General features: G+C 68.3%; 53 protein-coding genes (2 of these 53 cut by a window edge). 28 read left to right on the forward strand and 25 right to left on the reverse strand.

What is annotated here, in order from left to right; all coding sequences use genetic code 11:
* On the forward strand, positions 1–100 hold the end of the coding sequence (locus FHW81_RS03425) for a tRNA-uridine aminocarboxypropyltransferase (protein ID WP_003098478.1). Its footprint begins 617 nt before the window's first position; only the last 100 of its 717 coding nucleotides appear in the window; its start codon lies off the left edge, out of view; it ends in the stop codon at positions 98–100.
* Between the two features lie 3 nt (positions 101–103).
* Here FHW81_RS03425 and FHW81_RS03430 read toward each other — a convergent pair whose 3' ends face one another.
* A complete protein-coding gene (locus FHW81_RS03430; protein ID WP_003119360.1) occupies positions 104–1,030 on the reverse strand; it encodes a DMT family transporter in 927 nt (308 codons plus the stop codon).
* A gap of 132 nt (positions 1,031–1,162) precedes the next feature.
* Between FHW81_RS03430 and erdR the strand changes: the two genes are divergently transcribed.
* Both erdR and FHW81_RS03440 read left to right on the forward strand, forming a co-directional pair.
* Positions 1,163–1,816: a response regulator transcription factor ErdR gene (gene erdR, locus FHW81_RS03435; protein WP_003092229.1), complete on the forward strand. Its 654-nt coding sequence runs from the start codon at positions 1,163–1,165 to the stop codon at positions 1,814–1,816.
* A 71-nt stretch (positions 1,817–1,887) separates the two neighbouring features.
* Positions 1,888–2,259 (forward strand): diacylglycerol kinase, encoded by a 372-nt coding sequence (locus FHW81_RS03440; RefSeq protein ID WP_003092226.1) that lies wholly within the window; start codon positions 1,888–1,890, stop codon positions 2,257–2,259.
* 69 nt (positions 2,260–2,328) lie between these two features.
* Here the strand turns inward: FHW81_RS03440 and FHW81_RS03445 are convergent, their stop codons facing one another.
* Positions 2,329–3,939 (reverse strand): FMN-binding glutamate synthase family protein, encoded by a 1,611-nt coding sequence (locus tag FHW81_RS03445; RefSeq protein ID WP_003092223.1) that lies wholly within the window; start codon positions 3,937–3,939, stop codon positions 2,329–2,331.
* A 243-nt stretch (positions 3,940–4,182) separates the two neighbouring features.
* On the opposite strand from FHW81_RS03445, the gene FHW81_RS03450 reads away from it, so the two are divergent.
* Complete coding sequence (locus FHW81_RS03450; protein WP_003092213.1) at positions 4,183–4,446, forward strand: type B 50S ribosomal protein L31; 264 nt, start codon at positions 4,183–4,185, stop codon at positions 4,444–4,446.
* On the forward strand, positions 4,446–4,598 hold the full coding sequence (gene ykgO, locus FHW81_RS03455) for a type B 50S ribosomal protein L36 (protein WP_003092209.1): 153 nt from the start codon (positions 4,446–4,448) through the stop codon (positions 4,596–4,598). The genes FHW81_RS03450 and ykgO overlap by 1 nt, the downstream gene beginning before the upstream one ends.
* A gap of 27 nt (positions 4,599–4,625) precedes the next feature.
* Here ykgO and FHW81_RS03460 read toward each other — a convergent pair whose 3' ends face one another.
* Positions 4,626–5,411 carry a helix-turn-helix transcriptional regulator gene (locus FHW81_RS03460; RefSeq protein ID WP_003092207.1) on the reverse strand — a complete coding sequence of 262 codons (786 nt, stop codon included), beginning with the start codon at positions 5,409–5,411 and terminating at the stop codon, positions 4,626–4,628.
* A gap of 127 nt (positions 5,412–5,538) precedes the next feature.
* Between FHW81_RS03460 and FHW81_RS03465 the strand changes: the two genes are divergently transcribed.
* From FHW81_RS03465 to FHW81_RS03475, 3 genes are all read left to right on the forward strand, one after another.
* Complete coding sequence (locus tag FHW81_RS03465) at positions 5,539–6,354, forward strand: carbon-nitrogen hydrolase family protein (RefSeq protein WP_003092205.1); 816 nt, start codon at positions 5,539–5,541, stop codon at positions 6,352–6,354.
* Positions 6,355–6,553: 199 nt separating this feature from the next.
* Positions 6,554–7,876: an APC family permease gene (locus tag FHW81_RS03470; protein ID WP_003109706.1), complete on the forward strand. Its 1,323-nt coding sequence runs from the start codon at positions 6,554–6,556 to the stop codon at positions 7,874–7,876.
* Positions 7,877–7,965: 89 nt separating this feature from the next.
* Positions 7,966–9,039 carry a bifunctional transcriptional activator/DNA repair enzyme AdaA gene (locus FHW81_RS03475; RefSeq protein WP_015649308.1) on the forward strand — a complete coding sequence of 358 codons (1,074 nt, stop codon included), beginning with the start codon at positions 7,966–7,968 and terminating at the stop codon, positions 9,037–9,039.
* Here FHW81_RS03475 and FHW81_RS03480 read toward each other — a convergent pair.
* Both FHW81_RS03480 and FHW81_RS03485 read right to left on the reverse strand, forming a co-directional pair.
* Positions 9,036–10,445 carry an MFS transporter gene (locus tag FHW81_RS03480; RefSeq protein WP_003098472.1) on the reverse strand — a complete coding sequence of 470 codons (1,410 nt, stop codon included), beginning with the start codon at positions 10,443–10,445 and terminating at the stop codon, positions 9,036–9,038. The genes FHW81_RS03475 and FHW81_RS03480 overlap by 4 nt on opposite strands.
* Before the next feature lie 218 nt (positions 10,446–10,663).
* Entirely contained in the window at positions 10,664–11,551 is an 888-nt protein-coding gene (locus FHW81_RS03485; RefSeq protein WP_010793350.1) for a LysR substrate-binding domain-containing protein, read from the reverse strand.
* Between the two features lie 113 nt (positions 11,552–11,664).
* On the opposite strand from FHW81_RS03485, the gene FHW81_RS03490 reads away from it, so the two are divergent.
* From FHW81_RS03490 to FHW81_RS03515, 6 genes are read left to right on the forward strand one after another with little or no spacing between them, the layout of a single operon-like run.
* Positions 11,665–13,392, forward strand: coding sequence for an acyl-CoA dehydrogenase family protein (locus FHW81_RS03490; protein WP_003453614.1), 1,728 nt, complete (start codon positions 11,665–11,667; stop codon positions 13,390–13,392).
* A 38-nt stretch (positions 13,393–13,430) separates the two neighbouring features.
* Positions 13,431–14,618 (forward strand): CaiB/BaiF CoA transferase family protein, encoded by a 1,188-nt coding sequence (locus FHW81_RS03495; RefSeq protein WP_033980646.1) that lies wholly within the window; start codon positions 13,431–13,433, stop codon positions 14,616–14,618.
* Between the two features lie 59 nt (positions 14,619–14,677).
* Positions 14,678–15,475: an enoyl-CoA hydratase gene (locus FHW81_RS03500; protein WP_003109712.1), complete on the forward strand. Its 798-nt coding sequence runs from the start codon at positions 14,678–14,680 to the stop codon at positions 15,473–15,475.
* Positions 15,472–17,004, forward strand: coding sequence for a 3-hydroxyacyl-CoA dehydrogenase (locus FHW81_RS03505; RefSeq protein WP_033980644.1), 1,533 nt, complete (start codon positions 15,472–15,474; stop codon positions 17,002–17,004). Before FHW81_RS03500 ends, FHW81_RS03505 begins: the two co-directional genes overlap by 4 nt.
* A 22-nt stretch (positions 17,005–17,026) precedes the next feature.
* Positions 17,027–18,232, forward strand: coding sequence for a 3-oxoadipyl-CoA thiolase (locus tag FHW81_RS03510; RefSeq protein WP_003098466.1), 1,206 nt, complete (start codon positions 17,027–17,029; stop codon positions 18,230–18,232).
* 52 nt (positions 18,233–18,284) lie between these two features.
* Entirely contained in the window at positions 18,285–19,535 is a 1,251-nt protein-coding gene (locus tag FHW81_RS03515; protein ID WP_003143278.1) for an OprD family porin, read from the forward strand.
* 5 nt (positions 19,536–19,540) lie between these two features.
* Here FHW81_RS03515 and metR read toward each other — a convergent pair whose 3' ends face one another.
* Complete coding sequence (metR, locus tag FHW81_RS03520; protein ID WP_003092181.1) at positions 19,541–20,461, reverse strand: transcriptional regulator MetR; 921 nt, start codon at positions 20,459–20,461, stop codon at positions 19,541–19,543.
* Positions 20,462–20,759: 298 nt separating this feature from the next.
* Here metR and FHW81_RS03525 point away from each other — a divergent pair, with 298 nt between their 5' ends.
* Entirely contained in the window at positions 20,760–21,746 is a 987-nt protein-coding gene (locus FHW81_RS03525) for an alpha/beta fold hydrolase (protein ID WP_106120618.1), read from the forward strand.
* Positions 21,747–21,762: 16 nt separating this feature from the next.
* Here the strand turns inward: FHW81_RS03525 and FHW81_RS03530 are convergent, their stop codons facing one another.
* The 5 genes from FHW81_RS03530 to glpF form a co-directional block, all read right to left on the reverse strand.
* A complete protein-coding gene (locus FHW81_RS03530) occupies positions 21,763–22,092 on the reverse strand; it encodes a GlpM family protein (protein WP_003119370.1) in 330 nt (109 codons plus the stop codon).
* Between the two features lie 132 nt (positions 22,093–22,224).
* Entirely contained in the window at positions 22,225–23,763 is a 1,539-nt protein-coding gene (gene glpD / locus FHW81_RS03535) for a glycerol-3-phosphate dehydrogenase (protein WP_003098460.1), read from the reverse strand.
* Between the two features lie 278 nt (positions 23,764–24,041).
* Entirely contained in the window at positions 24,042–24,797 is a 756-nt protein-coding gene (locus tag FHW81_RS03540; RefSeq protein WP_003092173.1) for a DeoR/GlpR family transcriptional regulator, read from the reverse strand.
* Positions 24,798–25,002: 205 nt separating this feature from the next.
* Complete coding sequence (gene glpK, locus FHW81_RS03545) at positions 25,003–26,520, reverse strand: glycerol kinase GlpK (RefSeq protein ID WP_003092168.1); 1,518 nt, start codon at positions 26,518–26,520, stop codon at positions 25,003–25,005.
* Between the two features lie 39 nt (positions 26,521–26,559).
* A complete protein-coding gene (gene glpF / locus FHW81_RS03550) occupies positions 26,560–27,399 on the reverse strand; it encodes a glycerol uptake facilitator protein GlpF (protein WP_003092166.1) in 840 nt (279 codons plus the stop codon).
* Positions 27,400–27,663: 264 nt separating this feature from the next.
* Here glpF and ybaK point away from each other — a divergent pair, with 264 nt between their 5' ends.
* From ybaK to FHW81_RS03565, 3 genes are all read left to right on the forward strand, one after another.
* A complete protein-coding gene (gene ybaK, locus FHW81_RS03555) occupies positions 27,664–28,134 on the forward strand; it encodes a Cys-tRNA(Pro) deacylase (protein WP_003098459.1) in 471 nt (156 codons plus the stop codon).
* Positions 28,135–28,197: 63 nt separating this feature from the next.
* Positions 28,198–29,682, forward strand: a complete 1,485-nt coding sequence (glpK, locus tag FHW81_RS03560; protein ID WP_003092161.1) for a glycerol kinase GlpK — start codon at positions 28,198–28,200, stop codon at positions 29,680–29,682.
* A 195-nt stretch (positions 29,683–29,877) separates the two neighbouring features.
* Positions 29,878–30,663 carry a PhzF family phenazine biosynthesis protein gene (locus FHW81_RS03565; RefSeq protein WP_003159513.1) on the forward strand — a complete coding sequence of 262 codons (786 nt, stop codon included), beginning with the start codon at positions 29,878–29,880 and terminating at the stop codon, positions 30,661–30,663.
* 760 nt (positions 30,664–31,423) lie between these two features.
* On the opposite strand, the gene FHW81_RS03570 is transcribed toward FHW81_RS03565, so the two are convergent.
* Complete coding sequence (locus tag FHW81_RS03570) at positions 31,424–31,846, reverse strand: hypothetical protein (protein ID WP_003117503.1); 423 nt, start codon at positions 31,844–31,846, stop codon at positions 31,424–31,426.
* 98 nt (positions 31,847–31,944) lie between these two features.
* A complete protein-coding gene (locus FHW81_RS03575) occupies positions 31,945–32,475 on the reverse strand; it encodes a cytochrome b (RefSeq protein ID WP_003092155.1) in 531 nt (176 codons plus the stop codon).
* A 182-nt stretch (positions 32,476–32,657) separates the two neighbouring features.
* On the opposite strand from FHW81_RS03575, the gene FHW81_RS03580 reads away from it, so the two are divergent.
* A complete protein-coding gene (locus FHW81_RS03580) occupies positions 32,658–32,855 on the forward strand; it encodes a heavy-metal-associated domain-containing protein (protein ID WP_003092153.1) in 198 nt (65 codons plus the stop codon).
* Here FHW81_RS03580 and nalD read toward each other — a convergent pair.
* A complete protein-coding gene (gene nalD, locus FHW81_RS03585; RefSeq protein WP_003092152.1) occupies positions 32,834–33,472 on the reverse strand; it encodes an efflux system transcriptional repressor NalD in 639 nt (212 codons plus the stop codon). The genes FHW81_RS03580 and nalD overlap by 22 nt on opposite strands.
* 365 nt (positions 33,473–33,837) lie before the next feature.
* Between nalD and FHW81_RS03590 the strand changes: the two genes are divergently transcribed.
* Positions 33,838–35,016: a multidrug effflux MFS transporter gene (locus FHW81_RS03590; protein ID WP_003092150.1), complete on the forward strand. Its 1,179-nt coding sequence runs from the start codon at positions 33,838–33,840 to the stop codon at positions 35,014–35,016.
* 7 nt (positions 35,017–35,023) lie between these two features.
* On the opposite strand, the gene FHW81_RS03595 is transcribed toward FHW81_RS03590, so the two are convergent.
* On the reverse strand, positions 35,024–35,200 hold the full coding sequence (locus FHW81_RS03595; RefSeq protein ID WP_003104346.1) for a hypothetical protein: 177 nt from the start codon (positions 35,198–35,200) through the stop codon (positions 35,024–35,026).
* Between the two features lie 126 nt (positions 35,201–35,326).
* Positions 35,327–36,250, reverse strand: a complete 924-nt coding sequence (gene mmsR, locus FHW81_RS03600; protein WP_003122160.1) for an MmsAB operon transcriptional regulator MmsR — start codon at positions 36,248–36,250, stop codon at positions 35,327–35,329.
* Between the two features lie 131 nt (positions 36,251–36,381).
* Here mmsR and mmsA point away from each other — a divergent pair, with 131 nt between their 5' ends.
* The 3 genes from mmsA to FHW81_RS03615 all read left to right on the forward strand — a co-directional run bounded on the left by mmsA (position 36,382) and on the right by FHW81_RS03615 (position 40,775).
* On the forward strand, positions 36,382–37,875 hold the full coding sequence (mmsA, locus tag FHW81_RS03605) for a CoA-acylating methylmalonate-semialdehyde dehydrogenase (RefSeq protein ID WP_003092142.1): 1,494 nt from the start codon (positions 36,382–36,384) through the stop codon (positions 37,873–37,875).
* A gap of 15 nt (positions 37,876–37,890) precedes the next feature.
* Entirely contained in the window at positions 37,891–38,787 is an 897-nt protein-coding gene (gene mmsB / locus FHW81_RS03610) for a 3-hydroxyisobutyrate dehydrogenase (RefSeq protein WP_003117505.1), read from the forward strand.
* A 101-nt stretch (positions 38,788–38,888) separates the two neighbouring features.
* The gene (locus FHW81_RS03615; protein ID WP_003104354.1) at positions 38,889–40,775 is read left to right on the forward strand and encodes a propionyl-CoA synthetase; all 1,887 of its coding nucleotides are present in this window, start codon (positions 38,889–38,891) and stop codon (positions 40,773–40,775) included.
* 57 nt (positions 40,776–40,832) lie between these two features.
* Here the strand turns inward: FHW81_RS03615 and FHW81_RS03620 are convergent, their stop codons facing one another.
* A complete protein-coding gene (locus FHW81_RS03620; RefSeq protein WP_003119530.1) occupies positions 40,833–41,846 on the reverse strand; it encodes a zinc-binding alcohol dehydrogenase family protein in 1,014 nt (337 codons plus the stop codon).
* A gap of 21 nt (positions 41,847–41,867) precedes the next feature.
* Positions 41,868–42,161: a putative quinol monooxygenase gene (locus tag FHW81_RS03625; RefSeq protein ID WP_003104358.1), complete on the reverse strand. Its 294-nt coding sequence runs from the start codon at positions 42,159–42,161 to the stop codon at positions 41,868–41,870.
* Between the two features lie 95 nt (positions 42,162–42,256).
* Between FHW81_RS03625 and FHW81_RS03630 the strand changes: the two genes are divergently transcribed.
* Together FHW81_RS03630 and FHW81_RS03635 are read left to right on the forward strand one after the other, a co-directional pair.
* Positions 42,257–43,177, forward strand: a complete 921-nt coding sequence (locus FHW81_RS03630) for a LysR family transcriptional regulator (protein WP_003092132.1) — start codon at positions 42,257–42,259, stop codon at positions 43,175–43,177.
* Complete coding sequence (locus FHW81_RS03635; protein WP_003111769.1) at positions 43,162–43,464, forward strand: barstar family protein; 303 nt, start codon at positions 43,162–43,164, stop codon at positions 43,462–43,464. Before FHW81_RS03630 ends, FHW81_RS03635 begins: the two co-directional genes overlap by 16 nt.
* On the opposite strand, the gene FHW81_RS03640 is transcribed toward FHW81_RS03635, so the two are convergent.
* A complete protein-coding gene (locus tag FHW81_RS03640; protein ID WP_003104370.1) occupies positions 43,465–44,244 on the reverse strand; it encodes a TatD family hydrolase in 780 nt (259 codons plus the stop codon).
* 10 nt (positions 44,245–44,254) lie between these two features.
* Positions 44,255–45,244: a catabolite repressor/activator gene (cra, locus tag FHW81_RS03645; RefSeq protein WP_003104372.1), complete on the reverse strand. Its 990-nt coding sequence runs from the start codon at positions 45,242–45,244 to the stop codon at positions 44,255–44,257.
* Positions 45,245–45,571: 327 nt separating this feature from the next.
* On the opposite strand from cra, the gene ptsP reads away from it, so the two are divergent.
* Genes ptsP through FHW81_RS03660 form a run of 3 tightly spaced genes read left to right on the forward strand, consistent with a single transcriptional unit; the run spans position 45,572 to position 51,145 of the window.
* On the forward strand, positions 45,572–48,442 hold the full coding sequence (gene ptsP / locus FHW81_RS03650) for a phosphoenolpyruvate--protein phosphotransferase (RefSeq protein WP_003119534.1): 2,871 nt from the start codon (positions 45,572–45,574) through the stop codon (positions 48,440–48,442).
* The gene (gene pfkB, locus FHW81_RS03655; protein ID WP_023084036.1) at positions 48,442–49,386 is read left to right on the forward strand and encodes a 1-phosphofructokinase; all 945 of its coding nucleotides are present in this window, start codon (positions 48,442–48,444) and stop codon (positions 49,384–49,386) included. Before ptsP ends, pfkB begins: the two co-directional genes overlap by 1 nt.
* A 1-nt stretch (position 49,387) precedes the next feature.
* The gene (locus tag FHW81_RS03660; protein WP_003107161.1) at positions 49,388–51,145 is read left to right on the forward strand and encodes a PTS fructose-like transporter subunit IIB; all 1,758 of its coding nucleotides are present in this window, start codon (positions 49,388–49,390) and stop codon (positions 51,143–51,145) included.
* A 153-nt stretch (positions 51,146–51,298) separates the two neighbouring features.
* Here FHW81_RS03660 and FHW81_RS03665 read toward each other — a convergent pair whose 3' ends face one another.
* The 5 genes in view from FHW81_RS03665 to arnD are tightly spaced (each overlapping or abutting the next) and all read right to left on the reverse strand, a layout consistent with a single transcriptional unit that may run on beyond the window.
* A complete protein-coding gene (locus tag FHW81_RS03665) occupies positions 51,299–52,693 on the reverse strand; it encodes a UDP-glucose 6-dehydrogenase (protein WP_003163481.1) in 1,395 nt (464 codons plus the stop codon).
* A complete protein-coding gene (arnF, locus tag FHW81_RS03670; protein WP_003163480.1) occupies positions 52,690–53,103 on the reverse strand; it encodes a 4-amino-4-deoxy-L-arabinose-phosphoundecaprenol flippase subunit ArnF in 414 nt (137 codons plus the stop codon). The genes FHW81_RS03665 and arnF overlap by 4 nt, the downstream gene beginning before the upstream one ends.
* Positions 53,100–53,447: an EamA family transporter gene (locus FHW81_RS03675; protein ID WP_003112876.1), complete on the reverse strand. Its 348-nt coding sequence runs from the start codon at positions 53,445–53,447 to the stop codon at positions 53,100–53,102. Before FHW81_RS03675 ends, arnF begins: the two co-directional genes overlap by 4 nt.
* The gene (gene arnT, locus FHW81_RS03680; RefSeq protein WP_106120619.1) at positions 53,444–55,093 is read right to left on the reverse strand and encodes a lipid IV(A) 4-amino-4-deoxy-L-arabinosyltransferase; all 1,650 of its coding nucleotides are present in this window, start codon (positions 55,091–55,093) and stop codon (positions 53,444–53,446) included. Before arnT ends, FHW81_RS03675 begins: the two co-directional genes overlap by 4 nt.
* Positions 55,090–55,319, reverse strand: the final stretch of a protein-coding gene (arnD, locus tag FHW81_RS03685) for a 4-deoxy-4-formamido-L-arabinose-phosphoundecaprenol deformylase (RefSeq protein ID WP_106120620.1). Its footprint extends 658 nt past the window's final position; the window shows 230 of its 888 coding nt (coding positions 659–888); the start codon falls outside the window, past its right edge; its stop codon occupies positions 55,090–55,092. The genes arnT and arnD overlap by 4 nt, the downstream gene beginning before the upstream one ends.

The raw sequence follows: 55,319 nt of genomic DNA on the forward strand, positions 1-55,319 counted from the left end.
CCTGGAGGTGTTCAGCGAGCGCTACCTGGGCGCCAAGCGGCACATTCCGCTGGACGAGGCCAGCCCGGCGCACCGTGCCCTGGCGCCGTTCCGTGGCTGAGTGTCAGGCCGGGCGCGCTTCGGCGGCGAGCTTGCGCGGCCACAACTGCGCCACCAGCATGCCCGCCAGCATCAGCGCGCAACCGAAATAGCCGCGCAGGTGCAGGGTCTCGGCGAGGAACAGGGCGCCGGCGATGGCGGCGAACACCGCTTCCAGGGACAGGATGATCGCCGCATGGGAAGCGATGGCGTGCTTCTGCGCCACCACCTGCAGGGTGAAGCCGGTGCCGACGCCGAGCAGGCCGCCGTATAGCAGGGCGGGACCGGCCTGGACGATGGCGTCCCAGTGGATTTCCTCGAAGACCAGTGCCAGCAGCAGGCTGACCGCCGCGCAGGTGGCGAACTGCAGGAAGGCCAGGCGGATCGGGTCGTAGCGGCTGGCGAACAGGCCTACCAGCAGGACGTGCGCGCCCCAGACCACCGCGCCGGCCAGTTGCAGCCAGTCGCCGGAGGCGACCTGGAAGCCCGGGCCGATGCTCAGCAGGGCCATGCCGAGCACCGCCAGCGACGCCCCCAGCCAGGTGCCCGCGCCGGTGCGCTGGCCGAACAGCAGGCCGAGCAACGGCACGACGATCACGTAGAGCCCGGTGATGAAGCCGGAGTTGGTCACGCTGGTGAACAGCAGGCCGACCTGCTGCAGGTTGATCCCGGTGGTCAGGGCGACGCCGAGGATCACACCGGCGAGCAACTGTCCGCGATTGAAGGGTTGCGCGCCGTCGCGTCGCGAGCGCAGCATCAGCAGTGGCACCAGCACCAGGGCACCGAGGACGAAGCGCAGGCCGGTATAGAGGAACGGCCCGATGGCGTCCATCCCCAGGCGCTGGGCGACGAACGACACCCCCCAGATCATGGCGGTGATCAGCATCAGGACATCGGCACGCAGGGCTTGGCTTCGCATGGCTCGCTCGACGGGGCGGGGAGGGTCCGCCACTCTGCCAGCAAGCCGGGGTGTTTGAAAAGACGAACGCGGTGTACGAGGTATCCCTCATTCGGCTTGACCGGTCCGCCCTCGGTCGGCATCCTGAGCGCCGCCTCGGCTGGGCCGAACAAACTAGGACATGTCATGGCTTCTTACGAGATCCTGATCGCCGACGATCACCCCCTGTTTCGCAGCGCTTTGCACCAGGCCCTCACCCTCGGGCTGGGCCCCGACGTGCGCCTGGTGGAAGCCGCCAGCATCGCCGAACTGGAAGCGCGGCTGAACGAGAAGGCCGATTGGGATCTGGTCCTGCTGGACCTCAACATGCCGGGGGCCTATGGCTTCTCCGGCCTGGTGCTGTTGCGCGGGCAATACCCGCAGGTGCCGGTGGTGATGATCTCGGCACAGGAGGAGGCCGCGGTGGTGCAGCGCTCCCGCGAGTTCGGCGCCAGCGGCTTCATTCCCAAGTCCAGTCCGCTGGAAACCCTGCAGCAGGCGGTGCGCGCGGTGCTCGACGGGGACACCTGGTGGCCGCCGCAGGATGCCGCCGCCGAAGCCCTCAGCGAGGAGGCCAAGGCCGCCAGCGCCGGGCTCGCCAGCCTCACCCCGCAACAATTCAGGGTACTCACCATGGTCTGCGAAGGGTTGCTGAACAAGCAGATCGCCTACGACCTGAACGTTTCCGAGGCGACGGTGAAGGCCCACGTCACGGCGATCTTCCGCAAGCTCAACGTGCGCACCCGGACCCAGGCCGCGCTGCTGCTGCAACAAATGGAGACGGTTCCCGCTTCTCATTGAGAGACGGCTTAACGCTTTTTTGACCAGCCGGCGGCTAGACTGCCGGCCTTCCGAATCGATGAGAACCCGACGTGTCGCCTTCCCCCTTCAAAGGCCAGACCGGCCTCAAGCGTATCCTCAACGCCACCGGCTATTCCCTCGCAGGTTTCCTCGCCGCCTTCCGCGGTGAAGCCGCCTTCCGCCAACTGGTGCTGCTCAACGTGGTGCTGATCCCGGTGGCCTTCCTCCTCGACGTCAGTCGCGGCGAACGCGCGCTGATGATCGCGGTGTGCCTGCTGGCGCTGATCGTCGAGCTGCTCAACTCGGCGATCGAGGCCACCGTCGACCGCGTCTCGCTGGAACGCCACCCTCTGTCGAAGAATGCCAAGGACATGGGCAGCGCCGCGCAGTTCGTGGCCCTCACCGTGATCACCGTGACCTGGGCGACCATCCTGCTGGGCTGATCTACGCGGACATGAAAAAGCCGGAGGCAGCGATGCCTCCGGCTTTTTCTTGCGTGCGAGGGCGGCGGCTCAGGCCGCCGCGTCGAAGCTGTCGGCCCGCGCCATGTTCCACATGCGCTCGTAGAACTCGCCCTCGATCTTGCCGGAAAGCAGTTCGCCCGGCTTGAGGAAGTAGTGCAGCTGCGAGAACAGGCGGATCTCGGTGTCGGTGATGCGTCGCACCAGGTGCTTGGCTTCGAGCTGCGAGGGATGTTCCAGGCCCGCCGCGGCGAGCATCTCGGCCAGGCCCTTGAGGGTGTTGCGATGGAAGTTGCGCACCCGCTCGGCCTTGTCCGGCACCACCAGCGCGCGCTGGCGCAGCGGGTCCTGGGTGGCGACGCCGGTCGGGCACTTGTTGGTATGGCAGCTCTGCGACTGGATGCAGCCGATGGCGAACATGAAGCCGCGCGCCGAGTTGGCCCAATCCGCGCCGGTGGCCAGGACGCTGGCGATATCGAAGGCGCTGACGATCTTGCCGCTGGCGCCGACCTTGATCTTGTCGCGCAGGTTGAGGCCGACCAGGGTGTTGTGGACGAACAGCAGGCCTTCGCGCAGCGGCACGCCGATATGGTCGGTGAACTCCAGCGGCGCCGCGCCGGTGCCGCCTTCCTTGCCGTCGACGACGATGAAGTCGGGGAGGATGCCGGTCTCCAGCATGGCCTTGGCGATGCCCATGAACTCCCATGGATGGCCCAGGCAGAACTTGAAGCCGACCGGCTTGCCGCCGGACAGTTCGCGCAGCTGGGCGATGAACTGCATCAGCTCGATCGGCGTGGAGAAGGCGCTGTGGCGCGACGGCGAAACGCAATCCTCACCCATCGGCACGCCACGGGTGGCGGCGATCTCGGGGGTGACCTTGTGCTTGGGCAGGATACCGCCGTGTCCCGGCTTGGCGCCCTGGCTGAGCTTGATCTCGATCATCTTCACCTGCGGGTCGAGGGCCTGGGCGGCGAAGCGCTCAGGGTCGAACTTGCCATCGCGGGTGCGGCACCCGAAGTAGCCGCTGCCCAGTTCCCAGACCAGGTCGCCGCCGTTCTCGCGGTGATAGGGGCTGATGCTGCCCTCGCCGGTGTCGTGGTAGAAGTTGCCCATCTGCGCGCCACGGTTCAGCGAGCGAATGGCGTTGGCGCTGAGGGCGCCGAAACTCATCGCCGAGACGTTGAACAGCGAAGCGGAGTACGGCTTGCTGCATTGCGGCCCGCCGATGTCGACGCGGAACTCGCAGGGATCGCTGAGCGGCGCCGGACGCATCGAGTGGCTGATGAATTCGTAGCCTGCGGTGTACACGTCGATCAGGGTGCCGAAGGGCTTCTCCGAGCTTTCGTTCTTCGCCCGCGAGTAGACCAGCGAGCGCTGGGCGCGGGAGAAGGGCAGGGCGTCGCCGTCGGCTTCCAGCAGGTACTGGCGGATCTCCGGGCGGATGCCTTCCACCAGATAGCGGATGTTGCCCAGGATCGGATAGTTGCGGCGCACCGCGTGGGGCGTCTGGATCAGGTCGAACAGGCCGAGCAGGCTCAGGGCCACGCCCAGGAGGGTGAACGGCCAAAGCCATTCGGTGCTGCCGAGGAACGGCAGGCTGAGCAAGGTGAACAGGGCGATACAGGCGAAAAACGCATAGCGACTGAGTAGCGACAGATTCATCATGTCTCCAATCTTCAGGCTTCGGTTCAAAATGGTAGTCACCTTCTTCGAGGCGTCTACGACGGGTTCCCCCCGCGCTAACCAAGCGCTGATTATGGGAAACAAACGGGGATAGAAAGCAAGCTAATAATTGTGTCTGGATGGTCGAGCAGCCGAATGGTCGCCGGGAACTCTTTCCGGAGTTGCGAATTATTCTTATCGGAGTAATATGTAACTATATAACATTATGTAGGAGGCATCCCCATGAAACCCGGCATCCATCCCGAATACCGTCCCGTCCTGTTCCATGACACCTCGGCCGACGTGTACTTCCTGATCGGCTCCACCGCGGAGACCGACAAGACCCATACCCATACCGACGGCAAGACCTATCCCTACGTGACGCTGGACGTTTCCAGCGCCTCGCACCCGGTCTACACCGGCGAACAGCGCAAGACCAAGAGCGAAGGCCGCGTGGCCGGGTTCAACAAGCGTTTCGCCGGCTTCGTCGGCGGCAAGGGGGCCTGATGAAAGTCCTCGCCTCGCTGAAACAGGCCAAGCTGCGCCATCGCGATTGCCAGGTGGTGAAGCGCCGTGGCCGGCTCTACGTGATCTGCAAGTCGAATCCGCGCTTCAAGTGCGTGCAGGGCCGGCCGAAGCCGAAGATCAAGCGCCGCTGAGCGGCGACGGGACGGTCGCCCGTCCCGTCAGCCCTGGGCCTGGAGGAACAGGCCGAACAGCTCGGACTGCGACTTGATGCCGAGCTTGCCGTACATGTGCTTGCGGTGGACCTTCACGGTTTCCGCCGAGATCGCCAGCTTGCGGGCGATCTCCTTGCTTGAGCAGCCGCTGAGCATCAGCCTGCCGACCTCCAGTTCGCGCGCCGTCAGCGGCGTGCCCATCTGCTCCGCGACCTTCTCCAGCGAACCCTGCCAGCCCGGCTCCGGCGCCGCGGGGCTGTTCAACACTTCGTCCTCGAAGGCCAGGCGCTGGCGCATCAGCCCGGCCACCCAGGGCCGCACCAGACCGAGCACGGCGAGTTGCTCGGGGGTGAAGCGGCGCCGCGAGCCGAGCGACAGGCAGAGGGTGCGTTCGCCGGAGAGCTGGACGTTGATCTGGATTTCATCGGCCACCACGTTGAGGCGGAAGTAACGCTGGTAGTAATCGGTCTGCTCGAAGCATTCCGGTGCCACGTCGGCCAGACGGAACAGGCCGCTGCACGGGTTCTCGCGGCTGGCGATGTAGAACGGGTCGAGCAGGTAGAGGCCTCGCAGGTAGTCCTGGAACAGCGGATCCGGCCCGCCGTCGGCGCCCGGGCATTCGGCGAACACCTGTGGCCGGCCCTGGCTGAACAGCAGGGCCACCCAGCTGTCGAACGGAACGTACTGTTCGAGCAGGCGTACCAGGCGAATCCAGAAGTCCGGCGCATCCAGCGCCTCGACCAGTTGCCCGACGGAGCGGTGCCAGGCGATGTCCTGCAAGGTGAAACTCATCTTCTACCCCTGTTGGGTTAACCCTCGGACGTAATTATCGGCGCGGGGAACGCCAAGCATACTGTGCTGACCCCTGCATACGAACAGCGCGCGTGCCGAACAGCGCCGAGAACAACAAGGAATTCCGATGAAAGTCGAACTCGTCCAGATCGCCGGTCGCGATGGCGACACCGCGCACAACCTGGAACGCGCCCTGGCGGCCATCGCCGACTGTGCGGCGGACACCGAACTGGTGGTGTTCCCGGAAACCCACCTGACCGGCTTCCCCAGCGAAGACAACATCGCCGCCCTCGCCGAGCCGCTCGACGGCCCGACGGTCAGCGCGGTGCAGCGCGTCGCCCGTGAACGTAACGTTTCGGTGGCGATCGGCATCGCCGAGGCGGACGCCGGCCGCTATTACAACACCACCCTGCTGATCGCTCCCGACGGCATCGCCCTGAAATACCGCAAGACCCACCTGTGGGCCTCCGACCGCGGCATCTTCACGCCTGGCGACCGCTACGCCACCGCCCTGTGGAACGGCATCCGGGTCGGCCTGCTGGTGTGCTTCGACATCGAGTTCCCGGAAAGCGCGCGGGCCCTCGGCCAACTGGGTGCGGAACTGATCATCGTGACCAATGGCAACATGGACCCCTATGGCCCGACCCATCGCACCGCGATCATGGCACGGGCCATGGAAAACCAGGCCTACGCGGTGATGGTCAACCGCGTTGGGCATGGCGACGGCGGGCTGGTCTTCGCCGGCGGCAGCGCGGTGGTCGATCCCTATGGCCAGTTGCTCTGCGAGGCCGGGCGCGAAGAATGCCGGCAGATCGTCGAACTGGACCTCGGCCGGTTGCAGGATGCGCGTCGGGATTACCGTTACCTCGAAGAGCGTCGCCTGGTCCTGCCCGGCGAGCGCCGCGAGCACCCGGATGGCCTGCGCGAACTGCTGATTCCCTGATTCACCGCGGCGCGACAGGAGCGTCGCGTCGTCCTCCGTCCGCCAGCGAGCGGGCGAGGATGGGCCCGGAAAGCCGTAGCACAACGATGGGCGCCCGAGCGTCCGCCGGTCTCCCGGGTGAGGGGAGGCCCCTGCGTCCCGCGGCCTGGCCGGCTGCGGGCCACTGCCATAACAAACGATAATTCCGGAGTAAGCAGTAATGGCCAGACTCAAGCGCACCCTGTCGCTGGGTTCCGTGGTGCTGTTCGGCATCGCCTACATGACCCCCATCATCGTCCTCGGGACTTTCGGCATCCTCGCCGAGACCACCCAGGGACACGTCCCCGCCGCCTACATCGCCGCTTCCCTGGCGATGCTCTTCACCGCCCTCAGCTACGGGCGCATGGCCGCGGCCTTCCCCGTGGCCGGCTCGGCCTATACCTACGTGCGCAAGGCCATCGATTCCCGGCTCGGCTTCATCGCCGGCTGGGCGGTGCTGCTCGACTACCTGTTCCTGCCGATGGCGATCTGGCTGATCGGCGCCGCCTACCTGCACTCGGCCTTTCCCGCGGTACCCAACGCGGTCTGGGTGCTGGCGTTCATCGGCGTGACCACGACGATCAACATCGTCGGCCTGCGCCTGGCGAAGAACGTCAATGGCCTGCTGATGCTGGTGCAGTTCCTGGTCCTCGGCGCCTTCGTCGCACTCTGCGTGCACTACGTGCTGGGCGACCCGGGCAAGCCGTTATGGTCGCTGCAACCGTTGCTCGGTGGCGACCTGCAGGTGCCGCTGGTGATGAGCGGTGCGGCGATCGCCTGCTACTCGTTCCTCGGTTTCGACGCGGTCAGTACCCTGACCGAGGAAACCCGCGACCCGCGGCGCAACATCCCGCGGGCGATCCTGCTGATCACCCTGCTGGGCGGGTTGATCTTCATCGTCACCTCGTACTTCGTGCAACTGGCGCACCCGTCGTTCGCCTTCGACAGCGCGGACTCGGCGGCCTACGAGATCGCCCGCAACATCGGTGGCGACCTGTTCGTGACCTTCTTCCTGGTCGGCCTGATCGTCGGCCAGTTCACCTCCGGTCTCTCGGCCCAGGCCAGCGCCTCGCGCCTGCTCTTCGCCATGGGCCGCGACGGCGTCCTTCCGCGGCCGTTCTTCGGTCGTCTCGGCAAGCGCTTCGAGACGCCGGTGAACAGCATCGTCCTGTGCGGTGTGGTGGCCTTGCTGGCGCTACAGATGGACGTGACCACCTCCACGTCGTTCATCAACTTCGGCGCCTTCCTCGCCTTCAGCCTGGTCAACCTGTCGGTGGTCTTCCACTACTACCTTGGCGCCGAGCGCCGCGGTCCACGGGAAACCCTGTTGTTCCTGGTATTCCCTGGCATCGGCCTGGTCGCCGACCTGTGGTTGATGGCCAGCCTCGACCATCTGGCGATCATCCTCGGCCTCTGCTGGCTGGCGCTGGGCGCGGTGTACCTGGCGGCGATCACCCACGGTTTCCGCGAGCCGCCGCCGGAGATGCGTTTCGAGGAGGGCTGAGAAAGAATCGACGCCCGTTTCGCGGCGGCAAGGCGCAGGCTCCTGGCCTAGAGTGGCTATCCATCGCCTCCCTGGTTCCGGAGCCGGCCATGTCCGATGCAGCGTTGTTCCTTCCCCTTCCCGATGACGACACCCTGTATGCCGCGCTGTTGGCGCGCGACCCCGCCTACGATGGCTTTGCCTTCGTCGGGGTGAAGAGCACCGGGGTGTTCTGCCGCCTGACCTGCCCGGCGCGCAAGCCGAAGCGCGAGAACACCCTGTTCTTCGATTCGATCAAGGGCTGCGTCGAGGCCGGCTTCCGGCCCTGCCTGCGTTGCCGGCCGCTGGAACGGCTCGGCACGCAGGGGCCGCTGGTCAGCGACCTGCTCCAGCGCCTCGGTCGGCAACCGCAGCGGCGCTGGTTCGAAGACGACCTGGCGGCGCTGGGCTATGACCCGTCCACCGTGCGCCGTGCCTTCAAGCGCGAGTTCGGCGTGACCTTTCTGGAAATGGCTCGCCTGCGCCGTCTTGGCCAGGTCGCCGAGCGGCTGTCCTCGGGCGCGCGGGTAATCGACGCGCAACTGGATGCCAGCTTCGACTCCGACAGCGGCTTCCGTAGCGCCTTCGCGCGCCTGCTGGGCGAGCCGCCGTCGCAGTTGCGCGGGCGCGAGCTGCTCAAGGCGGACTGGCTGCAGACCCCGCTCGGCGCCATGCTCGCGGTGGCCGATGCGCAGGCCCTGCACCTGCTGGAGTTCTTTGACCGCCCGGCGTTGAGCGGGGAGCTGAAACGCCTGCAGAAGAACAGCGGATCGAGCATCGGTTTCGGCCGTTTCGCCCCCATCGACAGGATCGAGGCGGAACTCGCCGGCTACTTCGACGGTACTCCAGTGCGCTTCCAGACCCCCTTGGCGCTGAACGCCTCGGCCTTCACCCGCACGGTCTGGCAGGCGCTGCGCGAGGTACCGTGCGGCAGCACGCAGAGCTACGCCGGGCTGGCCAGGTCCATCGGCTCGCCGTCGTCGGTGCGCGCCGTGGCCCGCGCCAACGGAGCCAACCAGATCGCCATCGTGATTCCCTGCCACCGCGTCATCGGTTCGGACGGTTCCCTGACCGGTTATGGCGGTGGCCTGTGGCGCAAGCGCTGGTTGCTGGAGCACGAGCGGCGCATGGACGCTGCCGGCTAGCCGGGATCGCCGCCCAGAAGCCGGGCGGGGGCGCGCAACACCGGTTCCCGCTCGACCGCTGCGGGCCGCTGCAAGTCCTCGGCGTCGGCGCGCTCGGCGGTCGACAGGTCGCTGGCGTGGAATCCGGTGATCCGCAACAGGGCCAGGGTACAGGCCAGCGAGACCAGCGCGTAGCAGGCCGAGGCCAGGGCCACGCCGACGATGCTGCCGGTACTGTTGAGAATCCACTGGGCCAGTACCGGTGTACCGCCGCCGACCAGCAGCGAGCAGAGCTGGTAGGCCAGCGACAGGCCGGTGTAGCGCACCCGCGCCGGGAAGGCTCGGGCGAGGATACCGCCCACCGCGCCGTAGAACATCGCGTGCGGCACCGTGGCCAGGCACATGCCGACCGCGGCGATCCAGTAGACCTTGGTTTCCACGGCGAAGAACATCGCCGGCATCAGGATGAACTCCGGCAGCACCATCAGGCATGCCGCCTTGCGCATGTCGATGCGCGAAGTGAGCAGCGCCCCCAGCGGCTGGCTGAGGAACTGCACCACCAGCGCGACCACGATGATGCTGAGGAAGGTGCCCTGGCTGTAGCCGAGGGTCTTGGTCGCCCAGGAGAGGGCGAAGGTGCTCTTGAAGTAGGTGACGTGGATGATCGGCAGCACGCCGGCGCCGAGCAGGACGATCTTCCAGTGCTTGCCCAGCACCTCGGCGAGCGGCAGCTTCACCGTGCGCTTCTGCGCCAGCACGCGCTTCATGTCTTCCGACTCCTCCAGCTTCAGGCGGATCACCATGCCGACGATGACCAGCACCGCAGAGAGCAGGAACGGCGCGCGCCAGCCCCAGAGAATGAAGTCCGAGGCGGGCAGGGCGCTGAGGGCGAAGAACGCCAGGGTCGCCAGCAGGTTGCCGGTGGGCGAGCCCTGCTGGGCGAAGGCGGCGTACAGGATGCCTTTGCCCTTGGGCGCGCTTTCGCTGGCGATCAGGATCGCGCCGCCCCACTCGCCGCCGACCGCGATGCCCTGGACGATACGCAGCGCCACCAGGGAGATCGGCGCCCAGATGCCGATCTGCGTATAGACCGGCAACAGGCCGATGCAGGTCGTGGCGATGCCCATCATGATCAGGGTGATCACCAGGGTGGTCTTGCGGCCGATGCGGTCGCCGAGATGGCCGAAGATGATCCCGCCCAGCGGGCGAGCGATGAAGCCCGACCAGAGGGTGACGAAGGACAGCAGGGTGGCCAGGCCCGGATCCATGTCGGCGGGGAAGAATACCTTGCCGAACACCAGGGCGGCGGCCAGGCCGTAGATGTAGAAGTCGTACCACTCGATGGTGGTGCCGATGAAGGAGGCGATACCGGCCCTGCGGGCCTTCTTGTGCAGGTCGGCGTCTTCGGGAGAGGGCGTGCGCGGCATGGGTCGAGTCCTGTTTATTGTTGTTCTCGCCGACACGCCGCTCCCTACCGCCCTTCGCTGAAAGGCGGGGCGGAAACGCTGGTTTCCGTGGAGGGAGAGCGTGCGTCGGTGTTGACCCGGGTGCCTCGGAGTCTAGGTGGCACCCCCGCAAATCAATAGTCTTTTAATCTTATGGCTCGATAAGGGATTCCATATCGACGTTTTCCGTCAGCCCTCGCTCAGGCGTCGTCCAGGCCGCTCTTCAGCGTCGCCAGGAACGCCTGCGCCGCCCGGGAAGGTTCGCTGGCCGGAAGGATCGCGTGGATCTCCGAACGCGCGCCGGCCGGCTCGATCTCCAGGTAGCGCACCTCGTTCCGCCAGGCCAGGCAGAGGGTCTCCGGGATCAGCGCGACGCCCATGCCGAGACCGACCATGGCGGCGACGGTCTGCCACAGGCGCGCCTCGTGGCGGATGCGCGGGCTGAAGCCGGCCTCCACGCAGCGGGCGATGATCAGGTCGTGGTAGTGCGGGGAGACATGGCGCGGGAAGAGGATGAAGTCTTCGTCGCGCAGTTCGGCGAGGTCCAGACGCGCCTGGCCAGCCAGGCGGTGCCCGGCGGGCAGGCAGCAGAGGAACGGGTCGCTGATCAAGGGTTCGGAGACGATTTCCGCCGGCAGCCTGCCCCAGTGCACGAAGCCCAGGTCGATCTGCCCGCGCTGCAACGCCTGGGCCTGCTCCGCGCTGTTCATTTCGCCGAGCACCACCTCCATGTTCGGGTGCTCCCGTTCGAAGCGGGACATGGCCCTGGGCAGGCCGCGGTAGAGCATGGAGTTGACGAAGCCGACGCGCAGCTGGCCGACGTCGCCCTCGGCGGATAGCTGGGTCAGGCGTTTCACCTTCTCTGCCTGCAGCAGCAGGTTGCGCGCTTCCACCAGCAGGACCTGGCCGGCGCCGGTGAGCTTCACCGACTTGTTGTTGCGCAGCAGCAATTGGGTTCCGAGCTGTTCCTCCAGCTTCTTGATGTCGAAGCTCAGCGCCGGCTGGGAGATGAACAGGCGAGCCGCGGCGCGACCGAAATGCAGTTCCTCGGCGACCGCGATGAAGTAGCGAAGCTGTCTGAGATCCATGGCAGGCACCTGGTTCTACGATCTGTTTTTCTTATCGTCGATGATTTTTTTTGTATTGGATGCTTATCGAAGCACTCGCCTAGTCTCGGCGCAAGACAAGCAGGAGCCGCGCCATGACCGCCATGCCCGAAGTACTTCGCGAAGATACGCTGAACATCCCCGACAGCCGTGGGCTGAATCTCTACACCTGCGATCCGGCCCTGGAGCGGCTGCTGGAGGTATACCTGCCGCCGGCGTTGCTCGCCGAATGGCGGCCGCTCCTCGAACGGCTCGGCGCCCGTGCCGGCGGCGAGCTGGACGTGCTGGCGCTGGCGGCGGACAAGAACCCGCCGGTGCTGGCGCCGCGCACCCGCCGCGGCGAGGATTTGCAGAGCATTCGCAAGCATCCGGACTACGTCGCCCTCGAACAGGTGGCCTATGCCGAACTTGGCCTGGCTTCCATGAGCCATCGCCCGGACGGCCCGCCGCCGCTGGTGAAGTATGCGCTCACCCACCTGTTCGTACAGGCCGAGTTCGGCCTTTGCTGCCCGGTCAGCATGACCGACTCGCTGACCCGCACCCTGCGCAGGTTCGGCGCGCCAGAACTGGTCGAGCGCTACCTGCCGTCCCTCGCCTCGCGGGATTTCGACGAGCTGTTCCAGGGCGCCATGTTCATGACCGAGCAGGCCGCCGGCTCCGACGTGGCGCGGACCCGTACCGTGGCGCGGGAGCAGGGCGGCGAGTGGAAGCTCTACGGCGACAAGTGGTTCTGCTCCAACCCGGACGCCGACCTGGCGATGGTCCTGGCCCGCCCCGAAGGCGCGCCGGAAGGAATGAAGGGCGTGACCCTGTTCCTGTTGCCGAAGGTCCGCGAGGACGGCACGCGCAACGCCTATCGCATCGTCCGCCTGAAGGACAAGCTGGGCAGCCGCTCCATGGCCAGCGGCGAAGTCCGCCTGGAAGGCGCCAGCGCCTACCTGATCGGCGAGATCGGCCGCGGCTTCCAGCAGATGGCCGACATGGTCAACATGTCGCGCCTGTCCAACGGCGTGCGCGCCGCCGGGCTGATGCGCCGGGCGCTTAGCGAGGCGCTGTTCGTCGCCCGCCATCGGCGCGCCTTCGGCAAGCACCTGATCGACATGCCGCTGATGCAGAAGCAGTTGCTGAAGATGATGCTGCCCACCGAACAGGCGCGCTCGATGTTCATGCAGATCGCCACGCTGCTGCCGCGCGCCGATGGCGGCGAGGTCGAGGCGCAGAAATGCGTGCGGATCCTCACCCCGCTGATCAAGTTCCGCGCCTGCCGCGATGCGCGACGGGTCACCGGCGACGCCATGGAGGTGCGCGGCGGGGTCGGCTACATCGAGGAGTGGAGCGACCCGCGGCTGGTGCGTGACGCCCACCTGGGGTCGATCTGGGAGGGCACCAGCAACATCGTGGCGCTGGACGTCGCCCGTGCGGTGAGCCGCGAACAGGCGCTCGAACCCTTGCAGCGCCACCTGCGCCGGCTGCTGGATGACAGCGACCTGCCAGGGGACGCCCGCGACCTCTTCGACGAACTGCTGGTGCGAGTGGTCGCGACCATGGCCGACGTCGCCGAGCGCCGCCAGGATGAACAGGTGCGCCAGGCCGGCAGCGCCCTCTACCACCTGTGCACGGCGATCTTCATGGCCTGGGAAGCCAGCCGCCAGGCACCCGACCAGCGCCGCCTGGCCCTGGCCTTCCTGGTCGCCCGGCACAAGCTGCTGCCGCGCGACCCGCTGCACCTGGAGGGCTGGACCGACCAGGCCGAACTGCTGGCCAGGGTGGTCGGCGAGGTGCCGCTGAGCCAGGCCGAAGCCATGCAATTGCTGCCGGCCTGACTGCCCGCATTCCCGCTCACAACAACCAGAGAGTCGCCATGACCAATCAGACGGGCGCCCTGCGTGGCCTGAAAATCATCGATCTCAGCCGGGTCCTCGGCGGACCCTACTGCTCCCAGGCGCTGGCCGACCACGGCGCCGAGGTGATCAAGCTGGAACCCCTCGGCGGCGACGAGACCCGTGGCTGGGGGCCGCCCTTCGAGGGCGACACGGCGTCCTACTTCAAGGGCGTGAACCGCAACAAGAAGGGCATCGCCGTCGACCTGGCGACGGCGGAGGGCATCGAGCTGCTGCTGCGCTTGCTGGAGGACGCCGACGTACTGCTGGAGAACTTCAAGCCCGGCACCCTGGCGCGCTGGGGGATCGGCTACGAGGAGGTGCTTCGCCAGCGCTTCCCGCGGCTGGTCCACTGCGCGGTATCGGGCTTCGGCGCCGACGGCCCGCTCGGCGGCCTGCCCGGCTACGACGCGGCGATCCAGGCGATGGCCGGACTGATGAGCGTGAACGGCGAGGCCGGCGGCGAGGCGTTGCGCATCGGCCTGCCGATCGTCGACATGGTCACCGGGCTGAACGCCATGGCCGGCATCCTCCTCGCCCTCCACGAGCGCCAGGTCAGCGGGCGCGGGCAGTCGGTGGACATCACCCTGTACGACTGCGGTATCTCCCTGCTGCACCCGCACCTGCCGAACTACTTCGCTTCCGGACGTACGCCCCGGCGTAGCGGCAACGCCCACCCGAACATCGCGCCCTACGACAACTACCGCACCGGTACCGAGCCGATCTTCCTCGCCGTCGGCAACGACCGCCAGTTCGCCCGCCTGTGCGAGTACCTGGGAGCCGATGAACTGCCGGGGGACCCGCGCTTCGCCGACAACGGCAAGCGCTCGGTCAACCGCGAGGCGCTGAAGCGCGCTCTGGAGGACTACCTGGCGGCCCACGACGGCCGTGAGCTGGCCGAGCGGCTGATCCGTCTCGGCGTGCCCTGCGGAGCCATCGCCACGGTGGAGCGGGTGGTGGAGCACCCGCACACCCGCCATCGCGGGATGGTCGTCGAACTCGAGGGCTATCGCGGCATCGCCTCGCCGGTGAAGCTTTCGCGCACCCCGGCCAGTTACCGCGCCGCGCCGCCGGTGCTGGGCGGAGACACTCGGGAAGTCCTGGCGGAACTGGGATTGAGCGCCGAGGCGATCGACGCGCTGGTCCGGCGCGGCATCGTCCGCGCCTGAAACCCCTCACGGCACGGCCTGCGCCGTGCAACTCAATCCCCGGGCAATTGGAGATGGCCATGGATTCCTCCCCTGGGGCGGTGCGCCCCGAACTCGTGCTGCTGGAGCGGCCGGAGCAGGGTGTGGCCCTGTTGCGACTGAACCGCCCGGCAGTGCTCAACGCCCTGAACATGCGCCTGCGCGAGGCTCTGGCGGAGCACGTACGGCGCCTCGACGAGTGCGCCGATACCCGGGTCATCGTCCTCACCGGAAATGGCACGGCGTTCGCCGCCGGCGCCGATCTCAACGAACTGGCGGAGGCGTCCGCGCTGGAGATCCAGCAGCGCGGGGTGGAGCGCCATTGGCAGGCCCTCGCCGCCTGCCGCAAGCCGCTGATCGCCGCCGTGGAGGGCTATGCCCTGGGCGGAGGCTGCGAGTTGGCGATGCACTGCGACCTGATCGTCGCCGGTGCCTCGGCGCGCTTCGCCCAGCCGGAAGTTCGTGTCGGCGTGATGCCCGGCGCCGGCGGCACCCAGCGCCTGGTGCGAGCGGTGGGCAAGTTCCAGGCGCTGCGCATGCTGTTTACCGGTTGCACGGTACGGGCGCCGGAGGCCCTGGCCATAGGGTTGGTCAGCGAGGTGGCGGCGGATGGCCAGGCATTGGATCGCGCCCTCGAACTGGCTCGCCAGATCGCCGGCCTGCCGCCGCTGGCGCTGGCGCAGATCAAGGAAGTGGTCCTGGCCGGCGCCGACCTGCCGCTGGACCAGGCCCTGGCGCTGGAGCGCAAGGCCTTCCAGTTGCTGTTCGACAGCCACGACCAGAAGGAGGGCATGCGTGCCTTCCTGGAAAAACGCACAGCGGAGTACCTGGGAAAATGAGCGAACCACCGATCGTTCTCATCGGTATCGTCGGTACCGGTGCCATGGGCCAGGGCATCGCCCAGCTCGCTGCCTGTGCCGGCCTGTTGGTGCTGCTCTACGACAGCCGCCAGGGTGCGGCACTGCAAGCACGCGAGCAGATCGCCACGGTCCTTGCCCGGCAGGTGGAGCGGGGCCGGCTGGAGGCGGAGGCTGTCGAGCGCGCGATGGGCAATCTGCGGGTGGTCGAGGACATGCGGGTCCTACGCGGCTGCCAGTTGGTGATCGAGGCGATCGTCGAGAACCTGGAGGCCAAGCAGGCGTTGTTCCGCCAATTGGAAGAGGTGGTCGGCGACGAAGCGATCCTCGCCAGCAATACCTCCTCGCTGTCGGTTACCGCGATCGCCTCGGCCTGTCGCGATCCCGGCCGGGTCGCCGGTCTGCACTTCTTCAATCCGGTGCCGCTGATGCGTCTGGTGGAGGTGATCGAGGGTCTCGCCACCCGCACCGGCATCGCCGAGCGACTGTGCGCCCTGGTGGCGACCTTCGGCCACCAGTCGGTGCGTGCCACGGACAGCCCCGGCTTCATCGTCAACCATGCCGGACGGGCCTTCGGCACCGAGGCGCTGCGTATCCTCGGCGAGGGCGTGGCGCCGGTGGCGGCGATCGACGAAGTCCTGCGCGAGGGCGCCGGCTTCCGCATGGGCCCGTTCGAGCTGTTCGACCTGGTCGGGTTGGACGTCAGCCTGCCGGTGATGGAGTCGATCTACCGGCAGTACTACGAGGAGCCGCGTTATCGTCCGCATCCCTTGCTGCGCCAGATGCTCGCCGCCGGCCGCCTGGGGCGCAAGAGCGGCCAGGGCTTCTACCGCTACGACGGCGCTGGGCAGGTGCCCGCCGCCGCCCCGGCGGTTGCGCCAGGCGCGGCGTTGCCGCCGGTGTGGCTGGGCGTCGACGACGAACATGACCGCGCGCCATTGCTGACGTTGCTACAACGTCTGGGCGCCGAGGTGGAGAGCGGCGAGCGTCCTTCCGGGGCGGCGTTGTGCCTGCTTGCGCCGCTGGGCGCCGACGTCAGCGCCGCAGCGCGGCGGTTCGCCGTCGATCCGACGCGCAGCCTGGCCATCGACGTGCTGTCGGACCTGGAGCGAAACCGCTGCCTGATGGCCTGCCCGGCGACCCGAGCGGAGCTGCAGCAGGCGGCTCGCACCCTGTTCGCACGGGACGGCGTGGGCGTCACGCTGATTCGCGACAGCGCCGGGTTCATCGTCCAGCGCACCCTCGCCTCGATCGTCAATCTCGCCTGCGACATCGCCCAGCAGGGTATCGCTTCGGTGGAGCACATCGACCTGGCGGTGCGCCTCGGTCTCGGCTATCCGCTGGGGCCGCTGGAGTGGGGCGACCGAATGGGTGCCGGGCGCGTGCTGCGCATCCTCGAACGCCTGCATGCGCTCAGCGGCGACCCGCGCTATCGCCCCAGCCCCTGGCTGCGCCGGCGCGCCCAACTGGGCCTTTCCCTGCGCCAGCCGGACAGCCCGTTGGCCTCCTGATCCCTTCGCGGAGAAACACACCATGCTCGATGCCTATATCTACGCCGGCCTGCGTACGCCTTTCGGCCGGCATGCCGGTGCACTCTCGACGGTGCGTCCGGACGACCTGGCCGGCCTGCTGCTGGCGCGTCTCGCGGAAACCTCCGGGTTCGCCGTCGACGACCTGGAGGATGTGATCCTCGGTTGCACCAACCAGGCCGGCGAAGACAGCCGCAACCTGGCGCGCAACGCGCTGCTCGCAGCCGGCCTGCCGGCGCGGCTGCCCGGGCAGACGGTCAACCGCTTGTGTGCCAGCGGACTGTCGGCGGTGATCGACGCGGCGCGCGCGATCAGTTGCGGCGAGGGTCGGCTGTACCTGGCCGGCGGCGCCGAAAGCATGTCCCGGGCGCCGTTCGTCATGGGCAAGGCGGAGAGCGCCTTCAGCCGCACGCTGGAGGTCTTCGACAGCACCATCGGCGCGCGCTTCGCCAACCCCAGGCTGGTCGAGCGCTATGGCAACGACAGCATGCCGGAGACCGGCGACAACGTGGCCCGCGCCTTCGGCATCGCCCGCGAAGACGCCGACCGTTTCGCCGCTTCTTCCCAGGCGCGCTACCAGGCTGCGCTGGAGGAGGGCTTTTTCCTCGGCGAGATCCTTCCGGTGGAGGTGCGTGCCGGACGCAAGGGCGAGACGCGGCTGGTGGAGCGCGACGAGCATCCGCGGCCGCAGGCCGACCTGGCGGCCCTGGCGCGCTTGCCGGCGTTGTTCGCCGGCGGGGTAGTGACCGCCGGCAATGCCTCGGGGATCAACGACGGGGCGGCGGTAGTGCTGCTGGGCGACCGCGCGATCGGCGAGCGCGAGGGCATCCGGCCGCTGGCGCGGATCCTCGCCAGCGCCAGCGTCGGCGTGGAGCCCCGGTTGATGGGCATCGGCCCGCAGCAGGCGATCCTCCGCGCGCTGCAACGCGCCGGCATCGACCTGGACGAGGTCGGCCTGATCGAGATCAACGAAGCCTTCGCGCCGCAGGTCCTGGCCTGCCTGAAGTTGCTCGGCCTGGACTACGAGGACCCGCGGGTCAATCCCCATGGCGGCGCCATTGCCCTCGGCCATCCGCTCGGCGCCTCCGGTGCGCGCCTGGTGCTCACCGCCGCCCGCGGGCTGCAACGCATCGAGCGGCGCTACGCGGTGGTCAGCCTGTGCGTCGGGCTCGGCCAGGGCGTGGCGATGGTGATCGAGCGCTGCCGATGAGACACCGTTCCCCCTAGAAAAAGAGGCGCCCAGGCGCCCGTTCGGAGTGCGTATGAACAACAACAAGAAATGCGCGTTTTTCCTGCTGCCGATCCTTGCCGGCGATAGCGTTCCCGCCTTGGCCGAGGGCTTCCTCGAAGACTCGCGGGCCAGCCTGGCCTTGCGCAACTTCTACATGAACCGCGACTTCCGCGATGGCGCGGGACGTGCGAAAAGCGAGGAGTGGGCCCAGGGCTTTCTCTTCGACTACCGCTCGGGCTATACCGAGGGTACCCTCGGCGTGGGTCTCGACCTGCTGGGCAAGCTCGGCGTCCGACTCGATTCCGGCGCGGGGCGTAGCGGCACCGGCCTGCTTCCGCTTCGCGACGATGGCAGCGCGGCGGGCGACTACGCGCGGCTGGACGCCACCGCCAAGCTGCGCCTGTCGCGCAGCGAACTGAAGGTCGGCGGCCTGGTGCCGAAGCTACCGACCATCCAGCCCAACTACGGGCGGCTATTCCCCCAGGTGTTCCAGGGCGCGCTGCTGACTTCCGGCGAACTGAGCGGACTGAGCCTGAACCTGGGACGGCTGACCGAGGTCAGCCAGCGCAACGAGGCGGGCACCAGCGACCTGGCGCTGTTCAACCGCAACCGGCGTTTCGCCGGCGCGGCGCAGGCGGACCGTTTCGACCTGGCCGGCCTGGACTACCGTATCGCCCCGGACTGGACCGGCAGCTACCACTATGGCGAACTGGAGCAGGTCTACGCCCAGCATTTCCTCGGTCTCAAGGGGCGCATCGGCGTCGCTGCGGATAGCCTGGAGAGCGACTTGCGCCTGGCGCTCAGCCGGGATACCGGCGGCGCTCGCGGCGGGCGCATCGACAACCGTTCCTTCAGCGGGTCGCTCACCTACCGCCTGCGCAACGGCCAGGCCTTCGGCCTGGGCTACCAGCGGATGAGCGGCGACCACGGTTTCCCCTACCTGGAGGGGACCGATCCGTACCTGGTCAATTTCGGCCAGTACAACGACTTCGCCGAGGCTGGCGAGTCCTCCTGGCAACTGCGCTACGACTGCGACTTCGCGCCGCTCGGGGTGCCCGGCCTGAGCCTGATGACGCGCTATTTCAGCGGCCACGGCGCGAAACCGAAGGGCGCCGACGGCAGTCGCGAGTGGGAACGCGACAGCGACCTGCGCTACGTGTTGCAGGGCGGTGCGCTGAAGGGACTGGGGCTGGTCTGGCGCAACGCTACCTACCGTTCGGCCTTCAGCCGCGACATCGACGAGAACCGCCTGTACCTGACCTATGAGCTGCCGCTGTTCTGAGCCGCTCAGCCCTTGGCGGCGCTGACCCCTTCGAGGGTGGCGAAGGAGGTGTCCTTGGCGGTGAGCAGGAAGTCGCGCATGAATGGCGCATCGAACATGTCCGTGCGGATGGCGGCGAAGAGCGTGCAGTACAGGCCCTTTTCACCGAGGCGCCGGGCCGTCACGTAGCCGCGCGAGCTGTACTCGTGCAGGGCCCAGTTCGGCAGGCAGCAGACGCCGCGACCGGAGGCCACCAGCTGCATCATCATCACGGTCAGCTCGGCTATGCGCACCTGCGCCGGCTCCACGTCGGCGGGGTCGAGGAAGCGGGTGAAGACGTCGAGACGATCGCGTTCCACCGGATAGGTGATCAGGGTTTCCCGCTCCAGGTCCTCCGGGACGACATACGGTCGACCAGCCAGGGCATGCTGGTTGGCCACCGCCAGCAGCGCTTCGTAGGTGAACAGTGGCACGTAGGTGATGCCGGGCAACTCGACCGGGTCGGCGGTCACCACCAGGTCGAGGTCGCCGCGGGCCAGGGCCGGCAGCGGCGCGAAGGAGAAGCCCGAGGCCAGGTCCAGTTCGACTTCCGGCCAGGCGTCGCGGAACTGGTCGATGGTCGGCATCAGCCACTGGAAGCAACTGTGGCATTCGATGGCCATGTGCAGGCGCCCGGCGGTACCGCCGGCGAGCCGTGCCAGGTCGCGCTCGGCGGTGCGCAGTTGGGGCAGCAGCGAGTCGGCCAGTTGCAGCAGGCGCAGCCCGGCGCTGGTGAAGCGTACCGGCTTGGTCTTGCGCACGAACAACTGCATGCCCAGGCGCTCTTCCAGTTCCTTGAACTGGTGCGACAGCGCCGACTGGGTAAGGTGCAGGCGCTCGGCGGCTTCCACCAGGCTGTCGGCTTCGCGCAGCGCGTGCAGGGTCTTGAGGTGGCGAAGTTCGAGCATGGCGGCCTCTGTATGAGCAAAACTTGATAGCGGTGCGGATTCGTTGAGTTTGTCTCATACGCCAGGGGCTGTCGACAAGCGATGGCCTCGATCCCGCAGAGCGCGCAATCGTGGAGCGACGGGGAGAATAGCCCGGCACACGGGACGGCGGCCCGGAGCAGCGGCGCAACGCTGCAGAGCCACAACGCCACGACCGCCTGGCGGCATTCATCAAACTGTCACGCTACTGTGGCAGCGCGCTGGACGAAATTTAATCAGAATCGCGCTCCACTGGGGTTTTGCGTTCTGGGTTTTCTTCATGCGTGCTTTCATCTTCCTGGCCGCCTTGTTGTGCAGCCTCTCCTCCTTTGCGGTGGCGCGTTGCGACGCACGCGTACCTACCGAGACGGTCGAACTGGGCGACGTGCGCCTGGCCTACCAGAGCATCGGCCGCGACAGCGATCCGGCCCTGCTGCTGGTGATGGGCCTGGGCGGGCAACTGATCCACTGGCCGGACGAGGTGGTCAGCGCCCTGTGCGAGCAAGGCTTCCGGGTGATCCGCTACGACAACCGCGACGTCGGCCTGTCGGCCTGGAACGTGCCGGTGCCCAGTTCGCGGCTGACCTACGAAGTGGTGCGTTATCGCCTCGGCCTGCCGGTCAGCGCGCCCTATACCCTCACCGACATGGCCGGCGATGCCCTGCATCTGCTCGACGCGCTGGATATCCCCCAGGCCCATGTGCTCGGCGCCAGCATGGGCGGGATGATCGCCCAGCACATCGCCGACATGGCGCCGCAGCGCCTGCTCAGCCTGACCCTGGTGATGACCAGCTCCGGCGCCGAAGGCCTGCCGGCGCCCAGCGAGTCGCTGCTGCGCCTGCTGGCGCGGCGCGAGGCGGCCAGCCGCGAGCAGGCGGTCGAGCAGCAGGCCGACCTGCTGGCGGCGCTGGGCAGTCCGGAAGTGCGCGATGATCGCCAGCAACTTCTGTTGCAGGCCGCACGTTCCTACGACCGCGCCTTCAACCCGGAAGGCGTGCAGCGGCAATTGCTGGCGATCCTCGCCGAACCCAGCCGGGTGCCGCTGCTGAACCGTCTGCAGGTGCCGACCCTGGTGATCCATGGCACCGCCGATCCGCTGCTGCCGGTGATGCACGGCGTGCACGTGGCGGCGCATATCCGTGGCTCGGAGCTGAAGCTGATCCCCGGTCTCGCCCATCGCTTCCAGGAAGCCTTCAAGGAGCCGTTGCTGGCGGCGGTGGTGCCTTACCTGAAGGCCCATCGGCAGGCCAGCGTCGTCCAGCTCTGAAGCCGCGCTCGCGGTCTCAGGCGTGCAGGCGTACCCAGAGGCCCACCAGCACGCTTGCCGCCACCAGCCAGGCCAGCGCCGCCAGGGCCAGCGAGGTCTCCAGGCGGAAGCGCTCGACCAGCAGGTAGAGCGCGGCGAGATAGACGAAGTAGGGGATGATCGACCACATGCCGAAGACGATGGTGGTCTTCAGGTCGTCCAGCGAACGGCCCTTGCCGACGATGTAGTGGGCAATCAGGGCGAAGGTGGGAAACAGCGGCACCAGGCCGGCGATGTAGTAGTTGCGGGTCTTCGACAGGACGGCGAGGAGCACGACCACGGCGGCGCCGATCAGCGCCTTGAACATCAGGTCCACGGGATTCTCGACTGCGGCGGCGCCACCGGCTTGGTGGCGCCGCGCATTATGCCCGGATCGTCCCGTACCCTTCCATAACGAACGAGGCCCGCAAAAGCGGGCCTCGACGTTTCTGGCTGGCGATCAGGCCGCATGCACCCGCGGGCGATGCGGATGCTCGCTCTGCAGGTACTGGCCGAGGCGCACCTGCTGGCTCGGCGAGAGGAACAGGCCGAGCTTGCTGCGGCGCCAGAGGATGTCCTCGGCGTCCTGGGCCCACTCGTGCTTGCACAGGTAGTCCACTTCGCGGGCATACAGGCCGCCGCCCAGGTGCTCGCCGAGATCGGCTTCGCCATTGACCCCGTCCAGCAGGCGCCACACCCGGGTGCCGTAGGTGCGCGCCCAGCGCAGCGCCAGTTCGCGGTCGAGCCAGGCGTAGCGGTTGGCCAGTTGCTCGGTGAGCGCCTCGACGCTCTGCATCTGCTCGCCGCCCGGCAGCGGTGCCTTGGCGGTCCAGGCCGGGCCGAGATTGGCGAAGAACGGCTGGAGCTGCGTCAGCGCCGATTCGGCCAGCTTGCGGTAGGTGGTCAGCTTGCCGCCGAACACCGAGAGCAGCGGCGGCTCGCCGTTGCCGGCGGAGAGCGACAGGGTGTAGTCGCGGGTGATCGCCGAAGGCTCGTCGGACTCGTCGTCGCACAGCGGACGCACGCCGGCGAAGCTGTGCAGGATGTCGGCGGCCGCGAGTTGCTGCTTGAAATGGGCGTTCACCACTTGCAGCAGGTAGGCGGTTTCCTCTTCGCTGATCGCCACCTTGGCCGGGTCGCCCTGGTACTCGCGATCGGTGGTGCCGATCATTGTGAAACGGTCCAGATAGGGGATGGCGAAGACGATGCGGCGGTCTTCGTTCTGCAGGATGTAGGCGTGCTCGCCTTCGTACAGCTTCGGCACGATGATGTGGCTGCCCTGGATCAGGCGGATACCGTAGGGCGACTTCTGTTTCAGGTCGTCCTGGATGAAGCGCGCTACCCAGGGGCCGGCGGCGTTCACCAGGGCGCGGGCGCGGATCGAATACAGGCTGCCGTCGCTGCGTTCCAGGTGCAGGTGCCAGAGTCCCTTGCTGCGACGGGCGCTGACGCAGCGGGTGCGGGTATGGACGTGGGCGCCGTGCTCGCGAGCGGAGATCGCGTTGAGCACCACCAGGCGCGCATCGTCCACCGCGCAGTCGGAGTACTCGAAGCCACGGCGGATCTCGGCCTTCAGCGGGCTGCTGCCGGTGAAGCGCAGGCCGCGCGAGGCGGGCAGCTTCTCGCGCTTGCCGAGGTGATCGTAGAGGAACAGGCCGGCACGGATCATCCAGGCCGGGCGCAGGTGCGGACGGTGCGGCAGGACGAAGCGCAGCGGCTTGACGATGTGCGGCGCCTTGGCCAGCAGGACCTCGCGCTCGGCCAGGGCTTCGCGGACCAGGCGGAATTCGTAGTGTTCGAGGTAGCGCAGGCCGCCGTGGATCAGCTTGCTGCTGGCCGAGGAGGTGTGCTGGGCCAGGTCGTGCTGTTCGCAAAGGAACACGGACAGGCCGCGCCCGGCTGCGTCGGCGGCGATCCCTACACCGTTGATGCCACCGCCGACCACGGCGACATCGTAGACTTCGGCGAGTGGAGCGGAGGGGGTGTGCGCTTGACTCATGTGAAAGGCCCTGAAGTCGAAAGTGAACGTAGTTTTGTTCGAATTCGAAAATAGCTTAGTCGATTGCGCAGTTATTGACCAGCCCGATTCACCAGGCTTTTTCAATTTCGAAGGGTTGCCCGGGCGCTACCGGTTTGCCCGTCCGCGCGGGAACAGCCCCTCTTCCGCATGCGGGAAAGCGGCCGCCGAGGGGCGTGGCGCATGGGCAGGGGTCGGCAGGTGGCTTTTCTGAAACGAACATTCACGGCGCCGAACGGCGCCGTGGCAGGGGAAATGCCTCAGACCAGGTCCAGGTGAACCTTGTGCTGTGCCATCAGGCGGGCGATGGCGGCGGGCGGCGGGCTGTCGCTGATGACCCGGTTGACCAGCGAGATCGGGCCCAGGCGGACCACCGCGTTGCGTCCGAACTTGCTCGAGTCGGCGGCCAGGAACACTTGCCGCGCGTTGTCGATGATCGCCTGGGATACGCGCACTTCCTGGTAGTCGAAGTCGAGCAGGCTGCCATCCTCGTCGATGCCGCTGATGCCGACCAGGGCGAAGTCGACGCGGAACTGCTGGATGAAATCCACCGCGGCCTGGCCGACGATGCCGCCGTCGCTGCGTACGGTGCCGCCGGCGACCAGCACTTCGAAGTCTTCCTTGGCGCTGAGGGTGGCGGCCACGTGCAGGTTGTTGGTGATGATCTTCAGGTTGCGGTGGTTGAGCAGGGCGCGGGCGATGGCCTCGGTGGTGGTGCCGATGTTGATGAACAGCGAGGCGTTGTCCGGCACCAGGCTGGCCACGGCTTCGGCGATGCGCTGCTTCTCGTCGCGCATCTGGTCGGCGCGCATGGTGTAGGCGGTGTTCTCGATGCTCGAATCGTAGGCCGCACCGCCGTGGTAGCGGCGCAGCAGTCCCTGTTCGGCGAGCTGGTTGATGTCGCGGCGGATGGTCTGCGGGGTGACCGCGAACATCTGCGCCATCTCCTCGATGCTCAGGTAACCGCGCTCGCGGACCTCCTCGATGATGCTTTGCTGTCGGGGGGGCAGGTTCATGGGTTGTTCTCGTGCTGCCGGGCCGGGACCCTGGAAAGTCGCCAAGAATGCCGCACGCGGGGGGCCGTTGTCAGCCGTGCATGAGTCGTAGAGGGCGCCGCGGCGGCACCCGGCCGCCGCGCGCAAACGTTACCCAGGGCATGCCAGAGCGGCGCCCGGGAACACGCCATTCGCCGCATCGCGGCGTACGAATGGCGCCAGCTCGTCACAGTTCGCCGTCGTCCCAGCCGCGAGTGCGCTCCACCGCTTTCTTCCAGCCGGCATAGAGCTTTTCGCGCCGGGGCTCGTCGCACTCCGGCTCGAACACCCGCTCGATCACCGCCTTGCTCTTCAGCTCGTCGAGGCTGCTCCAGAAGCCGCAAGCCAGGCCGGCCAGGTAGGCGGCGCCGAGGGCGGTGGTCTCGCGCATCACCGGACGTTCCACGCGGGTGCCGAGGATGTCGGCCTGGAACTGCATGAGGAAATTGTTGGCCACCGCCCCGCCGTCGACGCGCAGGGCGCGCAGGCGTTCGCCGGCATCGCGCTGCATGGCGTCGAGCACGTCGCGGGTCTGGTAGGCGATGGATTCCAGGGTAGCGCGGATCAGGTGGTCGGCCTTGACTCCACGGGTCAGGCCGAACACCGCGCCGCGCGCATAGGGGTCCCAATAGGGCGCGCCGAGTCCGGTGAAGGCCGGTACCAGGTAGACGCCGTTGCTGTCCTTGACCTTGGTGGCGAAGTATTCGGAATCGAAGGAGTCGTTGATCACCTTCAGTTCGTCGCGCAACCACTGCACCGTGGAGCCGCCGTTGAACACCGCGCCCTCCAGGGCGTAGCCGACCTCGCCGCGCGGGCCGCAGGCGATGGTGGTGAGCAGGCCATGGGTGGATTTCACCGCCTTGTCGCCGGTGTGCATCAGCAGGAAGCAGCCGGTGCCGTAGGTGTTCTTCGCCTGGCCCGGTTCCACGCACATCTGGCCGAACAGGGCGGCCTGCTGGTCGCCGGCGATCCCGGCGATCGGCAGCTCGCCGCCGCCGACCCCGCCGATCCGGGCGTTGCCGTAGACCTCCGAAGAGTTGCGCACCTCCGGCAGCATCGAGCGGGGAATGTCGAGCACCTCGAGCATCCGTGCGTCCCAGTCGAGGCTGTGGATGTTGAACAGCATGGTCCGCGAGGCATTGGTGTAGTCGGTGACGTGGACCTTGCCTTCGGTGAGCTTCCAGATCAGCCAGGTGTCGATGGTGCCGAACAACAGGTCGCCGTTGCGCGCGCGTTCGCGGGCGCCTTCGACGTTGTCGAGGATCCACTTCAGCTTGGTCCCGGAGAAGTACGGATCGGTGACCAGCCCGGTGGTTTCGCGGATGTAGTCTTCCAGCCCGTCGCGCTTGAGCTGCGCGCAGATCGCCGCGCTGCGCCGGCACTGCCAGACGATGGCGTTGTGGATCGGCCGACCGCTGTGACGGTCCCAGACCACCGTGGTCTCGCGCTGGTTGGTGATACCGATGGCGGCCACCTGGTCGTGCTCGATGCTGGCCTGGGCGAGGGCCTCGACCAGGGTCGAACTCTGCGTGGCCCAGATTTCCATCGGGTCGTGCTCGACCCAGCCGGCCTGCGGATAGAACTGGGCGAACTCGCGCTGGGCCTGGCTGACCACGTTGGCATCGCGGTCGAAGACGATGGCGCGGGAGCTGGTGGTGCCCTGGTCCAGGGCGACGACGTATTTCTTGTTGTGCTTGTCGGTCATGGCTGTGGCCTTGTGGCTATGGCAGGAAAGAGCGGGCGGTCAGGAAGCGCGAACCTTCTCCGGCTCGGCTTCGGCGGGCGCCGCGGCGCTCGGCAGATGGCGCGCGATCAGTACACGATAGCCGCCGGCGCCGAGGCAGGCACCGAGGATCGGGGCGAAGATCGGCACCAGGAAATAGGGAATCTCGCGGCCGCCAGTGAAGGCGATGGGCCCCCAGCCGGCCAGGTAGGTCATCAGCTTGGGGCCGAAGTCGCGCGCCGGGTTCATCGCGAAACCGGTCAGCGGGCCCATGGCGCTACCGATCACGGCGATCAGCAGGCCGATCAGCAGCGGCGCCAACGGACCGCGCGGCAGGCCGTTGCCGTCGTCGGTAAGGGCCATGATCACCGCCATGAGGATGGCCGTGATCACCACTTCGACGAGGAACGCCTGGCCGACCGACAGCGCCGGGTGCGGATAGGTGGAGAACACCGAGGCCAGGGCCAGGCTGTCCTGGCTGCCGCGGACGATGTTCTGCGCCTGTTCGAACTCGATGAACAGGCTGCTGTAGAGGGTGTAGACCAGCGCTGCGGCGCAGAACGCACCGGCCACCTGGGCGGTGATGTAGAACGGCAGCTTGCGCCCCTCGAAGCCGGCGAACAGCCACAGCGCGATGCTCACCGCCGGGTTCAGGTGGGCGCCGGAGACGCCGGCGCTGAGGTAGATTGCCATGCTCACGCCGACCCCCCAGATGATGCTGATTTCCCACAGGCCGAAGCTGGCGCCGGCGACCTTCAGGGCCGCGACGCAACCGGTGCCGAAGAAGATGAGGAGGGCGGTGCCGAGGAACTCGGCCAGGCATTGGCCGAACAGGGACGGGGTCGGGGCGGCGGTGGTCATGGGGCCTCTCTTGTCTGTTCTTGTAATTATGGCGGGCAGCCGTGAAAATTGTTCAGTTTCGAAAAAATATATTCACAAAGGAATGCTGTCAAAGCGCGAAGATGAACGTTTGTCCGAAAAACGACCCTCCGGTTTCGTTTTCGCGGCCAATCGAATATCGCTACCGAGGCACGCGGGCCGCGGCATCGGCGCCCGTGCAGCAGGGGCGGCGATGGCTTAAGGTAGGCGCCGGTTTTCAGCCAACGTTCTTCTCCGGGAGTGACCATGACCCCTGCCATCGACCTGCTGAAAAAGGCCCGCGCCGCGCACAAGGTGCTCAGCTACAGCCACGACCCCAAGGCACCTTCCTATGGCCTGGAGGCCGCGGAAAAGCTCGGCCTGGACCCGCAGCGGGTGTTCAAGACGCTGCTCGCCGCCACGGAGAAGGGCGAGTTGCTGGTGGCGGTGGTGCCGGTGATCGGCAGTCTCGACCTGAAGGCCCTGGCCCATGCGGCGGGGGCGAAGAAGGCCGACATGGCCGATCCGCAGGCGGCGCAGCGGGCCACCGGCTACCTGGTGGGCGGGATCAGCCCGCTGGGGCAGAAGAAGCGCCTGCGTACCTTCATCGATGAAAGCGCGCGGCAGTACCCGAGCATCCATGTCAGCGCAGGACGGCGCGGGCTGGAAGTGGAGCTGGCGGCCGAGGTGCTGGCCCAGCTGACCCAGGGTTCGTTCGCCGCCATCGGCCGTGAATGAGCCGCTAATCCCGCCGGCCTAGCGGTCGGCATTCGTCTTACTTTTCAATCTGTCAGGTTTTCCATGTCCCACTATCTCCTCGCCATCGACCAGGGCACCACCAGCTCCCGCGCCATCGTGTTCAGTGCCCAGGGCTTGCCGGTGGCGAGCTGCCAGCAGGAATTCAAGCAGTACTTCCCGAAGGACGGCTGGGTGGAGCACGACGGCGAGGAAATCTGGCTGACCACCCTCCAGGTCTGTCGCGACGCGCTCGCCCGCAAGGGCTTGCGCGCGGCCGACATCGCCGCCATCGGCATCACCAACCAGCGCGAGACCACGCTGGTCTGGGACGCCGCCAGCGGCGACCTGATCCACCCGGCCATCGTCTGGCAGGATCGTCGTACCGCCGACTACTGTGCCGAACTCAAGGCCGCCGGCCACGAGGCGAACGTCAGCGCGCGCACCGGGCTGCTGATCGATCCGTATTTCTCCGCCACCAAGCTGCGCTGGATCCTCGACAACGTGCCCGGCGCCCGCCAGCGCGCCGAACGCGGCGAGCTGCGCTTCGGCACCGTCGACTGCTTCCTGCTCTGGCGCCTGACCGGCGGCCGCTCCCATCGCACCGACGCGACCAACGCTTCGCGCACCCTGCTGTTCAACATCCACAGCCAGGACTGGGACGAGGAATTGCTGGCGCTGTTCGAGATCCCGCGCAGCCTGCTGCCGGAGGTACTCGACTGCGCGGCGGAGTTCGGCGTCAGCGAGCCGTCGCTGCTTGGCGCGGCGATCCCGGTGCTGGGCATGGCCGGCGACCAGCAGGCCGCGCTGATCGGCCAGGCCTGCTTCCAGCCGGGCATGGTGAAGAGCACCTACGGCACCGGCTGCTTCATGATCCAGAACACCGGCGAGCAGCCGGTGACCTCGAAGAACCGCCTGCTCACCACGGTCGGCTACCGTCTGGACGGCAAGGTCAGCTACGCGGTGGAGGGCAGCATCTTCGTCGCCGGCGCCGCGGTGCAATGGCTGCGCGACGGCATCAAGCTGATCGACCACGCCCACGAGAGCGAAGCCCTGGCGATCCAGGCCGGCGACTCCAACGGCGTCTACCTGGTGCCGGCCTTTACCGGCCTCGGCGCGCCCTACTGGGACCCGAAGGCGCGCGGCGCGATCTTCGGCCTGACCCGTGACACCGGAATCAAGGAGATCGTCACCGCCGGTCTGCAATCGGTCTGCTACCAGACCCGCGACCTGCTCGAAGCGATGCGCCAGGACGGCACGCCGCCCAGCGCGCTGCGGGTGGACGGCGGGATGGTGGTGAACAACTGGGTGATGCAATTCCTCACCGACATCCTTGGCGTCACCGTGGAGCGCCCGGAAGTCACCGAGACCACCGCCCTCGGCGTGGCCTACATGGCCGGGCTGAAGGCCGGCTTCTATCGTGACCTGGACGACATCGCCAGCCACTGGCACCTGCAGCGCCGCTTCGCCGCACACATGGCCGAGGAGCGCCGCGGCGAACTCTACGCCGGCTGGCAGAACGCGGTGCGACGGGTGCGCAGCGAGGCCTGAGCGGCGTTTCGCGGAAAAAGGCGGCGTTTTTGCCGGCGGCTTCACAACGCCGGCAGGTCGCTGCAAACGCCCGCTCGGGCAATGGGTCGAAGGCAGGGCGAAGTCCCACTGTTACGATCGGAAAAGATCGCACTGTATCGCCCATCCCGGAGCCTGCGGCGGCATGCTGTGGCGATCGTTCCCAGGAGGTCTGCCATGCAGCTCGAGTTCCACCAGGTCGACGCGTTTTCTTCCCGCCCGTTCAGTGGCAATCCCGCCGTGGTCTATCGCCTCGACGCCTGGCTGGCGGACGAGCTGATGCAGATGATCGCGACCGAGCACAACCTCTCCGAGACCGCCTTCGTCGTTCGCGAAGGAGAGGCCTGGCGGATCCGCTGGTTCACCCCGAGCGTCGAGGTGGCGCTCTGCGGCCACGCCACACTGGCTGCGGCCCACGTACTGTTCGAGGTCTACGACGAGCCGGGCGAGCGCCTGGAATTCATCTCGCGCTCCGGTGCGCTGCGGGTCAACCGCGAGGACGAGCGGCTGGTCCTGGATTTCCCCGCGCAGTATCCGAGCGAGGTCGGTAGCACCGTCGAGCTGGAGCAGGCCCTGGGCCTGCCGCCGGTGGACGTGCTGGGCTCCACCGACAAGCTGCTGGTGCTGCTCGAGTCCGAAGAGGCGGTGCGCGCCTGTCGCCCCGACTTCGCGGCCCTGGCGCGGCTGCCCTGGCGTGGAGTGATCGTCACCGCGCGGGGTCTGCAGAAGGATTTCGTCTCGCGCTTCTTCGCCCCGGCGATGGGCGTCGACGAAGACCCGGTCACAGGCTCCGCGCATTGCAGCCTGATTCCCTACTGGGCCCAGCGCTTGAACAAACTGTCGCTGACCGCCCAGCAGTGCTCGGCGCGCGGCGGCGAGCTGTGGTGCCGGTTGGAGGGCGAGCGGGTGAGTATCGCCGGGCATGCGGTGCTGGTGGCGAGCGGAAGGATTCGATTGGGCTGAGGGGCGCTTCAGGAGGGGGATGACCTCGTGCATGCCAGACTTCCACATACCGAAGCCCTGATCCGTAGAGTGAATGACCGCTTGCGGTTATCCGCCCTACGGATCGGGTTCCTGGCATGCACGAAGGGAGGTTTGCCCTCCAAGTGGTGGGGCGGCAAACCCGCCCCGTCAGGAGGCCGAGCGGAATCGTTGCGGAGGGGGACGAGTGGCAGGATGCCGGGGCGAGTCTTTTGGTTCCTTTTGGACGCTTGCAAAAGGAACTCGCCTGGGAAGGCGAAACAAGAGGTCAAGGCAGGCACAGAAAACAGCTTGACCACCAAACATGACGCCCGCTCAAGCGCTAAGCAACAGCGCCCCCCTCACTGCCGTGTAGCTAAGAAATCGCGAGCGATATAGTCCCGTAGGGCGAATACCGCCACAGGCGGTATCCGCCGATGCCCCGGACAGCCGGCGGATAACCGCAAGCGGTTATTCGCCCTACGGATCGGGCTCCTGGCATGCCCTCCGAGTAGTGGGGCGAGTCTTTTGGACGCTTGCAGAAGGAACTCGCCTGGAAAGGCGAAACAAGAGACCAAGGCAAGCACGACGCCCGCTCAAGCGCTAAGCAACAGCTTCCCCCCTTAGTGCCGTGCAGGCAGCGACGGGAGCTGGGGCCAGTCACGCATTCACGGCCCGCCAGGCAGTCCCCGTGCACCCGGTGCCGAAACGCCACCTTCGTGCCCTGAGTCATGGCCAATGCTCCACGGCAAGTCGCTACCCCTCAGTACCCATCCGCCACCGGTGCCAGGTAGAGCCCGCCCGCACCGAGGGTAATGCGCAGGTTGCGGATCTCTCCGGCGCGCAGGGTCAGGGTCTGTCCGGCGAGGATGGTCATGCCGTTCCGGCAGGCGTCGCCAGGACCGTTCGGCGCAAGACGCACGTCCACCGCGCCGGGTTGCAGGTTCAGGGCCAGGCTGGCGCCCGGTTGCAGGTTGCCGACCAGTTCGTCGTGGACGTACAGGCCGACATCGCAGGCAGTGCCGGACTCGACCCGCTCGCGGGAAACGTTCAGCACCGCATAGCCGATCGGCGCCGGGTCGGGTTGCGCCCAGCCACCGCTGGCCGGTTGCGGGTCCGCGGCGAGCGCCGGGAGGGCGCAGGCCAGGGCGGCGGTATGGAGCAGCGGGCGAAGAATGGGGAACATGGCGGGCCTCGGCGGCGGGGGCGTAGGGAAAAGCTTGGCCGAAGCCGGGGCCCGGGACAAGTCGGGACGGGCATCCGCGTGCCCGTCCGTCGCTGGGGTCAGGCGCCGCGTTGCGGCAGCATGGCGCGCAGTACGTCGTCCTTCTGCACGCGGTGGTGCCAGATGGCCGCGGCGGCGTGGCCGAGGATCAGCGCGAAAAGCAGGTACTGGACGGTGACGTGGGTGCCGCCGGCGAACGCCTTGAAGGCTTCCGGCAGGTCGAACGGGCCGATCTGCACCAGCCAGAACAGGTCCAGCGGACGCTTGCCGGCGAGCATGCCGGAGAGCGGCATGACGATCAGCACCGCGTACAGCAGGAAATGCCCGGCCTTGGCGGCCGCGCGCTGCCAGTCCGGGTTCCCCTCCAGGGTATCCGGGACACCCTGGACGCGGCGCAGCGCCAGGCGTGTCAGGGTCAGCAGGAGTACCGCCACGCCCAGCGACTTGTGCAGGGTGAAGACGTTGCCCTTGCCGCCGAGCAGGCCGGCGAAGAAGTCGGCGCCGTAGGGCAGGGCGATGATCAGCAGGACCGCGACGGCGCTGAGCCAGTGCAGGGCGATCTGTGACGGGGAATAGCGGCGGATGGACATGGTTCTACCTCGTGAAGAACAAGGTGAACATGTTAACCATGTGCTTTGTAGGGTTTAAGCCTCTTTACTCCGCCTTTACCCGTTCTTGACGCTTTGTCGGTTACCGGATATTTCGAGGATTGACCTTGACACCATGTCAAGGTCGAAAATCGCCCCATCGATGACCAACAGGAGGCAATACCATGCAAGTCTTCAAGGTTCAGGGCATGACCTGCGGCCACTGCGTACGGGCGATCACCCATGCGGTGCAGGCGAAGGATTCGGCGGCGGACGTCCAGGTGGATCTTGGCGCCGGCGAAGTCCGGGTCGCCAGCCGGCTCGACAGCACCCAGGTACTCGAGGCGATCCGCGAGGAGGGCTACGGCGCCGAGCTGGCCTGACCCCAGTCGCGCACCAGGCCACGGAACATCGGCTCCAGCAGGTGTTCCGCGTCCGTATCCGGGTCGAACAGGCGCGGGTCGCGCAACCAGTCGTTGAACAGGCCCAGGATCAGCGCGTGCAAGGCGCGCGAGGCGATCCTCGGGGTCATGCCCGGATGCAGCCGCACACGGCATTCGTCGCGGGCGAACAACTGCTCGCAGAGTTCGATGAACATCTGCACGAAGGCGTTGTTGCGTTCCTGCGCCTCGCGCAGTTCCTCGGTGAATTCGCAACGTTGCATCAGGATGGTCAGGATGCGGCGCTTCTTCTCCTGCGTCAGCAACGATTGCACGGCCTCCAGGCAGAGGTCGTAGAGCGAGCGCAGCGGGTCGCTGCCATCGCAGCCGGACAGGCGCTCGGTGAGTTGCTCCGGCGGCAGGCGTACCTGGTTGAGCATCTCGTTGAACAGGTGGGCCTTGTTCTGGAAGTGCCAGTAGACGGCGCCACGGGTCACCCCGGCGGCCCTGGCGATCTGTTCCAGGCTGGTATGGGACACGCCCTTTTCCAGGAACAGTTCCTCGGCGGCCAGGAGGATGGCCGTACGGGTTTTTTCAGAATCTTCCTTTGTGCGTCGCATGCTGTGCTGGGTAGTCGAATCGGTCTCGGCAACGGGGCGGGGAGTGTACCGATTTTAGCCGCGCTCGGGCGGACTCGAAGTATTTCGACACCACCTTTGTCTAATGCTGCTCATTCATGAGTCGTGGATTCCGCGGTTCCACGGTCTCCGGCCATGATCGGCGGGCGTCTTCGGTGTTATGCTGCGCGCTGCTTTTTCGGCGACTCCCCGGCTGTCCGTAGCATCTTCCCGCCAGTACCGGCCTTCAGGCCTGGAGCCGCCCGCCCTCACAGACGATTCAATGATAGGCGTCGTCGTCCCGCTTGCCGGGAGCCGCGCAGGGAAGTGCCTTGCCTGCCACCGACGCGCCCCGTGCCGAGCGATCCATGAACCTGCGCATCCTGCTGATACTGGGAGCCCTGAGCGCCTTCGGGCCACTGGCCATCGATTTCTACCTGCCGAGCTTCCCGACCCTGGCCAAGGCCTTCGCCACCGACGTCGAGCACGTCCAGCTGAGCCTGGCCGCCTACTTCGCCGGCCTGTCCATCGGCCAGTTGCTCTACGGCCCGGTGGCCGACCGCTATGGCCGGCGCCTGCCGCTGCTGGTGGGGGTGAGTATCTTCACCCTGGCCTCGGCCGCCTGCGCCCTGGCGCCGAGCCTGGAGTGGCTGATCGCCGCGCGCTTCGTCCAGGCCCTCGGCGGCTGCGCCGGGATGGTCATCTCGCGGGCAGTGGTGCGTGACCTGTGCGATCCGATCGGCGCCGCCAAGGCGTTTTCCCAGTTGATGCTGGTGATGGGCCTGGCGCCGATCCTCGCCCCCGTGGCCGGCGGCCTGCTGCTGGACTGGCAGGGCTGGCAATCGATCTTCGTCTGCCTGACCCTGTTCGCCGCCCTGGCCGGCCTCGGCGTGGCGTTGTGGCTGCCGGAAACCATCCCGGCCGACGGCGAGCGACCGCCGCTGTCCGGCGCGCTGGGGCAGTACCGGCGGCTGTTCGCCGACCGCCTGTTTCTCGCCTATGGCCTTTCCGGCGGGGTGGCGATGGCCGGGATGTTCGCCTACATCGCCGGTTCGCCCTACGTGTTCATCCAGCTCTACGGGATTCCCGCCGAGCACTATGGCTGGCTGTTCGGCAGCAATGCCGCGGGCTTCATCGTCATGGCACAGGTCAACGCGCGGCTGCTGCGCTATCGCGGGCCGGCGTTCTGGCTGCGGCGGATCATCTGGGGCTACCTGGCGTGCGGCCTGGCCCTGCTGGGCATCGCTTCGCTGCAACCGGCCACGCTGTGGCCGCTGCTGGTTCCGCTGTTCGGATGCGTGGCCAGCCTCGGCTGCATCATTCCCAACGCTTCCGCCTGCGCCATGGCCGGACAGGGACAGCACGCCGGCAGCGCCTCGGCGCTGATGGGCAGCCTGCAGTTCAGCGTGGCGGCGGGCGCTTCGGCGCTGGTCGGCGTGCTCCACGACGGCACGGCGATCCCCATGACTCTGGTGATCGCCGTCTGCGGCGCGGTCGCGACCCTGCTCGCCTGGCAGACCGGGCGCCTGGAGCGCCAGGCCGCCTGAGCGCGGATCAGGCCGTTCGCTGTTTCAGTTCGGGCAGCACATGGGGCGCGCGCAGGCGCGCCTCGAGGCGGTCGACGAAACGCCGGGCCTCGCTTTCGCTACGGAAGTTGACGGCCTGCTGGTCGAGGCAGACTTGCCAGCATTGGCCTTTCGGGGTTTGCGACGGGCGGACGAGGATGTTCATGGCGATTCATCCATCGGGGCTGGAAAGGGAGCTTCAGTCTAGTCCTGTCGGCCCGGAAAACACTGACCGGGATCAGTTTGCCGACAACTGGTCGCCGCTTCGTTTACAGCCCCGCCGCAGAGCGCTTCAGGCTCCTCCCTCGCCCTGCCTTACCCGCTGCCGGTAGGCGCTCGGCGACAAACCCATGACCTTGCTGAACAGGCGCGAGAAGTAGTAGCTGTCGTCGTAGCCGACCGCCTGGCCGACCCGGGCCACGCTCTGGTCGCTGCTGTCCAGCAACTGGCAGGCGTACTCGATCTTCAGGTGCAGGAAGTGCTGGATAGGCGTACGGCCGGTGATCGCCTTGTAGCGACTGACGAAATGGAACTTCGACAGGTTGCAGAAGGCCGCCAGGCGTTCCAGTTCGAGGCGCGCATGCAGGTGTTCGCGCATGTAGGCGTGCAGCCCGTCGAGGTCCAGGCTGCCCTCGCGCAGCGGGCGCAGCAGCGGTAGCTGGCAGAGCAGGCTGCGCAGGCGGCTGGCGGCGAGCAGGAAGTGCTGGAAGCGGTAGCCGCTGTGGCGCACCTCCAGCAGTTGCTCGAAGCCGCCGAGCAGGGCGTGTTGCAGGCCCCAATGGCGCAGCGGGGTGTCGCGGTAGCCGGCGCTGTGTTGCAGCCAGGTGGCGCTGTCGCCGCGCAGGTGGGTCCAAAAGATGGTCCAGGGTTGGCGGTCGTCGGCGGCGTAGTCGTGGGCCATGCCCGGCGGCAGCCAGAGCAGGTCGCCGCTGCCGACCCGGTATTCGCGCCAGGCCTCGCCCTCGCGCACGCGCAACAGGCCCTGGCCTTCGCTGCAATAGATCAGCAGGTGCTCGTCATGGCGCTCGCGGCTCATGCGGTGGTCGCGGGCGCGCCGGTAGTGGCCCAGGGAGGTGGGGTAGAGGTCGCGGCTGAGCGGGTGGACCGCCAGTTTCTCCAGCAGCGCCGCCGGGATCGGCAAGCGCAGGCTGTCGGCCGGCAGGGGCCAGTCGGAGGTGTGCGACATGTCGGTAGCCGGCTCCGCAATATAGTCCATGAACAACACAATTTAGTCGATCTCGCGACCTTCCGCCCAGTGATAGCTTCTTGGCCAAAGCGAGGTCCGAATCGACCTCGTACCAGTCCGCCACAACAATAAAAGCCGGCCTGGCCGGTGCAGGAGGGTTCATGTCAGTCCCAGTCCGCCACCTCATCGCGGGAGCCTTCGTCGAAGGTCTCGGCGCCCAGCGCATCCCGGTCAGCAATCCCCTCGACAACAGCACCCTGGCGGAGATCGCCTGCGCCAGCGCGGAGCAGATCGAGCAGGCGGTGGCCAGTGCCCGCGAAACCTTCGCCAGTTGGAAGGAAACCCCGGTTTCCGAGCGCGCGCGGGTGATGCTGCGTTACCAGGCGTTGCTCAAGGAACACCACGACGAACTGGCGAAGATCGTCTCCAGCGAGCTGGGCAAGACTTTCGAGGACGCCAAGGGCGACGTCTGGCGCGGTATCGAGGTGGTCGAGCACGCCTGCAACGTGCCCTCGCTGCTGATGGGCGAGACGGTGGAGAACGTCGCCCGCAACATCGACACCTACAGCATCACCCAGCCGCTGGGCGTGTGCGTTGGCATCACCCCGTTCAACTTCCCGGCGATGATCCCGCTGTGGATGTTCCCGCTGGCCATCGCCTGCGGCAACGCCTTCATCCTCAAGCCTTCCGAGCAGGTGCCGCTGACCAGCGTGCGGCTCGCCGAGCTGTTCCTCGAGGCCGGTGCGCCGAAGGGCGTGCTGCAGGTGGTGCATGGCGGCAAGGAACAGGTCGACCAGTTGCTCAAGCACCCGCAGGTGAAGGCGGTGTCCTTCGTCGGCTCGGTCGCCGTCGGCCAGTACGTCTACCACACCGGCACCGCGCACAATAAGCGCGTGCAGAGCTTCGCCGGGGCGAAGAACCACATGGTGATCATGCCCGACGCGGACAAGGCACAGGTCATCAGCAACCTGGTCGGTGCCTCGGTGGGCGCGGCCGGGCAGCGCTGCATGGCGATCTCGGTGGCGGTGCTGGTGGGGGCCGCCCGCGAGTGGATTCCGGAAATCCGCGACGCACTGGCCAAGGTCCGCCCCGGCCCATGGGACGACAGCGGCGCCAGCTACGGCCCGGTGATCAACCCGCAGGCCAAGGCGCGCATCGAGCGCCTGATCGGCCAGGGCGTGGAGGAGGGCGCGCAACTGCTGCTGGATGGCCGCGGCTACAAGGTCGAGGGATACCCGGACGGCAACTGGGTCGGCCCGACGCTGTTCGCCGGGGTGCGCCCGGACATGGCGATCTACCGCGAAGAGGTGTTCGGCCCGGTGCTCTGCCTGGCCGAGGTCGACAGCCTGGAGCAGGCGATCCGCCTGATCAACGAAAGCCCCTACGGCAACGGCACCTCGATCTTCACCAGCTCCGGCGCCGCGGCGCGGACCTTCCAGCACCACATCGAGGTCGGCCAGGTGGGCATCAACATCCCGATTCCGGTACCGCTGCCGTTCTTCTCCTTCACCGGTTGGAAGGGCTCGTTCTACGGCGACCTGCACGCCTACGGCAAGCAGGGCGTGCGCTTCTACACCGAGACCAAGACCGTGACCGCGCGCTGGTTCGACAGCGACAGCGTGGCCGGGACCAACTTCTCGATCCAGATGCGCTGAAAGGGAGACGGACCGATGACCGACATCGCATTCCTCGGCCTGGGCAACATGGGTGGGCCGATGGCCGCCAACCTGCTCAAGGCCGGCCACCGGGTGAATGTCTTCGACTTGCAGCCCAAGGCCGTGCTGAGCCTGGTCGAGCAGGGCGCGCAGGGCGCCGATAGCGCCTTGCAGTGCTGCGAAGGCGCCGAAGTGGTGATCAGCATGCTGCCGGCCGGGCAGCACGTGGAAAGCCTGTATCTCGGCGACGACGGCCTGCTCGCGCGGGTCGCCGGCAAGCCCCTGCTGATCGACTGCTCGACCATCGCCCCGGAGACCGCGCGCAAGGTCGCCGAGGCCGCCGCGGCGAAGGGCCTGACCCTGCTCGACGCGCCGGTTTCCGGCGGCGTCGGCGGCGCCCGCGCCGGCACCCTGAGCTTCATCGTCGGCGGCCCCGCCGAAGGCTTCGCGCGGGCCCGGCCGATCCTCGAGAACATGGGCCGGAACATCTTCCACGCCGGCGATCACGGCGCCGGCCAGGTGGCGAAGATCTGCAACAACATGCTCCTCGGCATCCTCATGGCCGGCACCGCCGAGGCCCTGGCGCTGGGGGTGAAGAACGGCCTCGACCCGGCGGTGCTGTCCGAGGTGATGAAGCAGAGTTCCGGTGGCAACTGGGCGCTGAACCTCTACAACCCCTGGCCCGGGGTGATGCCGCAGGCGCCGGCGAGCAACGGCTATGCCGGCGGTTTCCAGGTGCGCCTGATGAACAAGGACCTCGGCCTGGCGCTGGCCAACGCCCAGGCGGTGCAGGCCTCGACGCCGCTCGGCGCGCTGGCGCGCAACCTGTTCAGCCTGCACGCCCAGGCCGATGCCGAGCACGAGGGGCTGGACTTCTCCAGCATCCAGAAGCTCTACCGCGGCAAGGACTGACCCCTACGACCAAAGGTTGATGGCGGGTGCCCGGCGCCCGCCCATACTCCAAGGCTCACTCACTGCTTCATCCCTAATAAGAACAATCAGAGGGCTGGAACATGACGTACCTGCAGCAGCACGCCCGCTCGATCGCCGAGCCGGCCGCGTTCTGGGCCGAACAGGCCCGTTCCCTGGCCTGGTACCAGGCGCCCGCGAACATCCTCGAAAGCCTGCCCGACGGCACCCATCGCTGGTTCGCCGATGGCCGTCTGAACAGCGCCTATCTGGCCCTCGACCGGCAGATCGAGGAGGGGCGCGGCGAACAGACCGCGCTGATCTACGACTCGCCGGTGACCGGCACCCAGGACCGCTACAGCTACCTGCGGCTGCGCGACGAAGTGGCGCGCCTGGCCGGCGCCCTGCGGGCCCTCGGGGTCGGCAAGGGCGACCGGGTGATCATCTACATGCCGATGGTGCCGCAGGCGGCCATGGCGATGCTCGCCTGCGCGCGCCTGGGCGCGGTGCATTCGGTGGTGTTCGGTGGCTTCGCTCCCTACGAGCTGGCTCTGCGTATCGACGACGCCACGCCGAAGCTGGTGCTCACCGCTTCCTGCGGGCTGGAGTTCGACCGGGTGATCGAATACAAGCCGCTGGTGGACAAGGCCCTCGAACTGGCGATCCACCAGCCTGCCCACGTCATGGTCTGGCAACGCCCGCAGGCGCCCGCGCGCCTGCACCCGGGCCGCGACCTGGACTGGCAGGACTGCCTCGCCGCCGCCGAGCCGGCCGATCCGCTGCCGGTGGCCAGCGGCGATCCGCTGTACATCATGTACACCTCGGGCACCACCGGTAAGCCCAAGGGTATCGTCCGCGACAACGGTGGCCACGCGGTCGCGGTGCGCTACGCGGTCCGCACTATCTACGGCATGCAGGCCGGCGACGTCTGGTGGGGGATCTCCGACGTCGGCTGGGTGGTCGGCCACTCGCTGATCGTCTACGGCCCGCTGATGTGCGGCTGTACCACGGTGTTCTACGAAGGCAAGCCGGTGCGCACGCCGGACGCCGGCGCCTACTGGCGGGTGATCGAAGAGCACAGGGTGAACAGCCTGTTCTGCGCGCCGACGGCGATCCGCGCGATCCGCAAGGAAGACCCGCATGGCGAACGGGTGAAGCGCTACGACCTGGGTTCGCTGCGCCACCTGTTCCTGGCCGGCGAGAAGCTCGACAGCAGCACCCAGCACTGGCTGGAGGAGCACACCGGGCGGCCGGTCCACGACCATTGGTGGCAGACCGAGACCGGCTGGCCGGTGACCGCGCCCTGCATCGGGATCGCCGGCCACGACCTGCGGGCCGGCTCGACCAACCGCGCGGTGCCCGGCTACCACGTGCAGGTGCTGGACGACGAAGGCCGGCCGCTGGGAGCGAACCGCCAGGGCGCGATCGTCATCGCCCTGCCGTTGCCGCCGGGCTGCGCACAGACCCTCTGGGGCGACCACCCGCGCTACCTGCAGGCCTACCTGGGCAACTATCCCGGCTACTACCACACCGGCGACGGCGGCTATCTCGACGAGGACGGCTTCGTCTACATCATGGGGCGCACCGACGACGTGATAAACGTTTCCGGGCATCGCCTCTCCACCGGCGAGATGGAGGAACGCGTGGCGCAGCACCAGGCGGTTGCCGAGTGCGCGGTGATCGGCGTGCGGGACGAACTCAAGGGCCACGTGCCGCTGGGCCTGGTGGTGCTCAAGGACGATGCCGGGATCGCCGCCGAGCAACTGCAGCGCGAGCTGGTGGCGCTGGTCCGCGAACAGATCGGCGCGCTGGCCTGCTTCCAGCGGGTGGTGGTGGTCAAGCGGCTGCCGAAGACCCGCTCCGGGAAGATCCTCCGCGCGGTGCTGCGCAAGATCGCCGATGGCGAGGACTACGCGGCGCCATCGACCATCGACGACCCGACGATCCTTGGCGAGATCGAGGCTGCGCTGAGGGTGCGCAAGGCGGGATAGCAAAGGCCAGGGGCACGGCGGTAGGGTGGAAAACGCCGCGCCCCGTGGTCCTGCCGTTCAGAACCCTTCGAGAACGATCTTGCCCTTGGCCCGGCCGCTCTCCAGCAGCGCGTGGGCGCGGCGCAGGTTGGTCGCGTCGATGCGGCCGAAATGCTCGCCGACGGTGGTCTTCAACACGCCTTCGTCGATCAGCCCGGCGACCCGCTCCAGCAGCCGGTGCTGCTCGATCATGTCGTCGGTCTGGAACATCGAGCGGGTGTACATGAACTCCCAGTGCAGCGACAGGCTCTTCTGCTTCAGCTTGCCGATGTCCAGCGACGCCGGGTCGTCGATCAGCGCCAGGCGGCCTTGCGGGCGCAGCGCGGCGACGATCTGTTCGAGGTGCTGGTCGGTGTGGGTCAGGCTGGCGACGTGGCTGACCTCGGCGACACCGATCCGCTTCAGCTCTTCGGCCAGCGGCTTGCCGTGGTCGATCACATGGTGCGCGCCGAGGTCGCGGACCCAGGCCTGGGTCTCTGCGCGCGAAGCGGTGCCGATCACGTTCAGGCCGGTCAGTTGCCGGGCCAGTTGGACCAGGATCGAACCGACCCCGCCGGCGGCACCGACCACCAGCAGGCTCTGGCCCTGGTCGGCCTTGCCTTCGGCGATCTGCAAGCGCTCGAAGAGCAGTTCCCAGGCAGTGATGGTGGTCAGCGGCAGGGCCGCGGCCTGGGCGAAGTCGAGGCTTTTCGGCAGGTGCCCGGCAATGCGCTCGTCGACCCGATGCAGCTCGCTGTTGCTACCGGGGCGGGTGATGTCCCCGGCGTACCAGACCCGATCGCCAGGACGGAACAGGCTGACCTCGCTGCCGACCGCGCGCACCACGCCCGCCGCGTCCCAGCCCAGCACCTTGGCCTGGCCGGCTTCCGGCTGGGCGCGCTGGCGGACCTTGGTATCCACCGGGTTGACCGAGATGGCGCGGACCTCCACCAGCAGGTCGCGCGGGCCCGGCGTGGGCTCGGGCAGTTCGAGGTCGAGCAGGGCGTCGGGATGGTCGATGGGCAGGGATTGGTAGTAACCGACAGCTTTCATGGGAACTCCGGGAAACGGGCCTCAGGCGAGGCGATAGAGTTGGTCGATCTTCACGTTCTGCAGCAGGGCTTCGTTGCCGCGGCTGAAGCGCAGGAAGTGTTCGGTGTTCTGGTGCCGCTCCAGGGCGGCGTCGTCGCGCCACTGCTCGATCATGTAGAACAGGTGGGAGTCGTGGCGGTCCTGGTGCAGGTCGTACTGCAGGCAACCAGCCTCGGCGCGCGACGGGGCGACCAGGGCGCGCAATTCGCGTTCCAGGGCCTCGGCGTGGCCGGGGGCGGCGGTGATGGTGGCGATCAGGGTGAGGGGTGTGCTCATGGTGGGTTCCTTCGATGGGGCGGAGTCAGGATGGGCTATTTCAAATCGCTGAAAAACAGGCTATCAGGGAAGACTCTTTCAAAGGAATCTTGAAAATGCTGCGTTACGACGACCTCCAGGTGTTCGTCCACACCAGCGACAGCGGCTCGTTGTCCGCCGCCGCGCGCCAGTTGGAGATTTCCCCGGCGGTGGCCAGCGCGGCGCTGAAGCGCCTGGAAAGCGAGCTGGAGGTACGCCTGTTCGCCCGCTCCACCCGCAGCCTGCGCCTGACTCCCGAGGGCGACGCGTTCCTCCTGCATGCCCGCGCCTCGTTGCGCAGCCTGGAGGAGGGGCGCCGGTTGCTGCAGGGCGGCAAGGACCAGATCGCCGGGGTACTGCAGCTTTCCGCGCCCTCCGACTTCGGCCGCAACCTGCTGCTGCCATGGCTCGACGAGTTCCAGGCGCGCTATCCGCAACTGAGCCTGCGCCTGCTGCTCGGCGACCGGGTGACCGATCTCTACCGGCAACCGGTGGACGTGGCGATCCGCTACGGCGCACCGGCCGACTCCAGCCTGGTCGCCCTGCCGCTGGCGCCGGACAACCGGCGAGTGCTCTGCGCCGCGCCGGGCTACCTGGCGGAGCGCGGCGAGCCGCGCCAGCCGGACGACCTGCGCGAGCACAATTGCCTGCTCTACCAACTCGGCGGCCGGGTACACGACCGCTGGGCGTTCCAGCGGGGCCGCCGCAGCCTGACCCTGACGGTCGCCGGCGACCGGGTCTGCGACGACGCCGACGTGGTGCGGCGCTGGGCCCTGGCCGGCAAGGGGCTGGTCTACAAGTCCTGGCTGGACGTGGCCGAGGACGTGCGCGCCGGGCGCCTGCGCCTGCTGCTGCCGGAGTGGCAGGGCGAAGCGACGCCGATGAACCTCTTGTGTACCCACCGCGCCCAGTTGACCCGTCCGGTGACCCTCTTGCGCGCGTTCGTGCGCGAGCGTTGCGACGCATTGCTGGCGGAGGCTCCATGGACGAGGAACTGAACCGGGCGGCGAGCCTGGCCATCGAGCTGGCGGACGTGGACAGCGCCGCGCGCTTGCACGAACGCCTGCGCGAGGCCCTGGCGTTGCCGCCGTGGTACGGATGCAACTGGGATGCCTTCTGGGACGCCATCAGCGGCCTGGTGCCGATGCCCCGGCGATTGCGTCTGCAAGGCTGGAGCGACTTCGCCCGGCGCCTGCCGGAGGAAGCGGCGCAGCTTTCGGCCTGCCTGGAGGCGTTGCGCGAGACGTACCCGCAACTGGCGCCGGAAGTCCTGCGCGACGCTTGATCAGTCCCAGCCGAACAGCTCGGCGGCGTTGCGGCTGCTGCTCGCCGCCAGTTCCTCGGCGTCGACCCCGCGCAGCTCGGCGAGGGCGCGGCAGATGTCCGGCAGGTGCTCCGGACTGTTGCGCTGGCCGGGATGCATCGATGGCGCCATGTCCGGCGCATCGGTTTCCAGCACGATGGCCTCGGCCGGCAGCTCCGCCGCCACCTTGCGCAGGCGGTTGGCCTGCGGCCAGGTCGGCGCGCCGCCGAGGCCGAGGCGGAAGCCGAGCTTGAGGTACTCGCGGGCTTCCTCGCGGCTGCCGGCGAAGGCATGGATGATGCCACGGCGCTCCAGGCGGATGCGCTTGAGGGTGGCGATGGTCGCCGCGTGGGCGCGGCGCACGTGGATCAGCGCCGGCAGGCGGAATTCCGCGGCCAGCCGCAGTTGGGCCTCGAACAGCGCCTGCTGGGCGTCGCGGTCGAGGTGTTCCAGGTAGTAGTCCAGGCCGATCTCGCCGACCGCGCAGAGCTTCGTCTCGCCGCGCAGGCGTTGCAGCCACTGGCGCAGGTCGTCCAGGTGCTGCGGGCGGTGCCGCGCCAGGTAGACGGGGTGCAGGCCGAGCGCCGCGTACAGGCCATCCTCGGCCTGCGCCAGGTCCCAGACCCGTTGCCAGTTCTCGCGGTAGACGCCGAGCACCACCTGGCGCTCGACCCCCAGCGCGCGGCTGCGTTGCAGCAGCGCGGCGCGGTCGGCGTCGAAGTCCGGGAAGTCGAGGTGGTTGTGGGTGTCGACCAGGCGCATGGCGGCCGGCTCAGTCGCGCAGCTTGAGTTGCCGGGGGACGGCGTGCAGGCCCGGCCGGTAGTCGTTCTCCTCGACCGCGCGGAGCGCCAGTTCGAGGGCGTTGGCGGCGATCAGCGCGTGCTGCTGGTAGATCGAGTTGACCTTCAGCGGCACGAAGTCGAGCAACTGGGTGTCGCCGAAGGTCGCCACCCGCAAGCCTTCGGGCCAACCGTCGGCACGCGCCTGGAACACATCGAAGACGCCTTCGAGGAGTACATAGGCAGTGGTCACCAGGGCGTCGGGCAGGTAGCCCAGGCGCTCGAGCAATTGCTCCATCAGGCGGCGTCCGCACTCGCGGCTGAACACCTCGGCATGCTCGACGATGACCTCGCCGCGGAAGTCCTTCAGCGCCTGGCGGAAGCCGGCGGCGCGGTCGTGGCTGATGATCAGGTCCGCCCGCGCGCCGAGCAGGGCGATATGGCGCGGCGCCGGTTGCAACAGGGTTTCGGTGAGGCGGCGCGCGGCGTCTTGGTCGTCGCTGATCACCGAGGCGAAGCGCTGCGGGTCGAGCTGGCGGTCGATGGCCACCACCGGCAGGCCTTCGGCGACCAGCCGGGCATGGGTATCATCCCCGGCCGGCAGGCAACTGGCGACGATCAGCGCGTCGCAGCGGCGCGCGCGGAACAGGTTGACCACCTGGCGCTCGGTCTCCGGCTCGTCGTCGGAGCAGGCGATCAGCAACTGGTAGCCGCGCGCCCGGGCGCCTTGTTCGAGTTGCTTGGCGAGGCGGGCGTAGCTGGGGTTTTCCAGGTCCGGGAGGATGAAGCCGAGGGTGCGGGTCTGCCCGCGGCGCAGGCCGGCGGCCTGCTGGTCCGGCTGGTAGCCGTGTTCCTCGACCACGGCAAGCACGCGCTCGACGGTGGCGGCGCTGATGCGCCGCTGGGCGGCCTTGCCATTGATGACGTAGCTGGCGGTGGTCACCGAGACCCCGGCCAGGCGGGCGATATCACTGAGTTTCAAACCGATCTCTACTGGAGGCGACGACAAGTTGGGCTTCAAGGATCAATCATTATCGGGTAACGTGCCAATTTAATTAAGTGAATCGATTCAGCAAAAGATTCCGGCGAAGCCGGCGCCCCCTGCCCCAGGCTGCCTCGCGCAGCCCGAACGCGGCGCCGCCTACGCTATGGCAGGTCAATGACAACAAGCGGATCACCGCCCCTGGCTGTACGGAAGGCTCCCGCGAGCCGCTTTCCGCTACCGCCGGCACATCCCGCGCCCGCGCCTCGGCGCGGCGGGACGATCCGGACGTGAGACGGGGAGCCGTTCGCTCCTGAGGAGGTTTCCATGCTCGAACTCGATACCCGGCAGATCCGCATGGGCCAGCGCGCCGCGGACAAGGCCGAAGCCCTGCGCCTGCTCGGCGCGGCGCTGGTCGCCGACGGCCTGGCCGCGCCCGGCTATGCCGAGGGCCTGAAGGCGCGCGAGGCACAAGGCTCCACCTACCTCGGCCAGGGCATCGCCATACCCCATGGGACCCCGGATACCCGCGAGCTGGTCTTCAGCACCGGTGTGCGCCTGCTGCAATTCCCCGAGGGAGTGGACTGGGGCGATGGCCAGCAGGTCTACCTGGCCATCGGCATCGCGGCGAAGTCCGACGAACACCTGCAGCTCCTGCAATTGCTCACCCGCGCCCTCGGCGAGGCCGACCTGGGACCGGCGCTGAGCGCGGCCGCCAGCGCCGAGGAAGTCCTCGGCCTGTTGCAGGGCGCGCCGCAGGAACTGGCGCTGGACGCACAACTGGTCGGCCTCGGCCAGAACGCCGAGGACCTCGACGAACTGGCCTGGCTCGGCGCGCGCCTGTTGAAGAAGGCCGGCTGCGTGGAGAACGGCTTCGCCGCCGTGCTCCAGCAGACCGAACCGTTGCCGCTGGGCGACGGGCTGTGCTGGTTGCACAGCGAACAATTGGTGAAGCGCCCCGGGCTGGCCTTCGTCACTCCGGCGCAACCGTTGCAGCACCAGGGGCAACTGGTCACCGGGCTGTTCTGCCTGGCCAGCCTGGGCGAAGCGCACCAGGCGCTGCTCGAACGCCTGTGCGACCTGTTGCTGGAAGGGCGTGGCGCCGAGCTGGTGCGCGCCACCAGCAGCCGCAGCGTACTCGCGGCGCTCGGTGGCGAGCTGCCGCCGGACTGGCCCAGCGCGCGAGCGGTCCTGGCCAACCCGCATGGCCTGCATGCCCGCCCGGCGCAGGCGCTGGCGCAGCTGGCCAAGGGCTTCGCCGGCGAGATCCGGGTACGCCTGGCCGACAGCGAGGCGGCCCCCGTCTCGGCGAAGAGCCTGAGCAAGCTGCTCGCCCTCGGCGCGCGACGCGGCCAGACGCTGGAGTTCAGCGCCGAGCCGGCGATCGCCGAGGACGCGCTGCCAGCCTTGCTGGCCGCGGTGCGCGAGGGGCTCGGCGAGGAGGTCGAAGCGCTGGCGGAGGAGGCCTTGCCCGATGCCGTCGGCGAGGCGGAAGAGGATGCCCGGCCGGCGCCGCTGCGCGCCGGCGAGCGCCTGCAGGCAATCGCCGCGTCGCCGGGCATCGCCAGTGGTCCGGCGCATGTCCAGGTGGCGCAGCGCTTCGAGTTCCAGCCGCGCGGCGAGTCGCCGGCCCATGAACGCGAGCGCCTGCTGCGGGCCAAGCGGGCGGTGGACGAGGAGATCGTCGGCCTGGTCGAACGCAGCACGGTGAAGGCGATCCGCGAGATTTTCGTCACCCACCGGGAGATGCTCGACGATCCGGAACTGGCCGAGCAGGTGCAACTGCGCCTGAATCGCGGCGAAAGCGCCGAAGCGGCCTGGAGTCGGGTGGTGGAAGACAGCGCGGCGCAACAGGAGGCGCTGCACGACGCGCTGCTCGCCGAGCGCGCCGCCGACCTCCGCGACCTCGGCCGGCGGGTGCTGGCCAGGCTCTGCGGGGTGGAGGCGCCGCGCGAGCCGGAGCAGCCGTACATCCTGGTGATGGACGAGGTCGGCCCCTCCGATGTCGCCCGCCTCGACGCCCAGCGGGTCGCCGGCATCCTCACGGCGCGCGGCGGCGCCACTTCGCACAGCGCGATCATCGCCCGCGCCCTCGGCATTCCGGCATTGGTCGGCGCCGGCGCGGCGGTGCTCGGCCTGGAGCCTGGCACGGCACTGCTGCTGGATGGCGAGCACGGCTGGCTGCAGGTGGCGCCGAGCACCGAACAGTTGCAGCAGGCCGCCGCCGAGCGCGACGCCCGCCAGCAGCGCCAGGCCCGCGCCGACGCGCAGCGGCTGGAGCCTGCGCGGACCCGCGATGGCCACGCGGTGGAAGTCTGCGCCAACCTTGGCGACACCGCCGGCGCCGCGCGCGCGGTGGAGCTGGGCGCCGAGGGCGTTGGCCTGCTGCGCACCGAGTTCGTCTTCATGAACAACGCCCGCGCGCCGGACCTGGCGACCCAGGAAGCGGAATACCGTCGGGTGCTCGACGCCCTCGACGGACGTCCGCTGGTGGCGCGGACCCTGGATGTCGGCGGGGACAAGCCGCTGCCGTACTGGCCGATTCCCCACGAAGAGAATCCCTATCTGGGCCTGCGCGGTATCCGCTTGACCCTGCAGCGACCGCAGATCCTCGAGACCCAGTTGCGCGCGCTGTTCCGCGCCGCCGGGGAGCGGCCGCTGCGGGTGATGTTCCCGATGGTCGGCAGCCTCGACGAATGGCGCCAGGCGCGTGACCTGGCGCTGCGCCTGCGCGAGGAAATCCCGCTGGCCGACCTGCAACTGGGGATCATGGTCGAGGTGCCCTCGGCGGCGTTGCTCGCGCCGGTGCTGGCCCGCGAGGTGGACTTCTTCAGCGTCGGCACCAACGACCTGACCCAGTACACCCTGGCTATCGATCGCGGCCACCCGAGTCTTTCGGCCCAGGCCGACGGCCTGCATCCGGCGGTGCTGCAACTGATCGACATGACCGTCCGCGCCGCCCACGCCGAGGGCAAGTGGGTCGGCGTCTGCGGCGAACTGGCGGCCGACCCGCTGGCGTTGCCGCTGCTGGTCGGCCTGGGAGTGGACGAGCTGAGCGTCTCGGCGCGCAGCATCGCCCTGGTCAAGGCCGGCGTGCGCGAACTGCAGCTGGTCGCTGCGCGCGGCCTGGCCCGCAAAGCCCTGGGCCTGGCGAGCGCCGCCGAGGTCCGGGCCCTGGTGGAAGCGGAGGTGCAGTAATGGCGCGGATCCTGACGATTACCCTGAACCCGGCGCTGGACCTCACCGTGCGCCTGCGCCAGCTGGAACTGGGGGCGGTTAACCGCAGCGAGGCGGTGCTGACCCAGGCCGCCGGCAAGGGCCTGAACGTCGCCCAGGTGCTTGCCGACCTCGGCCATCGGTTGACGGTCAGCGGCTTCCTCGGCGAAGACAACCAGCCGCCGTTCACCGCCATGTTCCAGCGTCGTGGCTTCGCCGATGCGTTCGTCCGGGTGCCGGGCGAAACCCGCAGCAACATCAAGCTGGCCGAGCGCGGCGGGCGCGTCAGCGACCTCAACGGGCCGGGCCCGGAGGCCGACGAGCGAGCCCAGGCGGCGTTGCTCGAACGCCTCGACCGGCTTGCCGGGGAGCACGAGCTGGCGGTGGTCGCCGGCAGCCTGCCGCGCGGGGTCGAGCCGGAATGGCTGGGCGAACTGCTGCGGCGCTTGCGGCGCCTCGGCCTGAAGGTCGCCTTCGACAGCAGTGGCGCGGCCCTGCGCGAAGGTGTGAAGGCTGCGCCGTGGATGATCAAGCCGAACGTCGAGGAACTGGCCGATCTCTGCTCGGCGCCGATGGATGACCTGGTCGCACAGCGCCAGGCGGCCGAACGTCTGCGCCATGACGGGGTAGGCCAGGTGGTGATTTCCCAGGGCGCCGCGGGGGTCAACTGGTTCGCCGCCGAGGGTGCCTGGCAGGCGCGGCCGCCGGCGGTGGAAGTGGCCAGCACGGTGGGCGCCGGCGATTCCCTGCTGGCCGGCATGCTGCACGGGCTGGCCAGCGGCTGGCCGGCCGAGCGGGTGCTGCGTCAGGCCACCGCCATCGCCAGCCTGGCGGTGACCCAGTTCGAGTTCGGCATCGGCGATCCGCAGCGCCTGGCGCGGATCGAAGCGGGCGTCGTGGTACAGCCATTGGTCGAGGGGGCCTGAGATGAAACTAGCGATCGTCACCGCCTGCCCTGGCGGACAGGTCACCAGCGTGCTCGCCGCGCGCCTGCTGCGGGGCGCCGCCGAGCGCCTGGGCTGGGAAACCTGCGTCGAGGCGAATGCCGGGTCGAGGCCCGAGGGCGAACTGAGCGCCGAACAGATCGCCGAAGCCGACTGGGTCCTGCTGGTCGGCGTCGAGCCGCTGGCGGCGGCGCGTTTCGTCGGCAAGCCGGTGTATCGCGCGCGTCCCGCCGAGGCGCTGGCCGATCCGCGCGCCTTCCTCCAGCGGGCCGCCGCCCTGGCGAGCGTGGAGGTCGCCGGGGACGAGGCCGGCCTGGTTGCGCCGGAGGCCGGAGCGGCACCGCGGATCGTCGCGGTGACCGCCTGTCCGACCGGCGTGGCGCACACCTTCATGGCCGCCGAGGCGTTGCAGCTCGCGGCGGGGCAACTGGGCTTCGCGTTGCAGGTCGAGACCCAGGGCTCGGTCGGCGCGCGCAACCCGCTCGACCCGGCGGACATAGCCGCCGCCGACGTGGTCCTGCTGGCCGCCGACATCGACGTGGACACGGCCCGTTTCGCCGGCAAGAAGATCTACCGTTGCGGCACCGGCGTGGCCCTCAAGCAGGCCCGCGCGACGCTCGAGCGGGCGCTGGCGGAAGGGCAGGTCGAGAGCGCGGGCGCAGCCAGCGCGGTGGTCGCCAGGGACGAGAAGCGCGGGGTGTACAAGCACCTGCTGACCGGGGTGTCGTTCATGTTGCCGATGGTGGTCGCGGGCGGCCTGCTGATCGCCCTGTCGCTGGCCTTCGGCATCGATGCCTACAAGCAGCCGGGCAGCCTGGCGGCGGTGCTGAGGACGGTCGGCGACACGGCTTTCGTCCTGATGGTGCCGATGCTCGCCGGCTACATCGCCTATTCCATCGCCGACCGCCCGGGCCTGGCGCCGGGCATGCTCGGCGGCCTGCTCGCCGGGACCCTCGGCGCCGGGTTCATCGGCGGGATAGTCGCCGGCTTCATCGCCGGCTATGCGGCGCGGGCCATCAGCCACGGGCTGAGGCTGCCGGCGAGCCTGGAAGCGCTGAAGCCGATCCTGGTCATCCCGTTGCTGGCCAGCCTGGTCACCGGCCTGCTGATGCTCTACGTGGTCGGCAAGCCGGTGGCCGGGATGCTCGCGGCACTGACCGGGTTCCTCGACGGCATGGGTACCTCCAATGCCATCCTCCTCGGCCTGCTGCTCGGCGGGATGATGTGCGTCGACCTCGGCGGACCGGTCAACAAGGCCGCCTACGCCTTTTCCGTCGGCCTGCTCTCCTCGCACAGCTACGCGCCGATGGCAGCGGTGATGGCGGCGGGCATGGTGCCGCCGATCGGCATGGGCCTGGCGACCCTGCTGGCGCGGCGCAAGTTCGCCGAGAGCGAGCGGCAGGCCGGCAAGGCAGCCTCGGTGCTGGGGCTGTGCTTCATCTCCGAAGGCGCCATCCCGTTCGCCGCCAAGGACCCGTTGCGGGTGATCCCGGCGAGCATCGCCGGCGGCGCGCTGACCGGCGCCCTGTCGATGTACTTCGGCTGCAAGTTGCAGGCGCCTCACGGCGGGTTGTTCGTGATGCTGGTGCCCAACGCGATCAACCACGCCCTGGCGTACCTGCTGGCGATCGTCGCCGGCAGCCTGCTTACCGGGCTGCTCTACGCCGTGCTCAAGCGCGGCGCCGAGCCGGGACTGGCGTTGGGGACCTCGTCCTCGCGGGAGCCGGCGGCTGGCGGATAGCCGCGAGGCGGTCATGCGCCCTACGCCACCTGAGCGACGTGGCAGGGGGTAGGGCGAATAACGCCGCAGGCGTTATCCGCCGAGACTCCGGAGAACCGGCGGATAACCGCAAGCGGTTATTCGCCCCAGCGGTCGATCCGACCTGGGGCGGCCTCAGGCCTGGCGCAACAGGCGCATGCCATCTTCCTGTGCGAGGCTGGCCTCGTTGATCGGCAACGAGCAGGACTGCCCGCGTCCCATCGGGTAGTAGTGGAAGCCGTGGCGGGCCATGCGCTCGGGGTCGTAGAGGTTGCGCCCGTCGAAGATCACCGGGGCCTTCAGGCGCTCCTTGAGCAGCTCGAAATCCGGTGCCTTGAATTGCTGCCACTCGGTGCAGATGACCAGCGCATCGGCGCCTCCCAGGGTCGCCTCGGGGGTGCCCATCAGGCTCAGGCGTTCGTCGTGGCCATAGAGCCGCTGGGTTTCCTGCATGGCTTCGGGATCGTAGGCGCGCACCTGCGCGCCGTGGCGCCAGAGCGCTTCCATCAGTTCGCGGCTGGGCGCGTCGCGCATGTCGTCGGTGTTCGGCTTGAAGGCCAGGCCCCAGAGGGCGAAGGTCTTGCCGCGCAGGTCGCCGTCGTAGAACACCCGGATGCGTTCGAACAGCTTGTGCTTCTGCCGCCGGTTGATCGCTTCCACTGCCTGCAACAGGTCGCTGGAGCAATGCGCCTGCTCGGCGCTGTGGATCAGCGCGCGCATGTCCTTGGGGAAGCAGGAGCCGCCGTAGCCGCAGCCGGGGTAGATGAAGTGGTAGCCGATCCGCGGGTCGGCGCCGATGCCCTGGCGCACCGCCTCGATGTCGGCACCGAGGTGTTCGGCCAGTTCGGCGATCTGGTTGATGAAGCTGATCTTGGTCGCCAGCATGCCGTTCGCCGCGTACTTGGTCAGTTCGGCGCTGCGCAGGCCCATGAACAGCATGCGGTCGTGGTTGCGGTTGAACGGCTCGTAGAGTTCGCGCATCACCTGGCGCACCTCTTCGTTGTCGCAGCCGACCACGATGCGGTCCGGGCGCCGGCAGTCGGCGACGGCGGAGCCTTCCTTGAGGAATTCCGGGTTGGAGACGATCTCGAATTCCAGCTCGCGTCCGTCGGCTTCCAGGCGCCGCTCGATGTGCGCGCGCAGGCGGTCGCCGGTGCCTACCGGGACGGTCGATTTCTCCACCACGATGACGGGCTTGCGGCGATGCTCGGCGATGGCATCGGCCACCGCGAAGACCGCGCCGAGATCGGCCGCGCCGTCCTCGCCAGGCGGGGTGCCGACCGCGATGAACTGCACCCGGCCGTGTTCCACGGCCAGGCGCGCATCGCTGCTGAAACGCAGGCGGCCGCTGTCCAGGCCTTCGCGCAGCAAGGCGTCGAGCCCGGGTTCGTAGATGCTGGCGAGGCCCTGCGCGAGGCGTTCGACCTTGTTCCGGTCGATGTCCATGCACAGTACATCGTGGCCCACTTCGGCGAGGACGGCGGCCTGCACCAGTCCTACATAGCCACTGCCGAATACGCTGATCTTCATGGTGCTTTCCTCGACGGATGATGCGCGGGCGCGGCAGTGGTGCGGCGGGCGTTGACGGTCAACACGCCGAGCACCACCAGGCCTACGCCCAGGGTCTTGCTGGTACTGAAGGTTTCATCGAACGCCGGCAGGCTCGCCGCCAGCAGGTAGACCAGCGCGTAGCTGGCGCTCAACAGGCTGTAGGCGCGGCCCAGCGGCAGGTGGCGCAGGGCGGCCAGCCAGCACAGCAGGGAGGCGGCGTAGGCCGCCACCGCCAGGGCTACCGCGAGCAACGCGGCGCGCTCCGGCGTTTGCCCGGCCCAGGCTTCAGGCAGCGGCAGGCGGCTCATGCCCCAGCGCATGCCGAGCTGGGCGGCGCTGGCCAGCAGCATGCTGCCCAGCGCCGCCAGCCAGCCGCGTAGCGCGTTCATGCGCTCCTCCCGAGCAGGGCCACGCCGGCGACGATCAGCAACAGGCCGGCGAGGTGGCGGCGATCCACCGGCTCATCGAAGACGAAGCGTGCCGCCAGGGTGACCAGGACGAAGTTCAGCGCCAGCATCGGATAGGCGCTGCCGACTTCCACCCGTTGCAGGAGCAGCAGCCAGCAGAGCAGGCCGAGCCCGAGGGCGAGCAGCGCCAGCCACGGCCACGGACTGCGCAGGCGCGCCGTCCAGCCGTCGGCGGCGACCAGGCGCCAGTGCTCCACGGTGAGCTTCTGCGCAACCTGGCCGAGGCCGGTCATGAGCAGGGTGGCGAGCAGCAGCGCGGCGCTCATGGGCGCACCTGCGGCAGGATCGCCAGGACCAGATTGCCGTTCCGGTAGCGTTCGCCGTCGCCCGGCAACAGCGCCAGCTGGTAGTGGTCGCTGGCGCTGTTGATCCGCAGCAGCACGGCAACCGAGCCGTCCTGGCGTGCCTGCCAGAGCCACTGGCGGATGTCTGCCAAGGGCACGCTGCGCTGGCTGTGCTCGGGGTAGGAGAGGCCGTACTTCAGCTCGCCGCGCGTGTCGTAGAGCGTCACGTCGCTACGACGCAGGCGCCAGGCGAGGGCCGAGGCGGCGCCGAGGTCGTTGCTCAGCAGATGGCGGGCGCCGGTCAGTTCGTCGAGGTGTTCGGCGACGAACAGGTCGGGGGTCTTGTTCTGCACCACATGGTTGGGCATCGCTGCCGGCAGCAGCGCGATCAGCACCCAGCTCGCCAGCAGCGGCGCGGCCCAGGCGCGTAGCGGGTAGCGCCACTGGGCGAGGCCGGCGGCGGCCCAGGCGCCGATCACCAGCAGGACCAGGAACAGCTCGAAGGGTTCTTCCTGGTACACCGGCTTGCGCAGTTGCAGGTAGGCCAGGGCCGCCAGCGCGAGGAGCGCCAGGCCCAGGTTGAGCAGCCCGTTGCCGCGCAGCGCGACGCTGTTCCCCAGGCGCAGCCGCTGCACCAGGGCGTGGCCCATGAGCAGTGCCAGCGGCAGCAGGCAGGGCATGATGTAGGTCGGCAGCTTGCCCCGGCTCAGGCTGAAGAACGCCAGCGGCAACAGCAGCCATAGCGCCAGGAAGACCACCGGCGCCTGGCGCCGCTCGTGCCAGGCCTGGCGCAGCGCGCTCGGCAGCAGGCCGCTCCAGGGCAGGCAGGCGACCGCCAGCAACGGCAGGTAGAACCACCACGGGCGAGAGTGCTGGGCGTCTTCGCCGGCGAAGCGGCGGATGTGTTCGTGCCAGAAGAAGAACCGCCAGTAGTCCGCTTCCCGCGCATGCACGGCGAGCGCCCAGGGCAGGCAGACGAGCAGCGCCGCCAGCACCGCCAGCGCGCCGTAGCCAAGCAGCTCGCGCCAGCGCCGCTGCCAGAGCATGTAGGGCAGGGCGACCAGCACCGGCAGCAGCCAGGCGAGGAAGCCCTTGGTCAGGAAGCCCATGCCGCAGGCGAGGCCGAGCAGGGTCCAGCCGAGCAGGCGCGCGCGGCGCCTCCCCGCGTCGAGGGCATGCCACAGCGCCACCAGGCTCAGGTTGACCCAGAAGGTGAATTGCGGGTCGAGGTTGGCATAGCCGGACTGCCCGGCGATCAAGCCGAAGCTGGCGTAGAGCAGCGCGCATGCCAGGCTGGTGCGCGGGTCGCGCCACAGGCGGCGGGCCAGCAGGTAGGCGAGCAGGACGCTGAGGGCGGTGGCGACGACCGAGGCGATGCGCACGCCGAACAGGTTTTCGCCGAAGACCGCCTGGCCGAGGGCGATCATCCAGTAGCCGGCGACCGGCTTCTCGAAGTAGCGCAGGCCGAGGAAGTGCGGCGACACCCAGTCGCCGCCCAGCAGCATCGCCTGGCTGATCTGCGCGTAGCGGGTCTCGTCGGGAATCCACAGGCCATGGTTGCTCAATGGAACCAGGTAGAACAGGCCGAAGGCGATCAGCAGCAGCGAACAGGTCTGGCGGCGGCTCATGGCTGGCGCACTCCCAGCCAGCCCTCGCGGCCGGCCAGGCGGCCGCGCACCAGTTCGGCCAGCGGCAGGCTGCGCGGATCGTCCGGCAGCAGTTCGCCCAACGGGCGGAAGCGGATGCCGCGCCGTTCGGCGCGCCGCAGCAGTTCGCGGAACGCCGGGGCGAGGAGCAGCCCCTCGACCTCGGCGTGGATGGTGTAGACGTTGTCGCGGCCAGCGGCGAAGCGTT

This window comes from Pseudomonas sp. RC10-4-2, assembly GCF_050433085.1.
GTDB lineage: Bacteria > Pseudomonadota > Gammaproteobacteria > Pseudomonadales > Pseudomonadaceae > Pseudomonas > Pseudomonas aeruginosa.

Excerpts from the sequence above, each read along its gene's own strand:
- glpK (WP_003092168.1), bottom strand. The coding sequence starts at position 26,520 with ATGACCGACAAGCACAACAAGAAATACGTCGTCGCCCTGGACCAGGGC.
- FHW81_RS03515 (WP_003143278.1), top strand. The coding sequence starts at position 18,285 with ATGAACAACAACAAGAAATGCGCGTTTTTCCTGCTGCCGATCCTTGCC.
- mmsR (WP_003122160.1), bottom strand. The coding sequence starts at position 36,250 with ATGGACTATATTGCGGAGCCGGCTACCGACATGTCGCACACCTCCGAC.
- FHW81_RS03530 (WP_003119370.1), bottom strand. The coding sequence starts at position 22,092 with ATGTTCAAGGCGCTGATCGGCGCCGCCGTGGTCGTGCTCCTCGCCGTC.
- FHW81_RS03630 (WP_003092132.1), top strand. The coding sequence starts at position 42,257 with ATGCTGCGTTACGACGACCTCCAGGTGTTCGTCCACACCAGCGACAGC.
- FHW81_RS03565 (WP_003159513.1), top strand. The coding sequence starts at position 29,878 with ATGCAGCTCGAGTTCCACCAGGTCGACGCGTTTTCTTCCCGCCCGTTC.
- arnF (WP_003163480.1), bottom strand. The coding sequence starts at position 53,103 with ATGAACGCGCTACGCGGCTGGCTGGCGGCGCTGGGCAGCATGCTGCTG.
- ptsP (WP_003119534.1), top strand. The coding sequence starts at position 45,572 with ATGCTCGAACTCGATACCCGGCAGATCCGCATGGGCCAGCGCGCCGCG.
- FHW81_RS03465 (WP_003092205.1), top strand. The coding sequence starts at position 5,539 with ATGAAAGTCGAACTCGTCCAGATCGCCGGTCGCGATGGCGACACCGCG.
- FHW81_RS03570 (WP_003117503.1), bottom strand. The coding sequence starts at position 31,846 with ATGTTCCCCATTCTTCGCCCGCTGCTCCATACCGCCGCCCTGGCCTGC.
- mmsB (WP_003117505.1), top strand. The coding sequence starts at position 37,891 with ATGACCGACATCGCATTCCTCGGCCTGGGCAACATGGGTGGGCCGATG.
- FHW81_RS03620 (WP_003119530.1), bottom strand. The coding sequence starts at position 41,846 with ATGAAAGCTGTCGGTTACTACCAATCCCTGCCCATCGACCATCCCGAC.
- FHW81_RS03575 (WP_003092155.1), bottom strand. The coding sequence starts at position 32,475 with ATGTCCATCCGCCGCTATTCCCCGTCACAGATCGCCCTGCACTGGCTC.
- FHW81_RS03675 (WP_003112876.1), bottom strand. The coding sequence starts at position 53,447 with ATGAGCGCCGCGCTGCTGCTCGCCACCCTGCTCATGACCGGCCTCGGC.
- FHW81_RS03500 (WP_003109712.1), top strand. The coding sequence starts at position 14,678 with ATGGATTCCTCCCCTGGGGCGGTGCGCCCCGAACTCGTGCTGCTGGAG.
- FHW81_RS03590 (WP_003092150.1), top strand. The coding sequence starts at position 33,838 with ATGAACCTGCGCATCCTGCTGATACTGGGAGCCCTGAGCGCCTTCGGG.
- FHW81_RS03480 (WP_003098472.1), bottom strand. The coding sequence starts at position 10,445 with ATGCCGCGCACGCCCTCTCCCGAAGACGCCGACCTGCACAAGAAGGCC.
- ykgO (WP_003092209.1), top strand. The coding sequence starts at position 4,446 with ATGAAAGTCCTCGCCTCGCTGAAACAGGCCAAGCTGCGCCATCGCGAT.
- FHW81_RS03660 (WP_003107161.1), top strand. The coding sequence starts at position 49,388 with ATGAAACTAGCGATCGTCACCGCCTGCCCTGGCGGACAGGTCACCAGC.
- arnT (WP_106120619.1), bottom strand. The coding sequence starts at position 55,093 with ATGAGCCGCCGCCAGACCTGTTCGCTGCTGCTGATCGCCTTCGGCCTG.
- FHW81_RS03485 (WP_010793350.1), bottom strand. The coding sequence starts at position 11,551 with ATGGATCTCAGACAGCTTCGCTACTTCATCGCGGTCGCCGAGGAACTG.
- FHW81_RS03580 (WP_003092153.1), top strand. The coding sequence starts at position 32,658 with ATGCAAGTCTTCAAGGTTCAGGGCATGACCTGCGGCCACTGCGTACGG.
- erdR (WP_003092229.1), top strand. The coding sequence starts at position 1,163 with ATGGCTTCTTACGAGATCCTGATCGCCGACGATCACCCCCTGTTTCGC.
- glpF (WP_003092166.1), bottom strand. The coding sequence starts at position 27,399 with ATGACCACCGCCGCCCCGACCCCGTCCCTGTTCGGCCAATGCCTGGCC.
- FHW81_RS03475 (WP_015649308.1), top strand. The coding sequence starts at position 7,966 with ATGTCCGATGCAGCGTTGTTCCTTCCCCTTCCCGATGACGACACCCTG.
- pfkB (WP_023084036.1), top strand. The coding sequence starts at position 48,442 with ATGGCGCGGATCCTGACGATTACCCTGAACCCGGCGCTGGACCTCACC.
- nalD (WP_003092152.1), bottom strand. The coding sequence starts at position 33,472 with ATGCGACGCACAAAGGAAGATTCTGAAAAAACCCGTACGGCCATCCTC.
- FHW81_RS03490 (WP_003453614.1), top strand. The coding sequence starts at position 11,665 with ATGACCGCCATGCCCGAAGTACTTCGCGAAGATACGCTGAACATCCCC.
- FHW81_RS03505 (WP_033980644.1), top strand. The coding sequence starts at position 15,472 with ATGAGCGAACCACCGATCGTTCTCATCGGTATCGTCGGTACCGGTGCC.
- FHW81_RS03525 (WP_106120618.1), top strand. The coding sequence starts at position 20,760 with ATGCGTGCTTTCATCTTCCTGGCCGCCTTGTTGTGCAGCCTCTCCTCC.
- ybaK (WP_003098459.1), top strand. The coding sequence starts at position 27,664 with ATGACCCCTGCCATCGACCTGCTGAAAAAGGCCCGCGCCGCGCACAAG.
- metR (WP_003092181.1), bottom strand. The coding sequence starts at position 20,461 with ATGCTCGAACTTCGCCACCTCAAGACCCTGCACGCGCTGCGCGAAGCC.
- FHW81_RS03470 (WP_003109706.1), top strand. The coding sequence starts at position 6,554 with ATGGCCAGACTCAAGCGCACCCTGTCGCTGGGTTCCGTGGTGCTGTTC.
- FHW81_RS03460 (WP_003092207.1), bottom strand. The coding sequence starts at position 5,411 with ATGAGTTTCACCTTGCAGGACATCGCCTGGCACCGCTCCGTCGGGCAA.
- FHW81_RS03640 (WP_003104370.1), bottom strand. The coding sequence starts at position 44,244 with ATGCGCCTGGTCGACACCCACAACCACCTCGACTTCCCGGACTTCGAC.
- FHW81_RS03595 (WP_003104346.1), bottom strand. The coding sequence starts at position 35,200 with ATGAACATCCTCGTCCGCCCGTCGCAAACCCCGAAAGGCCAATGCTGG.
- FHW81_RS03445 (WP_003092223.1), bottom strand. The coding sequence starts at position 3,939 with ATGAATCTGTCGCTACTCAGTCGCTATGCGTTTTTCGCCTGTATCGCC.
- FHW81_RS03665 (WP_003163481.1), bottom strand. The coding sequence starts at position 52,693 with ATGAAGATCAGCGTATTCGGCAGTGGCTATGTAGGACTGGTGCAGGCC.
- FHW81_RS03510 (WP_003098466.1), top strand. The coding sequence starts at position 17,027 with ATGCTCGATGCCTATATCTACGCCGGCCTGCGTACGCCTTTCGGCCGG.
- mmsA (WP_003092142.1), top strand. The coding sequence starts at position 36,382 with ATGTCAGTCCCAGTCCGCCACCTCATCGCGGGAGCCTTCGTCGAAGGT.
- glpD (WP_003098460.1), bottom strand. The coding sequence starts at position 23,763 with ATGAGTCAAGCGCACACCCCCTCCGCTCCACTCGCCGAAGTCTACGAT.
- FHW81_RS03450 (WP_003092213.1), top strand. The coding sequence starts at position 4,183 with ATGAAACCCGGCATCCATCCCGAATACCGTCCCGTCCTGTTCCATGAC.
- FHW81_RS03540 (WP_003092173.1), bottom strand. The coding sequence starts at position 24,797 with ATGAACCTGCCCCCCCGACAGCAAAGCATCATCGAGGAGGTCCGCGAG.
- glpK (WP_003092161.1), top strand. The coding sequence starts at position 28,198 with ATGTCCCACTATCTCCTCGCCATCGACCAGGGCACCACCAGCTCCCGC.
- FHW81_RS03615 (WP_003104354.1), top strand. The coding sequence starts at position 38,889 with ATGACGTACCTGCAGCAGCACGCCCGCTCGATCGCCGAGCCGGCCGCG.
- FHW81_RS03635 (WP_003111769.1), top strand. The coding sequence starts at position 43,162 with ATGGACGAGGAACTGAACCGGGCGGCGAGCCTGGCCATCGAGCTGGCG.
- FHW81_RS03625 (WP_003104358.1), bottom strand. The coding sequence starts at position 42,161 with ATGAGCACACCCCTCACCCTGATCGCCACCATCACCGCCGCCCCCGGC.
- FHW81_RS03495 (WP_033980646.1), top strand. The coding sequence starts at position 13,431 with ATGACCAATCAGACGGGCGCCCTGCGTGGCCTGAAAATCATCGATCTC.